Origin of the sequence: Acinetobacter sp. F9 (assembly GCF_019195275.1) — a bacterium.
Classification (GTDB): Bacteria; Pseudomonadota; Gammaproteobacteria; order Pseudomonadales; family Moraxellaceae; genus Acinetobacter; species Acinetobacter pseudolwoffii.
Map to the genome: position 1 here is coordinate 1,414,331 of NZ_CP078068.1, position 46,287 is coordinate 1,460,617.

General features: G+C 44.7%; 44 protein-coding genes and 1 tRNA gene. 26 read left to right on the forward strand and 19 right to left on the reverse strand.

Annotated elements, in window-relative coordinates; all coding sequences use genetic code 11:
- Positions 1 to 326 precede the first annotated feature (326 nt).
- Positions 327 to 413, reverse strand: a tRNA-Leu gene (locus KT990_RS06830).
- 167 nt (positions 414 to 580) lie between these two features.
- Here KT990_RS06830 and queA point away from each other — a divergent pair.
- The 8 genes from queA (at position 581) to secF (ending at position 8,863) form a co-directional block, all read left to right on the forward strand.
- Positions 581 to 1,615, forward strand: coding sequence for a tRNA preQ1(34) S-adenosylmethionine ribosyltransferase-isomerase QueA (gene queA, locus KT990_RS06835; RefSeq protein WP_218208517.1), 1,035 nt, complete (start codon positions 581 to 583; stop codon positions 1,613 to 1,615).
- Positions 1,616 to 1,630: 15 nt separating this feature from the next.
- The gene (locus KT990_RS06840) at positions 1,631 to 2,659 is read left to right on the forward strand and encodes a hypothetical protein (protein ID WP_218208518.1); all 1,029 of its coding nucleotides are present in this window, start codon (positions 1,631 to 1,633) and stop codon (positions 2,657 to 2,659) included.
- Positions 2,660 to 2,716: 57 nt separating this feature from the next.
- Positions 2,717 to 3,286 (forward strand): LemA family protein, encoded by a 570-nt coding sequence (locus KT990_RS06845; RefSeq protein ID WP_005098074.1) that lies wholly within the window; start codon positions 2,717 to 2,719, stop codon positions 3,284 to 3,286.
- A 111-nt stretch (positions 3,287 to 3,397) separates the two neighbouring features.
- Positions 3,398 to 4,249 carry a DUF4303 domain-containing protein gene (locus tag KT990_RS06850; RefSeq protein WP_100329834.1) on the forward strand — a complete coding sequence of 284 codons (852 nt, stop codon included), beginning with the start codon at positions 3,398 to 3,400 and terminating at the stop codon, positions 4,247 to 4,249.
- 119 nt (positions 4,250 to 4,368) lie between these two features.
- A complete protein-coding gene (gene tgt, locus KT990_RS06855; RefSeq protein WP_005098076.1) occupies positions 4,369 to 5,499 on the forward strand; it encodes a tRNA guanosine(34) transglycosylase Tgt in 1,131 nt (376 codons plus the stop codon).
- 101 nt (positions 5,500 to 5,600) lie between these two features.
- Complete coding sequence (gene yajC, locus KT990_RS06860; protein ID WP_005098077.1) at positions 5,601 to 5,930, forward strand: preprotein translocase subunit YajC; 330 nt, start codon at positions 5,601 to 5,603, stop codon at positions 5,928 to 5,930.
- Between the two features lie 51 nt (positions 5,931 to 5,981).
- A complete protein-coding gene (gene secD / locus KT990_RS06865; protein ID WP_005168609.1) occupies positions 5,982 to 7,880 on the forward strand; it encodes a protein translocase subunit SecD in 1,899 nt (632 codons plus the stop codon).
- A gap of 8 nt (positions 7,881 to 7,888) precedes the next feature.
- A complete protein-coding gene (secF, locus tag KT990_RS06870; protein WP_171255744.1) occupies positions 7,889 to 8,863 on the forward strand; it encodes a protein translocase subunit SecF in 975 nt (324 codons plus the stop codon).
- Positions 8,864 to 8,910: 47 nt separating this feature from the next.
- Here the strand turns inward: secF and KT990_RS06875 are convergent, their stop codons facing one another.
- The 5 genes from KT990_RS06875 to cysM all read right to left on the reverse strand — a co-directional run bounded on the left by KT990_RS06875 (position 8,911) and on the right by cysM (position 15,168).
- Positions 8,911 to 9,564, reverse strand: a complete 654-nt coding sequence (locus KT990_RS06875) for a hypothetical protein (RefSeq protein ID WP_218208519.1) — start codon at positions 9,562 to 9,564, stop codon at positions 8,911 to 8,913.
- Positions 9,565 to 9,664: 100 nt separating this feature from the next.
- A complete protein-coding gene (locus KT990_RS06880) occupies positions 9,665 to 11,974 on the reverse strand; it encodes a RelA/SpoT family protein (protein ID WP_218208520.1) in 2,310 nt (769 codons plus the stop codon).
- A gap of 44 nt (positions 11,975 to 12,018) precedes the next feature.
- Positions 12,019 to 13,395, reverse strand: a complete 1,377-nt coding sequence (gene rlmD / locus KT990_RS06885; protein WP_005098083.1) for a 23S rRNA (uracil(1939)-C(5))-methyltransferase RlmD — start codon at positions 13,393 to 13,395, stop codon at positions 12,019 to 12,021.
- Between the two features lie 6 nt (positions 13,396 to 13,401).
- Complete coding sequence (locus KT990_RS06890) at positions 13,402 to 14,220, reverse strand: 3'-5' exonuclease (RefSeq protein ID WP_005098085.1); 819 nt, start codon at positions 14,218 to 14,220, stop codon at positions 13,402 to 13,404.
- A gap of 18 nt (positions 14,221 to 14,238) precedes the next feature.
- Positions 14,239 to 15,168: a cysteine synthase CysM gene (gene cysM / locus KT990_RS06895; protein ID WP_005168623.1), complete on the reverse strand. Its 930-nt coding sequence runs from the start codon at positions 15,166 to 15,168 to the stop codon at positions 14,239 to 14,241.
- A 366-nt stretch (positions 15,169 to 15,534) separates the two neighbouring features.
- Here cysM and KT990_RS06900 point away from each other — a divergent pair, with 366 nt between their 5' ends.
- From KT990_RS06900 to rsfS, 5 genes are all read left to right on the forward strand, one after another.
- Complete coding sequence (locus tag KT990_RS06900; RefSeq protein ID WP_218208521.1) at positions 15,535 to 18,342, forward strand: ATP-binding protein; 2,808 nt, start codon at positions 15,535 to 15,537, stop codon at positions 18,340 to 18,342.
- Positions 18,343 to 18,446: 104 nt separating this feature from the next.
- Complete coding sequence (locus KT990_RS06905) at positions 18,447 to 19,235, forward strand: crotonase/enoyl-CoA hydratase family protein (protein WP_005098089.1); 789 nt, start codon at positions 18,447 to 18,449, stop codon at positions 19,233 to 19,235.
- A gap of 36 nt (positions 19,236 to 19,271) precedes the next feature.
- Positions 19,272 to 20,141, forward strand: coding sequence for an NAD(P)-dependent oxidoreductase (locus tag KT990_RS06910; protein WP_100355760.1), 870 nt, complete (start codon positions 19,272 to 19,274; stop codon positions 20,139 to 20,141).
- 40 nt (positions 20,142 to 20,181) lie between these two features.
- Positions 20,182 to 20,970, forward strand: coding sequence for a hydroxypyruvate isomerase family protein (locus tag KT990_RS06915; RefSeq protein WP_005168633.1), 789 nt, complete (start codon positions 20,182 to 20,184; stop codon positions 20,968 to 20,970).
- A gap of 81 nt (positions 20,971 to 21,051) precedes the next feature.
- Positions 21,052 to 21,459 (forward strand): ribosome silencing factor, encoded by a 408-nt coding sequence (rsfS, locus tag KT990_RS06920; protein ID WP_004645144.1) that lies wholly within the window; start codon positions 21,052 to 21,054, stop codon positions 21,457 to 21,459.
- Positions 21,460 to 21,726: 267 nt separating this feature from the next.
- Here the strand turns inward: rsfS and KT990_RS06925 are convergent, their stop codons facing one another.
- Genes KT990_RS06925 through KT990_RS06935 form a run of 3 tightly spaced genes read right to left on the reverse strand, consistent with a single transcriptional unit; the run spans position 21,727 to position 24,638 of the window.
- On the reverse strand, positions 21,727 to 23,172 hold the full coding sequence (locus KT990_RS06925; RefSeq protein WP_180186407.1) for an NAD(P)(+) transhydrogenase (Re/Si-specific) subunit beta: 1,446 nt from the start codon (positions 23,170 to 23,172) through the stop codon (positions 21,727 to 21,729).
- Between the two features lie 3 nt (positions 23,173 to 23,175).
- Positions 23,176 to 23,499, reverse strand: coding sequence for a proton-translocating transhydrogenase family protein (locus KT990_RS06930; RefSeq protein ID WP_004281642.1), 324 nt, complete (start codon positions 23,497 to 23,499; stop codon positions 23,176 to 23,178).
- A gap of 11 nt (positions 23,500 to 23,510) precedes the next feature.
- A complete protein-coding gene (locus tag KT990_RS06935; RefSeq protein WP_074383527.1) occupies positions 23,511 to 24,638 on the reverse strand; it encodes a Re/Si-specific NAD(P)(+) transhydrogenase subunit alpha in 1,128 nt (375 codons plus the stop codon).
- A 972-nt stretch (positions 24,639 to 25,610) separates the two neighbouring features.
- Here KT990_RS06935 and KT990_RS06940 point away from each other — a divergent pair.
- Positions 25,611 to 26,798 carry an MFS transporter gene (locus KT990_RS06940; protein ID WP_180076379.1) on the forward strand — a complete coding sequence of 396 codons (1,188 nt, stop codon included), beginning with the start codon at positions 25,611 to 25,613 and terminating at the stop codon, positions 26,796 to 26,798.
- Between the two features lie 14 nt (positions 26,799 to 26,812).
- Here KT990_RS06940 and KT990_RS06945 read toward each other — a convergent pair whose 3' ends face one another.
- Positions 26,813 to 27,457: a hypothetical protein gene (locus KT990_RS06945; protein ID WP_100357994.1), complete on the reverse strand. Its 645-nt coding sequence runs from the start codon at positions 27,455 to 27,457 to the stop codon at positions 26,813 to 26,815.
- Between the two features lie 272 nt (positions 27,458 to 27,729).
- Here KT990_RS06945 and dusA point away from each other — a divergent pair, with 272 nt between their 5' ends.
- Complete coding sequence (gene dusA / locus KT990_RS06950) at positions 27,730 to 28,755, forward strand: tRNA dihydrouridine(20/20a) synthase DusA (RefSeq protein ID WP_005098100.1); 1,026 nt, start codon at positions 27,730 to 27,732, stop codon at positions 28,753 to 28,755.
- Positions 28,756 to 28,830: 75 nt separating this feature from the next.
- Here the strand turns inward: dusA and KT990_RS06955 are convergent, their stop codons facing one another.
- Together KT990_RS06955 and coaBC are read right to left on the reverse strand one after the other, a co-directional pair.
- Positions 28,831 to 29,343 (reverse strand): hypothetical protein, encoded by a 513-nt coding sequence (locus tag KT990_RS06955; RefSeq protein ID WP_180075584.1) that lies wholly within the window; start codon positions 29,341 to 29,343, stop codon positions 28,831 to 28,833.
- 230 nt (positions 29,344 to 29,573) lie between these two features.
- Positions 29,574 to 30,848, reverse strand: a complete 1,275-nt coding sequence (coaBC, locus tag KT990_RS06960) for a bifunctional phosphopantothenoylcysteine decarboxylase/phosphopantothenate--cysteine ligase CoaBC (protein WP_179999659.1) — start codon at positions 30,846 to 30,848, stop codon at positions 29,574 to 29,576.
- A 113-nt stretch (positions 30,849 to 30,961) separates the two neighbouring features.
- On the opposite strand from coaBC, the gene radC reads away from it, so the two are divergent.
- Both radC and KT990_RS06970 read left to right on the forward strand, forming a co-directional pair.
- Positions 30,962 to 31,663 carry a RadC family protein gene (gene radC / locus KT990_RS06965; protein ID WP_218208522.1) on the forward strand — a complete coding sequence of 234 codons (702 nt, stop codon included), beginning with the start codon at positions 30,962 to 30,964 and terminating at the stop codon, positions 31,661 to 31,663.
- Between the two features lie 64 nt (positions 31,664 to 31,727).
- On the forward strand, positions 31,728 to 32,639 hold the full coding sequence (locus tag KT990_RS06970) for a bestrophin family protein (RefSeq protein ID WP_005168648.1): 912 nt from the start codon (positions 31,728 to 31,730) through the stop codon (positions 32,637 to 32,639).
- A gap of 74 nt (positions 32,640 to 32,713) precedes the next feature.
- On the opposite strand, the gene KT990_RS06975 is transcribed toward KT990_RS06970, so the two are convergent.
- On the reverse strand, positions 32,714 to 33,568 hold the full coding sequence (locus KT990_RS06975) for a PHP domain-containing protein (protein WP_005098107.1): 855 nt from the start codon (positions 33,566 to 33,568) through the stop codon (positions 32,714 to 32,716).
- A 44-nt stretch (positions 33,569 to 33,612) separates the two neighbouring features.
- Here KT990_RS06975 and KT990_RS06980 point away from each other — a divergent pair, with 44 nt between their 5' ends.
- From KT990_RS06980 to mnmC, 4 genes are read left to right on the forward strand one after another with little or no spacing between them, the layout of a single operon-like run.
- Positions 33,613 to 34,224 carry a septation protein IspZ gene (locus tag KT990_RS06980; protein ID WP_218208523.1) on the forward strand — a complete coding sequence of 204 codons (612 nt, stop codon included), beginning with the start codon at positions 33,613 to 33,615 and terminating at the stop codon, positions 34,222 to 34,224.
- 28 nt (positions 34,225 to 34,252) lie between these two features.
- Positions 34,253 to 34,555 (forward strand): YciI family protein, encoded by a 303-nt coding sequence (locus KT990_RS06985; protein ID WP_005098111.1) that lies wholly within the window; start codon positions 34,253 to 34,255, stop codon positions 34,553 to 34,555.
- A gap of 5 nt (positions 34,556 to 34,560) precedes the next feature.
- Positions 34,561 to 35,067 (forward strand): hypothetical protein, encoded by a 507-nt coding sequence (locus tag KT990_RS06990; protein WP_218208524.1) that lies wholly within the window; start codon positions 34,561 to 34,563, stop codon positions 35,065 to 35,067.
- Positions 35,068 to 35,106: 39 nt separating this feature from the next.
- A complete protein-coding gene (mnmC, locus tag KT990_RS06995) occupies positions 35,107 to 37,005 on the forward strand; it encodes an FAD-dependent 5-carboxymethylaminomethyl-2-thiouridine(34) oxidoreductase MnmC (RefSeq protein ID WP_218208525.1) in 1,899 nt (632 codons plus the stop codon).
- A 206-nt stretch (positions 37,006 to 37,211) separates the two neighbouring features.
- Here the strand turns inward: mnmC and KT990_RS07000 are convergent, their stop codons facing one another.
- Positions 37,212 to 37,526: a rhodanese-like domain-containing protein gene (locus KT990_RS07000; RefSeq protein WP_005098114.1), complete on the reverse strand. Its 315-nt coding sequence runs from the start codon at positions 37,524 to 37,526 to the stop codon at positions 37,212 to 37,214.
- A gap of 91 nt (positions 37,527 to 37,617) precedes the next feature.
- Between KT990_RS07000 and KT990_RS07005 the strand changes: the two genes are divergently transcribed.
- Positions 37,618 to 38,106 (forward strand): YajQ family cyclic di-GMP-binding protein, encoded by a 489-nt coding sequence (locus KT990_RS07005; protein ID WP_005098115.1) that lies wholly within the window; start codon positions 37,618 to 37,620, stop codon positions 38,104 to 38,106.
- Between the two features lie 28 nt (positions 38,107 to 38,134).
- Complete coding sequence (locus KT990_RS07010; RefSeq protein ID WP_005168656.1) at positions 38,135 to 38,638, forward strand: DUF4442 domain-containing protein; 504 nt, start codon at positions 38,135 to 38,137, stop codon at positions 38,636 to 38,638.
- A gap of 61 nt (positions 38,639 to 38,699) precedes the next feature.
- Here the strand turns inward: KT990_RS07010 and KT990_RS07015 are convergent, their stop codons facing one another.
- Genes KT990_RS07015 through KT990_RS07025 form a run of 3 tightly spaced genes read right to left on the reverse strand, consistent with a single transcriptional unit; the run spans position 38,700 to position 40,474 of the window.
- Complete coding sequence (locus tag KT990_RS07015) at positions 38,700 to 39,140, reverse strand: acyl-CoA thioesterase (RefSeq protein WP_218944670.1); 441 nt, start codon at positions 39,138 to 39,140, stop codon at positions 38,700 to 38,702.
- A gap of 5 nt (positions 39,141 to 39,145) precedes the next feature.
- Positions 39,146 to 39,577, reverse strand: a complete 432-nt coding sequence (gene trxC, locus KT990_RS07020) for a thioredoxin TrxC (RefSeq protein WP_218208526.1) — start codon at positions 39,575 to 39,577, stop codon at positions 39,146 to 39,148.
- Positions 39,578 to 40,474, reverse strand: coding sequence for an alpha/beta hydrolase (locus KT990_RS07025; protein WP_218208527.1), 897 nt, complete (start codon positions 40,472 to 40,474; stop codon positions 39,578 to 39,580). It abuts the gene before it with no gap.
- A 125-nt stretch (positions 40,475 to 40,599) separates the two neighbouring features.
- On the opposite strand from KT990_RS07025, the gene KT990_RS07030 reads away from it, so the two are divergent.
- Both KT990_RS07030 and KT990_RS07035 read left to right on the forward strand, forming a co-directional pair.
- Complete coding sequence (locus KT990_RS07030) at positions 40,600 to 40,935, forward strand: TIGR01244 family sulfur transferase (RefSeq protein WP_005098133.1); 336 nt, start codon at positions 40,600 to 40,602, stop codon at positions 40,933 to 40,935.
- Complete coding sequence (locus tag KT990_RS07035; protein WP_100329847.1) at positions 40,928 to 41,350, forward strand: beta-lactamase hydrolase domain-containing protein; 423 nt, start codon at positions 40,928 to 40,930, stop codon at positions 41,348 to 41,350. The genes KT990_RS07030 and KT990_RS07035 overlap by 8 nt, the downstream gene beginning before the upstream one ends.
- Before the next feature lie 152 nt (positions 41,351 to 41,502).
- Here the strand turns inward: KT990_RS07035 and KT990_RS07040 are convergent, their stop codons facing one another.
- Positions 41,503 to 43,017 carry a hypothetical protein gene (locus tag KT990_RS07040; RefSeq protein WP_218208528.1) on the reverse strand — a complete coding sequence of 505 codons (1,515 nt, stop codon included), beginning with the start codon at positions 43,015 to 43,017 and terminating at the stop codon, positions 41,503 to 41,505.
- Positions 43,018 to 43,172: 155 nt separating this feature from the next.
- Here KT990_RS07040 and KT990_RS07045 point away from each other — a divergent pair, with 155 nt between their 5' ends.
- On the forward strand, positions 43,173 to 44,552 hold the full coding sequence (locus tag KT990_RS07045) for a dihydrolipoyl dehydrogenase (RefSeq protein WP_218208529.1): 1,380 nt from the start codon (positions 43,173 to 43,175) through the stop codon (positions 44,550 to 44,552).
- Here the strand turns inward: KT990_RS07045 and KT990_RS07050 are convergent.
- Positions 44,518 to 46,137, reverse strand: coding sequence for a Na/Pi cotransporter family protein (locus KT990_RS07050; RefSeq protein ID WP_218208530.1), 1,620 nt, complete (start codon positions 46,135 to 46,137; stop codon positions 44,518 to 44,520). The two genes, KT990_RS07045 and KT990_RS07050, sit on opposite strands and share 35 nt — an antisense overlap.
- Between the last annotated feature and the right edge of the window lie 150 nt (positions 46,138 to 46,287).

Below are 46,287 nucleotides of genomic sequence, written 5' to 3' on the forward strand. Positions count from 1 at the left end.
CCTAGTATAAGCAGGAAAATATTTTTCTAAAAAATTTTTGTATTGCTCTTTCCCATGATTTAAATCTTTCCCGCCCATACTCCCTGCCTTTCTCTTTATAAGCACCATATACTTCTTCGCTAAGCCTATTTTTAAACTCATTTAATTTTTGAATCAGTTCAATTTTCTCTACGGTCATACTTAACTCTTTAATTTAAGCTTGATAATTGTTTTATTAAATTAGTGATAACAGTTTCTTCATTATTCATTATAAACTAGTTGTTATATTTTTCATTAGACAATAAAAAACCCCAAGACTGAATGTGCTTGGGGGTTTTTTAGAATTTTGGTCCCGAGGGTCGGACTCGAACCGACACGTCATCTCTGACAGCGGATTTTGAGTCCGCCGCGTCTACCAATTTCACCACCTCGGGAGTGGATGAAAGGTATAATACGCGATTTCTCGGCACTGTCAACGCAGAATATTTACATTTGTTTATTTTTAAAACAAATGGCATTTTTTCGTTTTAAAATCGAGCAATTCCCACCATAAAAAAGAAAAAAGTTTATACTAGCCGCAGTTTTTTTAGCGTAAATCATCATGCAACTTTCTGATTTTAATTTTGATCTCCCCGATGAGCTGATTGCTCGCTATCCTCTGGAAACACGCAGTGCCTCTCGCCTGCTGCACCTCGACGCACACGGTCAATATCACGACCATCAATTTACCGACATTCTGGACTTGCTTGAAGACGGCGACTTACTGGTATTAAACGACACCAAAGTCATGAAAGCACGTCTAAAAGGCAAACGTGCCTCAGGCGGTGCGGTAGAAGTACTAGTTGAGCGCATGATGGATCAGTTCATTGCACATTGTCATATCAAGGCCAGCAACTCACCGAAAGCCGGTGCAGAACTGTTTATTGGCCCAGATGCAGTGAAAGTGACCGTGCAAGGTCGTCATGAAAATCTGTTTATTGTGGAATTTTCACAGCCGATTTTAGACGTCTTAGACAAATATGGCGCCCTACCCATTCCGCCCTATTTCAACCGTGAAGCAGAAGAAATTGATACCGAACGTTATCAAACTGTGTTTAATGATCCAACCAAGCTGGCCAGTGTCGCAGCACCTACGGCTTCTCTGCATTTCGATGAAGACTTATTGAAAAAGTTAGCAGCCAAAGGAATTCAGACCACCTTTGTCACACTACATGTGGGCGCAGGTACATTCTTACCAGTCCGCACTACCGATATTGAAAATCACATCATGCACAGCGAATGGTGTCAGGTGTCCGATGAGTCGATGGAACTCATCAAAACAACTAAAGCGCGTGACAATAAAGTCATTGCCGTTGGTACAACGGCTACCCGTGCCACAGAAAGTGCGGCGCAGGCCAATGGCGGTGAGCTGAAAGGCTGGACCGGTGATACCCAGATTTTCATTTATCCGGGTTATCAGTTCAAAGTGGTCGATCGTCTGATTACCAATTTCCATTTACCGGAATCGACCCTGCTGATGCTGGTTTCTGCCCTATCCAATCGTGACAACATTCTGAATGCTTACAAGCATGCAGTAGACAGCCACTATCGCTTCTTCAGTTATGGCGATGCCATGCTGATTGATCAGGCACAATAGCGAGAATAGCTGCCCATGCCGATCGAGTCTGTACAACAGTCCATTCATATTCGCCGCAAGAAAAATGCAGTGGTGTTTCAGAATATCGCCCGGCTGTGGGATTTGGGCCGTCAAGCCAAGAGTCATCAAGACCTGCTGGACGGATTGCATCCCTGGAATGGCCCGATAACGCTAAAATTTGAAAATAATCTGCCATTGGCGCTGGCTGGTATTGGTTTGTTGCTCATCGTCAGCATTTTTATTGCACCGGAAAATATCTGGATTCAAAGTGGCGTTTTTCTGGGCGGTCTGCTGCTGTTCTGGGCCTATCTTTGCTATGAGCAACAACAACCATTAGATGAAGTTATTGGCTTTCTGGAAGATGCAGCACTGGCCAAAAAATATCAGCTTGCCTTTCAGCAACAGCCACAGCATATTTCAATTCCTTTAAATCCCCTGCATTTTATTGGACATTTAAAACGTTTATTCCCCTTATTCAATCAAGGTTCTTTGAGTAATGAGATTACACGTTATGCCAGCACGGTATGGGAAGATGAAAACGGCCAGCAACATCAGGTGCTGCTGTTTCAATATCACTATATTGATGAAGTACAGGTTCGCAACAAGCAAGGGCAGCCGGTTAAATTAATGCAGGTTCACAAAGACCTTTGGGGCGTGTTTGTCTTTGATATCCAGATTCAGGGACTGGCGGTCACGACTTCTCGACGTAAATTTTATTATCCTTATAGCCATCCCTGGCATAGTAGCGATATTCGTACCAATCAACGCTTAAGCTTTTATGGCAGTGATCCGATGCAAACCGCCAAATTACTCAGTCCGGGTTTTGTACTGCGTCTGGCCGATTTTTTTGCACAGCGTCAGGGGGATTTACTGTTTCATCCGGAAAATCGGATGCTCTGCTATCTGGGGCCTCATGATTTATTTCAGGTGTCGAGCAAGCATCGTCATATCAATGATATTTCGACATTTCGCGGCCATCTCAGAACGTTTAAATTAAGACAACTCGAACAGTTACAACATGATCTTGTGCAGTTTTTAAAATAACTGCTTTTTTTTAAATCAATATTTTCAGAATATAAATATGAATTGGGGATATCTCGCATGGGATTTTTGGTTTTATGTTTGATCATTATTGCGCTGATTGTGCTGATCATTATGATCCGCAACAGTATTGTCCGTCATCACAACGCGACGATTCGCGCCTGGTCGGATGTTGCCAGTTATGAACGGCAGAAACTGAAAATTCTGGATGGACTGCAGCCGCTGGTCGAGCAATATTCTTCTTTTGAAAAAGGCACACTGGAAAAAGTCACCGAACTGCGTCAGAACATCATGAATTTAAATATCAACGATGCCGACATTTCTCAGTTACAGCGCATTGAAAGCCTGAACAAACAACTCATGCATAGCCTCAATGTAGTGGTTGAAAACTATCCCGAGCTAAAAGCCAATGACATTTATCTGAAAATGATGGCTGAAATTGAAGAACAGAATGAAAATGTCGGTGCGGCAATTACCATTTATAATCGCAATGTGGAACTGTTTAATAACCAGATCCAGATTTTCCCACACAATGTGATTAATAATATGCTGTTAGGAAAAAAAGCAGTTCGCCCTTTTCGCGATCAGAGCGCAACCCAGAGTTTTGACTATCGTCCAAATTTTCACTGAGCAACTATCTCATCTGATCGACTTTCTCATCCTGGCGTACTCAACTTATAATAAAATGCCCCAGGATGAAGCTACACCTTTATAAAACCAATAAAATAAAGAATAAAAATTATGCTGAATTATGTAGAGCGCTTAGAGCAGACGCTGGTGGAAGAATTTTATCCGCTTTATGACCATTATCAGGACGATGGAATCTATGCCTGTAGTCTGGTCTTTGACGAATTTTTACTGCTGGATGATCTGGCTATTTCGACTGAGTGCAGTATTTTTAAAGATCCGGAAGATCAGCGGCAATATCTGGCTAAACAAGATCGCTGGAATGTCCCAAAATGGCGTTATCGGGCACAAGCTGCGCCCGACTCCGGACTGATCCCGTTCAAAACTTTGCTGGCCGATTATTTTAAAACCCAGCATAGTTTTGGTCATCCGCTATTGGGACAGCAACAGCTCCACACAACACATCTGGACTTATTACTGCAAACGTTCAAACAGGCCAAATATCGCCTCTCCGAAGCCTATGGTCTGGATCTGGGCAATATACTTTTTTTCCTGAGCCTGCCAAACCAAGTCGAATTTGAGCGCCGATCTGCACTGGAAATCAACCCAGAAAGCGCCTTATTGCAAAACTTTTTAGTCTCCCGACATGCCCAGCCTTTTTCTGAAATCAGCAAGCGATTAAAACTCTCGCAAAATGACAAGGACATTCTGATTGATCTGGAACAAATGCTGGTGATGGAGCCTTATGATTATCTGCAAGTGGCGCACGATGCCTATTTGCTGACCTTGGAATCCTACTTTATCGACAGCAATATCTATATCCAGAAACTGATCCAGCATATCGCTGCCATGGCCTCTGAGCCGGATGGCAGCTGTGCTCTTAGCCGGGAAGATATCCAGCAGCGCTTGCAACAGTTTTCTGCAAATTCGACTATTTCACCTGATCTTGCATTTATTCAACGATAAATAAAATTACAGAGCGAATGCTCTACAATGCTGGCGTTTAGCGTAAGAATCAAGGAAAATAGCGCCCTTTAGCTATGAACTAGCAGCGAACTGTTTTTTCGCCTGGATGTGGAACTCCTATGAAGTTTGAAAAATTAGGTCAGTCGGGTCGCGCCCGTCGTGGTCGTTTAACGCTTGAACATGGTGTGGTTGAAACCCCGATGTTTATGCCTGTCGGCACTTACGGCACGGTGAAAGGCCTGTTGCCGCGTGATATTAAAGAGATCAAGTCTCAAGTCATTTTGGGCAATACCTTCCATTTGTATTTACGTCCAGGACTCGATGTGATTCGTGAACATGGTGGCCTGCACGAATTTATGAAGTGGAATAATCCCATTTTGACAGATTCCGGCGGCTTCCAGGTGTTCAGTCTGGGCGCAATGCGTAAAATTAAAGAAGAAGGTGTCACCTTCCGCTCACCCATCGATGGTTCAAAAGTATTTTTATCGCCTGAAATTTCAATGGACATTCAGCACACGCTGAACTCTGACATTGTGATGATTTTTGATGAATGTACGCCCTACCCTGCGACGCATGAAGAAGCGCAAAAATCCTTGCAACTGTCTTTGCGCTGGGCGAAGCGCTGTAAAACCCAACATCATGAGGTTCTGAAAAACCGTAATGCACTGTTTGGGATTATTCAGGGTGGCATGTATGAAGACTTACGTGAAGAATCGTTAAAAGGCCTGCTGGATATTGACTTTGATGGTTACGCGATTGGCGGTCTGTCCGTTGGCGAGCCTAAAGAGGAAATGATCAAGGTACTGGATTATCTTCCAGAACAAATGCCGGCAGATAAACCGCGCTATTTGATGGGTGTCGGCAAACCTGAAGATATTGTGGAAGCGGTGCGCCGTGGTGTCGATATGTTTGACTGCGTGATGCCAACCCGAAATGCACGTAATGGTCATTATTTTGTCACAGATGGTCTGGTACGGATCCGTAATGCGAAATATCGTCACGATCAAAGCCCGCTTGATCCACATTGCGATTGCTATACCTGTACCAACTTCACTCGTGCTTATTTATTCCACCTCGAAAAATGTGGGGAAATGCTCGGTTCGATGCTCGGTACCATTCATAACTTGCGTTATTACCTGCGCTTGACTGAATCCATGCGTGATGCCTTGGACAACGGTACATTTGATGCGTTTGTGCAGGACTTTTATGCCCGTCGTGGCCTGGAAGTACCCCCTTGCCCGCAAGATTAATCCATCAGCATTTGCGCTGAGGAAAAAGACAATGTAAATTGCAAGAATATGTCAATTTATTATCAAGTTGATCACCAGTTTTTTTATTTTAGGAAAATGTAATGAGCCTTTTTATTTCGACTGCTCACGCTGCAGGTGAAGCTGCACAACAACCCAGCATGATGGCGAACCTTTTGATGATTGCGGTTTTTATTGCAATCTTCTATTTTTTGATCTGGCGCCCTCAATCTAAACGTGCCAAAGAACATCGTGCTTTGGTTGAAAGCCTTGGTGTTGGCAGTGAAGTCGTTTTTGCAGGCGGATTAATGGGCAAAATCACCAAGATTGAAGGTGACTTCGCAGTGGTTGAATTGAACCGTGGCGTAGAAGTTAAAGTTCAGCGTGCGAGTGTGATTTCAGTCCTTCCTGAAGGCACTTTAAATAACCTTTAATCAAAAATAGTCGTGCCCTTGCACGACTTTTTCATTTTAAGAAGAAAATAAATGCGTTACCCAGCATGGAAATATGTACTGATTCTAGTTGTACTAGTCATCAGTACCTTATATGCCCTGCCAAGTTTGTATCCAGATGAACCTGCTGTACAGATTTCGGGTGCCAAAGCCGGTACTCAAATTGATGCAAGCATCGTACAAAAAGCAGAGCAAATTTTAACAACTGAAAATATTGCCACCCATGACAATAGCTTTAGCAACAATGCTGCCTTATTACGTGTAGATTCAAGTGAATTGCAACTTAAAGCCAAAGAAGCTTTACGTCGCGGATTAGGTGATGATTACGTGGTTGCATTGAACCTTGCCCCGACCACGCCGGAATGGCTGCAAAAAATTGGTGCCAAGCCAATGAAGCTGGGTCTGGATTTACGTGGCGGTGTTCACTTCTTACTCGAAGTGGACATGGACAAAGCGATTGCGCAGCGCATGGAAACCTCTGCGACAGACCTACGTCGTCAGTTGCGTGATAACAACCTGAAATTTAATAGCCTGAACTTAAGCAGCAACACCATTGTGGTGCAGTTTGCCAGCAATGATGATCGTGCTGCAGCGATGGACTTCTTGCGCCGTAATGGCAATGAGTTTACCCAGCAGGCTGTTGCGACTGATACCGGTTCGACTTTACGTTTGACTTATACTGATGTACGTAAGCAAGAAATCGAGTCTTATGCAGTCAACCAGAACTTGACCACGTTACGTAACCGTATTAACGAGTTAGGTGTGGCAGAAGCACTGGTGCAAACCCAGGGCAGCAACCGTATTGTGGTTGAATTGCCGGGTGTACAGGATACTGCAGAAGCAAAACGTGTCTTGGGTCGTACCGCAAACCTTGAGTTTCGTCTGGTTTCTGACCTGAATGATCAATATATTGATCCATATACCGGTCAGGCGACTGGCACATTGCCACCAGGTACAGAAGTATTCGCTTATGAATCCCTGGACAGTGGTCGTCAGCTGCTTTTGAACCGCAACCGGATCTTGACTGGTGAACGTGTTCAGAATGCATCTTCTGGCTTTAGTCAGGACACCGGCGGTGCTGAAGTCAACATTACGCTAGACAGCGCAGGCGGCAAACTGATGTCGGATGCGACCCGTAATGCGGTTGGCAAACGTATGGCGGTACTGTTCATCGAGAACAAACAGCGCATTAGCTATGTGGAAGACCCTGCGACCGGTACTCAAACTGAAGTTCGTACCCCATATACTGAATCTGTCGTGATTAATGCTGCAACTATTCAGGCGGTACTCGGCTCTCAGTTCCGTATTACTGGTCTGGATTCTCCGCAGGAAGCTGCTGAACTTGCCTTGATGCTACGTGCAGGTGCTTTGGCTGCACCAATGTACTTTGTCGAAGAACGTGTGATTGGTCCAAGTCTGGGTCAGGAAAACATCGACAAAGGGGTACTTTCAACGCAAATCGGCTTCATTCTGGTGGCGATCTGGATGGTGGTATTCTTCCGTCTGTTTGGTGTGATTGCCAACTTTGCTCTGGTCTTTAACCTGGCCATGCTTCTTACCGTCATGTCATGGATTGGTGCTTCTCTGACCCTTCCTGGTATTGCCGGTATCGTGATTACCATCGGTATGGCGGTCGATGCCAACGTACTGATCTGTGAACGAATACGGGAAGAGATGAAATGGGGTGCCTCGCCGAAACAGGCGATCGTGGCGGGTTATGATCGAGCCTATAACACCATTTTTGACTCGAACCTCACCACCTTCCTGGTTGCATTCATTCTGTTCGCGATTGGTACAGGTCCGATCAAAGGCTTTGCCGTGACCCTGATGATTGGTATCGTCTGCTCGATGTTTACTGCCATTACAGTAACCCGTGCCGTGGTACAGATCATTTATGGCAAAAAACGTAACTTGAAAAAGTTGAGCATTTAAGGAGATCGATGATGACTGAAAATACTCAACTGAATCAGAAACAGTATGGTCGCCCTGAAGACGAACGCGTCATTCCGTTTATGAAGATTGCTTTGCCTGCGGCATTGTTGTCTATCTTCTTAACGGTTGCGAGTCTGTTCTTTATTGCCACTAAAGGTCTGAACCTGGGTCTGGACTTTACCGGTGGTGTGGCAGCCGAGCTGAACTATACCAATCCGGTCAAACCGGAGGATGTTTCCAAGGCACTGAGCCAGGCTGGCTTCAACGATGCCGTGGTGCAGACTTTAGGTTCAGAACGCGACCTGATGGTACGTATGCCCGTTCAGGAAGACATTGAAGCTGAAGACCTGACTAAAGCGGTCACAGCAGCGGTTCAGCTGCCAAATAATGCGGCAGAGGTACCGAAGCTTGATGTAGTCGGCGGACAGGTGGGTAATGAGCTGTATGTCCGCTCTGGTGGCGCGGTGGCACTGGCACTCTTGCTGATGCTGGTCTATGTCACCATCCGCTTTGAGCTCAAACTGGCGATCGGTGCAGTACTGTCGCTATTCCATGACATCGTGGTGACCCTCGGGATTTTTGCCATGACGCAGTGGCCATTTGACCTGACGGTACTTGCGGCACTCCTTGCGATCATTGGTTTCTCACTGAACGATAATATCGTGGTCTCTGACCGTATCCGTGAGAACTTCCGTAAGATTCGGGGTGCAGAACCGCTTGAAGTGATTAACATTGCCCTGACCGAAACCTTACGCCGTACCATTCATACCTCTATGACGCTATTGCTGGTTGTTGTTGCAATGATGCTCATGGGTGGTGATGGCCTGAAATGGTTCTCGATTGCGATGTTTGTCGGCGTTTTTGTCGGTACCTACTCTTCAATCTATATCGGGACTGGATTTGCACTTTGGCGTGGTTTAAACCGTCAGGACTTTATCGTACAAGTCAAGCCAGAATTTGAAGACGAAAACCAGATTCCCTAATCTGATATTTCATTTTCATCGTTCAGCCCGTCCTAGGATGGGCTGAATTATTTCTGCTGTTTGAATGTTGAAGTAGCCGGCAGAATCGCAATCACTGGATGGATTTTTTCAATATCTGTTTTTTGGAAAATGACTTTCCGATTTTCATCCAGACTTTGAAATTCATAAGTATCTTGAGCTTCCCCCACCCCCTCCAAAATGAGCTGCAAGCCGTTGGCCAGATACACACAGCACATCCCAAAAACTGGCAACTCTTTATCACAAACCAGCCACCAGTCCGGTTTCAGAATGGGAAAATAATAGCGCTCTGCCACCTGAATCGCATAATGCTGTACTTGCAGATGAAAAATATCTTGATTGAACGAAACCATAGAATCTATGGGATTGAGTTTAAAGGCCTGCTGCTGTACCACCTGCATCTGAAATAAAGCGACCTGTTCTATAGCTGTAGCAAGTTCAATCTTCGGTTCGACCGTCTGATCCAGAATTAAATGAGCTAAGCCAAGTTGCTGTTCCAGTTCTCTTGCCACCTTCTCTCCGATCTGGCGTTTGCTATTCAGTAACTGCGCGATATAAGCAGCAGACAAGCCAAAATGCTCGCAGATCTCTTTGCCGGTTTTAAATTGCTGGGTGTCAATCAGCTGATCAATCACTTTTGTCAGATGATGTCGTCTTCGTTCAAATATTTCTGGCGCACTCATATCGGTCTGTTGATCTATTTTTATCCATTTTGTTCAAATACCTTACAATAAAAAAGCCCACAATTGAATTGCAGGCTTTCTTCAGCTTAGAAATAAAGAATTAAGTGCCCTGTACCAGACGGCGGGCGCTGATAATGCCCGGCTGCTGTTCAAGACGCGCCAGCAGTTTGGAAAGTTGTGCCAGGCCTTTAACTTCAATCAATAGCTTCATATTGGCAATACCGTCCGCTTCCGAAATAGTATTGACCTGACGGATATTGATCTGATCCGAGAAAATCACCTGAGTCAAATCTTTCAGCAAACCACGTCGATCATAGGCTTCCACCACAATCTGTACGCTCTGGCCACGTGTTGGCTGCATTTCCCAGTCGGCTTCTACCGCACGTTCAGGCTCTTGGGTGATCATGCGCACATAGTCCGGACAAGCCACCTTATGAATGCTTACCCCACGATTCAGGGTGATATAGCCAGCGATCGACTCACCATGCACCGGTTGGCAACATTGCGCGACATGCAGCTCTACGTTATCCAGCCCGTCAATCAGAATACCGTGCGCTGACAGCGTATGACTGGCACGCGGATTCAGCGCTGGCTTCAGCACCAGCTCAGGTTCATCCTGATCCAGATGCATATGACGATTCACCTGATTAATCAAGGCATGCAGGCTGATATCACCATTGACCAGATTCACCAGAATGTCATCACCGGTTTTGACATTAAAATGATTGCAATAATCACTCAAATCGATCGATTTTGGATGAATCGCCAGACGTGACAATTCTTTATTCAGCACTTCACGGCCGACTTCCAGGTTTTTACTGCGGTCCTGTTGACGGAACCAGTGACGCAACTTGTCACGCGCACGTGCAGTCTTGATATAACCCAGAGAGTTAACCAGCCAGTCCCGATTCGGCTCACGGTCTTTTTTGGTCAGAATCTCGACCTGTTCCCCGGTTTTCAGGGTATAGGTCAGTGGCACATAGCGCTGATTGACACGCGCCGCATAGCATTTGTTACCAACTTCGGTATGCACATGATAAGCAAAGTCGAGCACAGTTGAATCACGCGGCAACTCTTTGATATCACCATCACGACTAAACACATAAATTTTTTCGAAGCCTTCGAAGTCTTGAATATGTTCGAAGTTTTCGATTTCATCTTCTGCTTCTTTATGTGCACTGGACTCATTGCGTTCCTGATAATGCTCGAGAACTGCGCGTAAGGAATGCAAACGATGGTTAAAAGAATGATCGGTGGTTTTCGCGCCTTCTTTATAATTAAAGTGCGAACACACCCCCAGCTCTGCTTCTTCATGCATGCTGTAAGTACGAATCTGCACTTCAAGTGATTTGTTCTCGGCAATTACAGCCGTATGCAGGGAACGATAGCCATTGGCTTTTGGATTGGTAATATAGTCATCAAACTGATGCGGAATGTGGCGCCAGATCTGATGTACAATCCCTAAACTGTGGTAACACTCCGGTACGCTCTTGACCAATACCCTTAAGGCACGAATATCATAGAGCTGGTCAAAACTCAGGCTCTTGCTTTTCATTTTTCGATAAATCGAATAAATGTGTTTTACGCGTCCGTTAATTTCAGCTTCGATGCCATATTCAGATAATTCATTGCGTAATTTATCAATCACGAATTGAATATATTGCTCTCGCTCTAAACGTTTTTCATTCAGTAAAGAAGCAATTTCTTTATAACGTTCTGGCGCAAGATAACGGAAGGCCAAGTCTTCCAGTTCCCACTTTAACTGGGCGATGCCTAAACGGTGCGCCAGTGGTGAGTAGATCGTCAGAATTTCTCGGGCCACCCGTTCCTGACGCTCACGCGAGGAATTGGTCAGCTCACGCAAGGCATAGGTACGCTCTGCCAACTTCACCAGAACCACACGCACGTCTTCGGTCACTGAAATCAGCATTTTATAAATGCCGGACAGATGTTCACGCTGATTATTATCGAAATGGTCTTCCAGACGTTTATTTTTTTCGATCAGTTCAGACAGTTTACCCATGGCCAGCGTGCCCTTGACCAGGCTATGCACTTGCTCGCCAAACTTCTCTAACACTTCAGTCAGTGGCATGACGCCTTCACGCACCGAACGATAGAGCATGGCCGCGGACAGGGTATCTTCATCGACATGCAGATGTGCCAAAATATCCGCCATCTCAATACCGGTATAAAAGGTATTGGAACGATGCTGAACCGTACTTTGCAGCTCTCTTTCTAATGTTAAGTGGGCGACTTCTTCGAGCTGCTGTAAAGGTGCCCCATCTAATATGCCACGAACCCGATCCAACCACTCAGTCAGATCGTGGTGTGCTTGTTCGGCATGTTCTACAGTCGTCTCCTGTGACAACTCATTGAGTCGTCCAGGGAGTTGCTCACGTACTGTGACCATACCCTTCTCCTACTTGTAAATACATCATTTCTTCAATCGTTCATTTAATTTTCTTTTTCGAACAATGCAATCGATTCAACATGCCCAGTATGCGTGAACATATCCATCACTCCGGCTTGAGTGAGGCGATAACCCTGTTGTACCAAGAGCCCTGCATCTCTTGCGAGTGTCGCAGGATTACATGACACATAAACGATTCTTTTTGCGCCAAACTGAGGAAGATAATGCATGACTTCTTCTGCGCCAGCACGTGGCGGGTCAATCAATAATGCATCAAAACCTTGATTTGCCCAAGTCTGGTGCGAGAAATCTTTGGTTAAATCTTGTGAATAAAAAGCAACTTGGGCAATACCATTATTTTTGGCATTTTCCGCACCGCGTTGCACCATTTCTTCACTCCCTTCCACTGCAATCACCTGACCAGATGTGCCTACACAGCGTGCCAGTGCTAGAGAAAAATTTCCTAATCCACAAAATAGATCCAGAACCCGCTCACCCTGTTGCAGCTGTAGCAAATTACATGCCAGCGCTACCATTTGCGGATTGATAGTCGAATTCACCTGAGTGAAGTCCACAGGATTAAAACCGAATTTCACATCAAAGTCATCAAGACTATAGTGCAAGCGCGCCGCGGCATCTGGAGCATCAATTCGCGAGAGTGTATCTTTGCCGGCAGGCTGCACATACAGTTGCCAGCCTTTCTGTAACGTAAATTCGCGCAATTGGTTGACATCAGCCACTGATAATTTTGCAGTTTCACGCACCAGTAAGGCAATATCCTGATCCCCCATGGCCAATTCTATATGACCAATGTCAGCCTTGCCATTGAGACTTTGCAGCAATTGTTTAAGGCTTGTAAGCGATCCAAATTCACGATCCAGAATCATGCAGCGATCAATCGAGGTTAATTTATTGCTTTGATTCTCACGAAAACCCACCACCAATGTGTCTTTAGCCGGCAGATAACGCACTCCGATCCGGGCTTTACGGCGATAATCTTCACGCTCGGAACGTAGCGGTGCAAGCCACTGCACAGGCTGGATGCCAGCAAAATGCTGTAAATGCGATTTCAGCACATTCTGTTTTAGTTCAATCTGTGCATCGGCTGCGATATGCTGCATATTACAGCCGCCACAGACCCCAAAATGTGCACAGATCGGCTTGACGCGAATTTCGGAAGCTTCGCTGAGTAATTCAAGACTGTCAGCTTCTTCCAGTTTTTTAACTTCACGGGTAATGCGAGCACGCACGGTTTCACCGGGCAAGGCATAACGGATAAAGACTTTCTTGCCGTGTTTATGCGGTGGATGATCCGGGTGTGAACCATAATGAGCGATGCCACGTCCCTCATGCGAAAGTGACTCAACCTGAAAAATGTACTCGGGTTGCTGGGTAGGACGTGTGTGTGCTCGATGCTTCATGAAAACCTAGGATGTGGGAGTTGGAAAATCAAAACGGGTAAAGTCAGTTCTTTGTGACGTTTCACGCCAAACCGATAAAAAGTCCGCATGCTGCGGTTGGGTATGCAAATATTGAATCGTACTGTGCAGCAAATGCTGATAATCCGGCAATAACAGCTGTCCTTTTAACAACAGCCAGCGGATATAGACCAGCCAGGTATTCAGCACATCGCCTTCACAATAAGAGGTCAGTTCGGTCCATTGCTGATTGCGGACATATTCAGGAACCCGATAGGCCCCGTCACCGCGTTTACCCGGATAACCCAGCAAATGTGCAACATCGTCCAGCTTCTGGAAATGACGCGCATGGAACATGGCCATCACATCCATTAAGTCGACATGACGATGATGGTAACGATTCTGGTAGTTATTATAACGCTTTTGCGTGTCAATTTCGCCCTGATCGAATAGACTCGGTGCAGAGAGTCCATGATACATGGCACGGTATAAAATCACCGGTAAATCAAACTGTGAACCATTCCAGCTGACCAGCGTCGGATGACGCTTATCAAAAATCGATAAGAATTTTCTTAAAATTTCCGCTTCAGAATGCTGTTCCCGGCTAAAAGAAAACAGCTTCATGCCCTGCTCATCGATCCATAAACCGGAAATACAGACAATTTCATGCAAGGGCGGACGCTGAAAATCAGAGCCTGAATCCTGACGGCGCAGTTTGGTCAGGGCCTGATCCAGATCTGCTTCAGGCAAGTCCAGACCAAATAAATGCGCGCCTGATTTGAGATCGGTTTGGGTTTCAATATCGAAAGTTAAAACAGGCAGGCGCATAACACAGTGCTCAAATAATTATTCAGAATCTTGCACAGAGAATAACCCTGTAGACAAGTAACGGTCACCACGGTCACAAATAATACACACAATGACGGCATCCGGATGTTCTTCCGCCAGCTTTATGGAAGCCCACACCGCACCACCAGACGAAGTACCAGCACTGATGCCTTCTTTCTGCGCCAGCTTGCGCATGGTTTTTTCAGCTTCAATTTGTGGAATATCAATAATACGATCCACGCGACTGCGGTCAAAAATGGTCGGCAGATATTCTTCCGGCCAGCGACGGATTCCGGCAATGCTTGAACCATCAGATGGCTGTAAACCCACGATCTGAATCTCCGGATTCATTTCCTTCAGATATTTCGAGACACCCATAATAGTGCCGGTGGTACCCATAGAACTGACAAAGTGGGTAATCTTGCCACCGGTTTGCTGCCAGATTTCAGGACCTGTAGTCAGATAATGTGCTTCGACATTATCCGGATTGCCAAACTGATTCAGTACCAGACCCACGCCATCATTTTGCATTTGAGCGGCCAGATCACGTGCACCTTCCATGCCTTGTTCTTTGGTAACTTCAATCAGCTCGGCACCATAAGCACGCATCGCATCCTTACGTTCCTGACTCATATTGTTCGGCATGATCAGCTTCATTTTATAGCCACGCATCGCTGCGACCATCGCCAATGCAATCCCCGTATTTCCGCTCGTTGCTTCAATCAGGGTATCACCCGGCTTGATCTGTCCACGCTTCTCGGCCTGCATGATCATATTATAGGCCGGACGGTCTTTGACCGACCCTGCCGGATTATTGCCTTCGAGTTTCGCGAGTACTGTAGCTTGAGTGTGACTTGCCAGACGCTGTAAACGCACCAGTGGCGTTTTGCCGACATAGTGGTCTAACAAAAATTCATCTGCTTGAAAATCGGGGGTGGTATTACTCATTGTGTGCACCTATATCGAGGTGCGGCTATTGTATGAAAAAATGCTTTTCCCTGCATCCATTTAGCACTGCTTTTTCAGGAAACTCTCTAAAACGGACTCAGTATCCCGCTATAAACTTCATTTCCCTGTGATTTAGCAAGATCAAGCAGCTCAGCTGTGAATATAAAAGCGTTATTTTCAGCCCCGGATTTTCAGACGACTGAAGTCTTCATCGCCCGCTTTTCACTGTATTTCAACAATCATTTAACTGAAATCTCTTGTATTTTTAAAGGTTAATCTGAACCCTTATAAAAATAATGCTTAAATTTTAACTGTCGATTTAAAGCATGCTAATATGCCAGACATAAAGAAAATACTGCTTAAATCATGTCAACGATCAATAAAAAGCTGTTTAAACGCCTACACTTAAATCACGCCTATGGACAGTTGATTGCGCTGATTTTTGTGCCGATTACTATTTTGGCCTGTGTTGGCGCGATGCTGGTGTTGACTGAAACCTCGAATGCCGCACGTGCCCAGCAAAAGCAGATGGCGATTGCCATTATGACGCGTTTTCAAGGCACGTCTGAGTATGCACTGGATATTTTAAGCCTGTATCCCTGGCAATATGATCAGGCCCACAATGCCATGCAGAATATGCTCAATGAAAAGCATCTGGTTCGGGCAGCCATTCTGGATGACAGTGGCAAGAATCGTTTAGGTATCGGCTTTCAGGAACAGGCCGCTTGGCCCGATTTTGATAAAAGCGGTAACTTTATTGGCCCGATTCTGTATAAAGACAATCATATTTATGCCATTAAAGTGAATGAAAACAGTTTCTCTAAAGGCTGGCTGGCAATTGAACTGGATAATCAGCCGCTGGCCATTGCCCGCTACCGGGTATTGATCGTATTGATTGCAACGGGTCTATTAACCTTATTATTGTTATTACTCTGTCTGAACTTTTACTCACGGCGCTGGATTGCACCGATGTATGAAATTCGCATGCAGTTGCAACGCCTGAATGCCGATACCCTCGGCCAGCATATGGTGATTAACAGCACCGGAGAGCTGCGTTTACTACAACGGGATATTGCCAATGTGGTAAAACGTCTGCATTTTAGTTTTCTGGAACTGCGCGAACATACTGAACAGACTGAAGATGATTTACGTCGTACTTTAGATACGCTCGAAGTACAGAATATTACTTACCGTCAGGCACGTGACCAGGCGATTTCAGCCAACCAGGCCAAGTCGGTGTTTCTGGCCAATATTTCCCATGAACTGCGTACCCCACTCAACAGTATTGATGGCTTTATTCATCTGCTCTTGCGTCAGGGCAATCTCAGCAATGAGCAAAGTCTATATTTGCAGACCATTCGTAAATCTTCCGCACATTTACTGGCGCTGATTAATGATGTGCTGGATTTTTCCAAAATTGATGCCGGCAAACTGGAACTGGAAACCGCAGCTTTCGATCTGGAAGAAGCCATTTTTGATGTGATGGACATGCTCTCACCCCTGGCGGCACAAAAACATATTGATATGGCCTTCTACTACGCAGATAGCGTACCGAAACATGTGATTGGCGATGCGCTACGCTTTAAGCAGATTCTGACCAACCTGATTTCCAATGCGATCAAATTCACGCCGGATGGCGAAATCATCGTGCGGGCACGTATGGAACATGAGGGGATCGATCGATGTGTCTTGCATTTTAGTGTACAGGACAGCGGCATTGGCCTGAGTGGTACCGATCGTAAAAAATTATTCGAGTCTTTCTCACAGGGCGATACCTCGGTCACCCGTCAGTTTGGCGGTACAGGACTGGGGCTGGCCATTTCCAAACAGCTGGTCAGCCTGATGCATGGCCAGATTGGTTTTGAAGATAATCAGGAACGTGCCCCAACCGAAAAAGGCTCGACCTTCTGGTTTACTGCGCAGTTCCTGGTCGATGAAGATACTGTAATTGAACATCCAGATTTCAATGAATTGACGGTGGTGTCTTATCTGGCCCATCCGGCAACCGCGAACGTCTTGCGTCATTATCTGGAAAATTATCAGGTCAAGCATATTGAATGCGCATCGATTCTGGATCTGTTTAGCCGCCTGAATCATCTACAGAACTCTGAAAACACCTGGCTCATCGTCGATCATAGTGGCGACAGCGAAGTCCTGTTACGCGAGATCCGCTCGCGTTATCAGGGTCATTTGGCCGTATATGGTTATCAGATGCAACTCGATCCAAGCATGCTGAACGACCATCGTGCCCGTGCTCTGCATCAGCCACTCAGCCGCAGTGCCTTGATTCAGCTGCTGGGCAATCAACCGGTCTTCGATCAGGAACAGCATGAAGACTTTAATGGTCAGGGTCTGCATATTCTGGCCGTCGATGATCATTTGCCCAACCTGATTGTTCTGGAAGCATTACTCGCTGAACTGAATGTCACCACCAGCAAAGCCCTGAGCGGACAGGAAGCGATTGATATCATCCAGCGCCGTTATGAGCAGAAACAGCCAGCTTTTGATCTGGTCTTTATGGATATTCAGATGCCGGTGATGTCGGGAATTGATACCACACGTGCGATTCGCTCACTGGAATCGACCTTTGAAAACCATAACCGACTGCCGATTATTGCCCTGACTGCACATGCGCTGTCAGATGAAAAACATAAGCTGCTGCAAAATGGCATGGATGATTATGTCACCAAGCCGATCCAGATCGAGCAGATTGTGCAGATTCTGACCCACTGGACCACCGAACATTTTAAACGGCTTCCAGTGCTGGAACGCGCCCATGTGATTGATGCACTGGATCCGAATATTCTGGACTGGCAGCAAAGCCTGCAACTGGCAGCCAATAAGGAAGATCTGGCAGTAGACCTGTTGCGCATGCTGGTCGACAGTTTTGCCGATGAACTCACTGAAATGCAGCAGTTAATTGAGCTGGAAGATTTCCCGCAACTGGAACATGTCTTGCATCGTTTATATGGTGCAACCCGCTATGTCGGCGCACCAACTTTACAGAAAGTCACGGGCAGATTTGAACAGTTCGTTTCAACCCTGCGCAAAGAACGTCGCAAGGCCGACGAAAACTTTGTTCAAGACGTGCTGAAACATTTTGATGAACTTAAAGCCGTGGTCGAACAAGTTGAACAGGCCGCCCAGCAAATTCTGAAACAACATTTGAATTAAAACTTGAAGCTGCTCAGTCCGTGACTTAGAAAGTATGACTGAGCTGTCATGCAAGCTCATAGGCCGCATGCTATGCTCGGTTCAGGAAAATAAGGAAGAATGCCATGTCACTCGTGCGCTTGGAAAAAAATAACGGCATTGCCACAGTTACACTGAATCGCCCGGATAAACGCAATGCCATGAGCTTTGCCCTGCTGCGTGAACTGGTTGCGACTGCGCAGAAAATCAAAAAAGATAAAAGTATCCGTTGCGTCATTTTAACCGGCGAGGCGCAGGTGTTTAGTGCCGGCATTGATCTGGCCGATTTAAATAATCCTAAAAATCGTGCCTATGCGGCCTGGGAGTTAATCCGTCCGGGTCAGAGCCTGTTCCAGAAAGCCTTTCTGGTCTGGCAGGAATTACCTGTGCCGGTGATCGCTGCGATGCAGGGCTTCTGTTTTGGCGCTGGTATGCAGCTTGCTCTGGCTGCAGATATCCGTATTGCACATCCTGATACCAAAATGTCAATTATGGAAACCCGTTGGGGACTGGTACCAGATATGGGGCTCAGCCGTTCGCTGAAAGGTCTGATTGGGATTGATCTGGCCAAAGAACTGACTTTGACTGCCCGGATTTTTGACAGTGCCTATGCCAAAGAGATTGGTCTGGTTACCCATGTGGATCAAGAACCGTTGGCACGCGCACAAGCATTGGCTGAGGAAATGCTGCAACGCTCTCCGGATGCCCTGATGGCCTCTAAGTTTGTACTGGATGCCATGCAGCATCGCCCAAATAAATCTTTACGTATGGAAAAAATCTGGCAGCTCAAATTATTGCTAGGTAAAAACAGTCAGCTGGCTCGCAAAAAGGACAAGAATCCGGAAGTCCAGTTCGTGCCACGCCAATATAACTAAATCGAGTTAGAGTCCAAGCAAGGAATAAGAAAAAGCATGCAGTTAAATCGCGATACTAAGATTGCCTTTTTGGGTATGGGCCTGATGGGACGCCGGATGGCGACCCGTCTACTACAGGCAGGTTTTCAGGTCGCGGTATGGAACCGTACCTCGGCGGCTTGCCATCCCTTAATCGACTTGGGTGCAACTGCGCTGTCTTTGAATCAGATTGCGGATTATCCAGTGATTTTGACTTGCTTGGCAGATGATCAGGCGGTGCAATCGGTCTTTGAGCAGATCGTGCCGTATTTGGTTGCCGATCAAATCATTGTGGATTTTTCCAGCCTTTCGGTGCAGCAAACCCACGCGCTTGCAGCACAAGCACAGACCAGACAGGTGAACTGGATTGACTCCCCAGTTTCAGGCGGTACCGCAGGTGCTGAACAAGGCAGTCTGGTGATTTTTGCCGGTGGTGATGCCACAATGATTGAACATCTTGACCCAATTTATGCAGCACTTTCACAGCGCGTTACCCGTATGGGCGACACCGGTACTGGTCAGGCGACCAAAATTTGTAATCAGCTCATTGTCGCAGCCAATAGTACCCTGATCGCGGAAGCAGTGGCATTGGCGGGCCTTGCAGGTGTAGATACACGCCTACTGGCACCTGCCTTGGAGGGTGGTTTTGCCGATTCCAAACCTTTCCAGATTCTGGCGCCACGTATGGCCACACAAACTTTCGAACCGGTGCAATGGAAAGTGCAGACCTTATCTAAAGATCTGAACAATGCCGTGCAACTGGCCCAAAGTTTTGACCTGGATGTTCCGGTCGCGACTCAGGCCTTATCACAGCTGCAAATCCATCAGGCCCAGGGCTTTGCCGAGGCTGATCTGGCCACTGTGATTCAACAGCTCAAGCACGCATAATTTTTACTTTTGTAATACCCTGAATGTATAAGGAAAATACATGATTAAACTCGCCGTTAACCTGTCGATGATTTTTACCGAAGTGCCACTCATCGAACGCTTCGCACTGGCTCGAGCACAGGGCTTTAATCATGTCGAAATCCAGTTTCCTTATGAATTAACGATTGGCCAGATTCAAAATCAGCTCAGCATCCATCAACTGAACTTATGCCTGATTAATGTGCCTGCCGGTGATTTAATGCAGGGCGGCCATGGCCTGGCCGGTATCCCGGGGCGGGAAATCGAGTTCCGTCATGCTGTTGAACAAGCCATCCAGTATGCCACGGCCTTAAATGTACCTCGGGTCAATATTCTGGCAGGCAAACAGCCTCTGGATTGTGACCTGTTGCCCTGCCTGAATACGCTGGCAAGTAATCTGAAAATGGCCTGTTCAATGCTGCTTGAGCATCAAATTGAACCGGTCTTTGAAATGGTCAATGGCACCGATATGCCACGTTTTTTGATTCAAAATGTTGCACAAGCTCAGGAAATGCTGGAAGCAGTCAATCATCCAGCCTTAAAAATGCAGTATGACTGCTATCACATGGCGATGATGGGCGAAGATGTACTGGAAAGTTTAAAAGAAAATATTCACCTGATTGGTCATATCCAGTTTGCGGATTGTCCGGGACGACATCAACCCAATACGGCGTCCATTCAATATCATGATATATTTCAGTGGTTAAAACATAGTCAATATCAAGCTTATGTCGCTGCCGAATATAAGCCGATGCAGCATTCCAATGACTCCTTTGTCTGGAAAGCCGAATTCTTTCCGGAGCATGACTGAGTGGACTGCGGCTTCATTTGAAATTCAGCACTAAAACCGCTATATTAGACCATGCATAATTGTTAGGAAATTACACACCCCATGAATTTAGAACCATCGCCCAGCGCTTCTAATTCTCACGATCTTACTATGAATTCAAATTCTCAAGCTGTACAGGACTGCTTAAAAGTCGTACATGCTGCACTTGAAGATGTAAAAGCAAAAGAAATTGTTGAGCTTGATGTCAGCGGTATCAGTAATGTGGCTGATGCTATGGTCATTGCAAGCGGCACATCGACACGTCATATCAAATCACTGGCCAATAACGTTGCTGAAGAAGCACGTAAAGCTGGCTTCCGTCCGCTTGGTATTGAAGGCGAACGTGATGCTGAATGGATCCTCATCGACCTCGGTTATGTAGTGGTTCATTGTATGCTTCCAACAGCGCGTAAATTCTATGACCTAGAAAGCTTATGGCGCAATCCTACAGATACTGACTCTGTAGCGTAAAAACCGAATATTCAAAAAAGCGACCTGTATAGGTCGCTTTTTTATTGCCTGTTCATCGGACTTTATAAGCATTAATACAACTCAATCTGTTAACTATTTTTCTTTAATTTTCATCTTGTCTTATGCACCGATTTGATGGGTATTTTAGGATAAATTCATCATAAACATAGACGTTCGATGACCGCTCAATCATCCTTTTTCCAAAATATAAAATATAAAATAAAAAATCCCCCTTTATTAAAGGGGGACTTAGGGGGATTTAAATGATTAGTGACCCGTACCATTAATCGCTTTGGTCATATCTTCCACCACTTTCTTGGCATCACCGAAGATCATCATGGTCTTGTCGTTATAGAACAAGTCATTGTCCAGACCCGCATAACCGGTCGCCATTGAACGTTTGATTACCATAATAGTACGTGCTTTATGCGCTTCCAGAATCGGCATGCCATAAATCGGCGATGTTGGATCATCTTTGGCTGCCGGGTTGACAACGTCGTTTGCACCAATCACCAGCACCACATCCGTTGCCGGGAAGTCAGAGTTGATCTCATCCATCTCTAAAATATCTTCATAGGGTACGTCAGCTTCAGCCAGCAATACGTTCATATGACCTGGCATACGACCTGCCACCGGATGAATTGCAAAACGTACGGTTACGCCCTGCTCTTTTAAGATGTTCGCAAGTTCTTTGACCGCATTCTGTGCACGACCTTGCGCCATACCATAACCCGGTACAATCACCACGCTGTCCGCATTTGACATGAGGAAGCCCGCATCATCTGCTGAACCAGAACGGTGGTTACGTGGCGCTTTATCGCCTGCATCAGCTGCTGCAACCGCTGTACCGCCCATTGCGCCACCAAACAGAACGTTGATGATTGAACGGTTCATGGCTTTACACATGATATAAGACAGAATCGCACCTGAAGAACCGACCAGTGAACCCGCCACAATCAGCATGTTGTTTTCAAGCGTGAAACCAATCCCTGCTGCAGCCCAACCAGAGAATGAGTTGAGTAGCGAGACCACCACCGGCATATCACCACCGCCGACAGGTGCAATCCAGACCCAGCCAAAGATCAGTGCAAGTGCTGTCATTGCCCAGAATGCGGTCATATTCCCTGTTGAGAAGAACATGAAACCAAACACCAACATGGCAATAAAGATGATGGCCTGAACAGGTTTTACCCATGCGCCAGAAATGGTTTTTGCCCATTTCTTCGCAGCCAGTTTTCCATAAGCAAAGACTGATGCTGTAAAGGTAATTGCACCGACAAAACAACCCACGAACAGTTCAAATAAATGAACACGGCTCATTTCATGGAAATTGACACCATTGGCCGCCAAAAGGTCTGGACCGAGTTCAATCAGTTTGTTGTTATGAATAATTGCAGCAATCGCAATCAAGACCGCAGCCAGACCCACCAATGAGTGCATCAGCGCCACAGTTTCTGGCATTTGGGTCATAGGGACAGTACGCGCACGGGCAATACCCACCACCGCACCTGCTACCATTGCGCCCACAATCATCCACACCACAGGATTATCTGCAACAAAGAAGGTGGTCAATACTGCAATCGCCATGGCGATCATACCGTAACGGTTACCTTGAATTGCAGTTTTAGGACCTGATAAACCACGTAGCGTCAGGATAAAAAGAACGGCACCAATCAGGTAGAACCAATCCGCATATTCTCGAATCATTTCCATGGATTAACCCTCTTTTTTCTTTTGCTTAGGTTTAAACATTTCCAGCATACGTGCAGTCACGGCAAAGCCACCGAAAATGTTAATGCTCGCCAGGAACACCGCAATCGCGCCAAGTACGCTCACCACGTTAATGGTCTGGAAATCCACGCTGCCTTCAACACCGATCACCGGCAGACCAACAGTCTGGATCATTGCACCGACAATAATGATCGATGACAAGGCATTGGTGACCGCCATCAACGGCGTATGCAATGCTGGTGTTACACCCCACACCACGTAGTAACCTACGAAAATGGCAAGGACAAAAATCGTAATTGTTTCAACCATGAGTCTTCTCCTTAACCACGTTTTAGCAGCACTTGGCCGGCATGAGTGACAAGTAGGGCTTTTTGAATTTCTTCTTCTGGATTCAGGACAAAATTCTTGTCGGCATCAAACAGCGTTTCGACAAAATTAAACACGTTACGTGCATATAAAGCCGATGCTTCAGTCGATACAGTCGAAGGAATATTGGGAATACCCAAAATTTTGACGCCGTTGTCGGTATGCACAGTTTCACCGCATTTCGAACCTTCAACGTTACCGCCCGATTCCACTGCCATATCTAAAATGACTGAACCCGGTTTCATTTTCGCAACTGTTTCAGCACGGATTAAACGCGGTGCATCACGGCCGGGTAAAAGCGCTGTGGTAATCACAATGTCAGCATTTGATACGGCTTTATCCACAATGGCAGCCTGATCGCGGATGTATTCCTCACCCGGCATCCAGCCATAACCATTCTTGGCCGCATCCGCCGCTTTTTGCTGCTCTTCCGCAGACATCGGCACATCCAGCCATTTACCGCCCAATGATTCCACTTGGTCTTTTGCTGTTGGACGCAAGTCTGTGGCTTCCACAATAGCGCCTAAGCGTTTTGCAGTGGCAATGGCTTGCAGACCCGCGACCCCGACCCCCATGATCACCACACGGGCTGGTTTGACCGTCCCCGCAGCCGTCATTAGCATCGGGAACATGCGCTGGTATTCAGCCGCAGCCAGAAGGACTGACTTGTATCCTGCAAGGTTGGCTTGAGAAGACAAGACATCCATATTCTGCGCACGAGACAAGGTCCGTGGCAAAAGCTCCAATGCAAATGCAGACACGTTCTGTGCCGCAAATTGGTCAAGCTCAGTATTACGGTAAGGATCAAACATTGCCACGATGGCGGTGTTCGGATTGAGTTTTTGAATTTCCTCACCTTTCGGTGCACGAACTTTTAAAATCAATTGACTGCCGGTGTAGGCATCATCCGTAATTTTGGCACCAACTTGTTCATAGGCACTATCGATATAGGCAGCTTTAAGCCCTGCACTACGTTCGATAATCACGCTATGTCCTGCGCTGATCAATTTCTTTACTGTCTCTGGCGTCGCAGCGACGCGATTTTCACCGACAACAGTTTCGGCTGGAATTCCGATCTGCATGAGCGTTCCTCAAGCTAATTTTTCTTAAGTAAACATCGCTTAAACGATGCTTCCCCTCAGGATGTGTTCTTGTTGAATTTTTGGATTCTAATCAAACTGTTTGAAATTACTACCTACTATTTATTTAATAAATGCCTATATATTGAACTGATGATTCATAAAAATGTTGCTGTACTGGTGCGTGGCTTATATACGCCAAATATTTATATTTGATTATTTTATAAACGATATTCATTCACCTGAATGAAAATCTGAAAATGCGCTCGGCTGATAAGCCGCCTACTTGAGATTTATTTTGTTACATTGATCTTTCTGACCAAAATTTCTGTTTTGGTTCTTTATGCTACCCGTTTCTGAATAGGTCTCTCTGCTAAGGACAGCGGCACTTTAGCTTTCCAATTTTTCTAAATTTGACTTTATTGACAAATAAAGAACTTATTCCCGATAAGCTATCTGATCTGTAAAGTAATACCTTTTATTCAATTTAGTTATGATTTAACACCCATCGAGCTAGGGTTGAATTGATGGATGTGACACAACGAGATCTGTGGGTCTAAGGATCAATTATCTCTAAAATGATCAGACCAAGAGGAACAAAAATCTTGCTGACCATTTATTATATTAATGTCATAAACCGAATAAGTGACTAAAATAAAGTTTATGCACCATATCTGCGCATAAAATGAGAGCCATTATTTAATTTTTTTCATTTTCAGGGGATTTTCCGTTCTTTCTTTGTCCTATGCGTTGTAATAAAGCCAACTATTGATCAAAAATCTGGAAACCTGATCATTCCTGACTGGTTTTCTAATTCAAGTCTTGTGTAGTCCTTGCGATCTAAGATCTTTTCATTGAGTCATTGTAATATTTTTCTACTTTTAAAGCCTAAAGTTCTCACTTATAGTGCCTTTCATTCCTGCATCAATGCGCTGCTTGTTTTAAATTCTCCTCGGCTTAGATAAGGTTGCTGCTATGAACACGCCCCTCGATATCAGTCAAAACAAGCCCTTATTATGGCTGATGGCGATTGCCTGTGGTTTATGTGCCGGCGCCAACTATTATTGCCAGCCACTGATTTCATCGATTCAGCAATATTATCAGGTGCCGGAATCACAAGTGGCACTCACCGTTACCTTTGCTCAAATCTCTTATGCATTAGGCCTGCTGTTTATTGTACCTTTGGGCGATATGCTGAATAAAACCAAGCTGATTCCCTTTCTCATGCTGGGTGCAGCTGCAGGTTTATTTATTTGTGCCAGTGCGATAAACCTGCCGATGCTGTGGGTTGGCACCATCATTGCCGGACTGTTTTCCGTGGCTGCACAGATTCTGATTCCCTTGGCCACCATGGCAGTCAAACCGGAAAAAACTGGAGAAGTAGTGGGTTTCCTGATGAGCGGCTTGCTGGTCGGTATTCTGCTCTCGACCAGTATTGCGGGATTATTGTCCGACCTGTTTCACTGGAAAATGATCTATATCGTCAGTGGCATCAGCATGCTGGCTTTAAGTTTTTATCTGCGAGGAAAATTACCGAGTCTGCCACGCCTAAGAATCAGCTATGCAGCGATTTTCAAATCTATGGCGAGCTTATTAACACATGAACCACGATTGGTCTTGCGCTCTCTTACCGGTGCCTGTGCTTTTGCCGCCATGAGCATGCTGTTCTCGACCATTGCCCTGCTGCTGACCCAAGAACCTTTCCAGCTGTCTGATGTCATGGTCGGTCTGGTGACACTGGTCGGCGTCTTTGGCGCATTGTCGACTCAATTCATTGGTAAATGGGCCGATCGGGGCCATATCAAAACCTTGAGCTGGATTGGCTGTTCGATCCTGATTGGGAGCTGGCTGTTCCTATATTTTGGTGCGGTATCGCTGCTGAGCTATATTCTGGGCTATGGACTGATTAATCTGGGGTTGGCGATTACGCATAGCTGTAATCAGAATGTGATTTTCCGCCTGCGCCCGGATGCCAAATCACGGGTCAATTCACTGTATATGACCCTGTATTTTATTGGCGGTGCCTGTGGTTCAGCCTTAGGGGTTTATGCCTGGCATCATGGGGGCTGGAGCATGACCTGTATGGCAGGACTCGGGCTGGCCCTAGGCGCTACCCTATTCGCCTTACTGGATCAATGGCATCACGCCCGGACAGCAGCCTAGATGCTTAACTATACTTAGCTGACTTGAGCCGCTGGATAGAAAGGTTTATTTAAATCTAGAGCAACTGAATTTTCCAATAAAATACAGATAAAGACCGGCAGCAAAGCGGCCAGAATCCGGCAGCTTTCCTCGAGTGACTTGTGATTCAGGGAACTATGATAGGTAACTCCGCCCTGCATGAGCTGATGATGTAATGTATATAAACGACGAAACACCCCGACTAAAATTTCTACAGAATTTCGCTCATTTAAAGCATGCTGTATGATTTTTTTCTGTGTTTCCAGTTCAGCATTACAGCGTTCCAGACTAATTTTCTGGTGACGATAATCCCAAAAACTTTGTTCCATATAGGGGTTCACTAAGAGTGAGTGAATTGGCTGACTGTACTTATCCCAGACAATATGATTAATCTTCTGGTCCAGATCATTTTGGCAAAGTATTTCTAGAAATTGACGCAGCTTATCCCTTCCCTGAACCCGATCATCTTCCTCTGCATAAATAGCCTGAAAACCAATCCATAGACTGATGAATTTAAAATCCAGATCTTGATCCAAGTCTAGCGCTTTTTTAAACCAGCCTAAGCCACGATGAATTTTTAAGTTAAAATGTGCTGAATTTTGTGCTTTATGGCTTTTATAAATCTCCTCCAATAACAGCATAATTATTCTCCTTATTTCTATCATTTTTTATATTGGTGTTTCTACTATCAAAATATACCATTCTGGAATGACTTGGAATTCTAATTTTATTTCTTGTTTCATGTCCTGGACTTACTGGCTTGACTCAAGTTCGCCGGGTTGTTCTGCTGATTTTATGCTAGTATTACGCCCTCTTTTTTTGCGATATTGGCCTAGCGGGCTTGGGCAAAAAAATAATCTTTGGGCGATTTATTCATCCCTTCTTCTTCCATTTCGTTAAGGCGTAATTTTGAATGACTGATCTGACCACCATTGAAAATAAACTTCAACCACGAATCAGTGTGGCGCCGATGATGGATTGGACCACCAAAGACTATCGCTTCTTTGCCCGTCTGTTTAACCCAAATGTGATTATGTACACTGAAATGGTCACCACAGGTGCCATCATTTATGGGGATGCCAAACGGCATTTGGACTTTAACACCGAAGAACAGCCGATCGTACTACAACTTGGTGGCTCGAATCCTAAAGATCTCGCGATCTGTACCAAGATGGCACAGGATTGGGGTTATAACGAAGTCAATTTAAATGTGGGTTGCCCGAGTGACCGGGTACAGAATAATAAAATTGGGGCCTGCCTCATGGCTGAACCCGATTTAGTCGCGGAATGTATTGCTGAAATGCAGCATGCGGTGGATATTCCAGTGACTGTAAAACACCGGATCGGGATTGATGATATGCAGTCTTATGAAGAAATGCTGCATTTTGTCGATACCGTAGCCAAAACCGGCTGCAATAATTTTATCGTACACGCGCGCATTGCCTTATTAAAAGGTCTATCGCCTAAAGAAAACCGCGATGTGCCGCCCCTGCGTTATGAAGATGTTTATCGCCTGAAGCAGGATCGTCCTGATCTGCTGATTGAAATCAATGGCGGGATCAAGACCTATGCCGAAACGCTGGAACATCTCAAACATGTCGATGGCGTGATGATTGGTCGTGAAGCCTATCATAATCCGTACTTATTGGCTGAACTGGGCCAATTGTGGAATCTGGATGCACCGGATCGTTTCGAGATCATGCAACAAATGCTGCCTTATATTGCCCAGCGCATGGCAGAAGGTGCACCATTGTCAATTATTAGCCGTCATATTTTAGGACTGTTCCAGAACTTGCCGGGTGCACGTAAATGGCGTCAGGCACTAAGCGGTGGCAATGCCAAAACCTTGAAAGATGTGGAAACTGCGCTGTTTAATATTCAAGAAGCAATGCAACGTACTGAAGACTATGTGCGTGAACATCAGCAAGTTGAATCCTAAATACGAATTTAAAAGTCTAATCGATATAAAAAAGCACCGATCATCGGTGCTTTTTTATAGAGATGAGCGAAGGAGTTATTGAGTATATGCGGTGATATTGCCGACCGGAACCGGTTCTTCCTGATAAGAAACACCTTGAAATTCTGGCTCGGCAATGGGTGTGACCAGAGAACCGCGCTCATGCTCTTTTGACTCATCTACAGGTTCCAGGTCATCTAAGGCTGCAGCCAGCTGCTGTAACTCCCGATCCAGTTGCTGCCGGTATTGCTCTATTTCAATTTCATCAATAAAAGCAAAGGCATCCTCTTCGATCGCCCACCTATAGCCTCCATCGACCTTAAAAATTTTGACATTGACCGGATATGCCTCCCCCTGATAATTCAGATGAGAAATCGCTTTAAATTGATTGCCCTGCCGCTGGACAATTTTGACCTTCTGCACAGTAAAACGATAGCGTTGATAATCCTGATTGGAATTAAATTCCTGTTGCATCTGCGCTTGAATATTTCTGGCCAATTCATCCATCGAGACAAAGTAACTGCATCCAGCCAGACAGGCGATCATCCATAACACAATGATTGTTCTCATAGCGCCTCCTTCTTTTTCTTTCCTGTTCCTGCTTATAGCTGATATATGCAGTATTGTTATGCTTGCTTATTCTGTGACCTATTTTATGCTTTTTTGAAAAAACAAGAAATAAGCAGTGCATGAATCATGACTAAATTATTTAAGATTTCTACAGCTTTTTGAATAAATGATAAAAATTTACTCATAAAAAAGCCCTGAGTCTAACAGGGCTTTTTTTTGTGAAGATTCTTTTAAAAATCGTCATCACTGGATGGATCACGATGCAAGGCATCATGAATCGCTTCGATCAGCTGCTGGGCAATTTCCTGCTTGGAGGCTTTTTCCAGATCACGCTTATCCATCTGATACTGTTCGGCAAAAAATACGGTCATGGCATTTTCATCCGACGCAAAACCGATATCGGCACGTGAGACATCATTGCAGGCAATCATATCCAGTTTTTTCGCGACCAGTTTGCCCGCGGCATATTCTTCAATATTGCGGGTTTCCGCCGCAAAACCGACCATAAACGGACGTTTCTCTTGCTGGGCGATGGTCGCAACAATATCCGGATTTTTCACAAGCGCCACATTCAGCTCATCGCCAGATTTTTTAATTTTGTGTTCTGCAACTTCCGCCACGCGGTAATCCGCCACCGCAGCAGTTGCAATAAAAATATCACAGCCATCTTCCAGCATCTGCATGCTTTCATTGAGCATTTTTACGGCAGAACTGACATTTTTGCGTTTGACGCCATTTGGTGTATCCAGAGTCACTGGCCCTGCAATCAGGGTCACATCTGCCCCAGCGGCATAACAGGCAGCTGCCAGAGCAAAGCCCATTTTACCGGTACTGTGATTGGAAATATAACGTACCGGATCAATCGCTTCACGGGTTGGACCGGCGGTGATGGTGACACGTTTACCCGCAAGCTGACCAAATTTTTCTGCGATCGCACGCTGTGCTTGATGGAAATATTCTGTGACTTGTCGTGCCAGATCTTCCGGCTCAGGCATACGGCCTAAACCCACATCGCCACAGGCTTGAGATCCGGCATCCGGCATGATCACATGCACACTATCTTCAATTAAAGTGGCCAAGTTGCGTTGTGTTGGCTTAGCTGCCCACATTTGCTGGTTCATGGCAGGCGCTACCCAGACCGGTGCTTTGGTCGCCAGATATAAAGTACTGAGCAAATCATCTGCCAGACCTGCTGCAAACTTTGCCAAGGTGTCACAACTTGCAGGTGCAACCAGTAACAGATCCGCCCAACGTGCCAGCTCGATATGCCCCATACCTGCTTCCGCTTCAGGATCCAGTAATGCCGTATGGACCGGATTGCCTGATAAGGCTTGAAACGTTAAAGGTGTAATAAAAGCCTGTGCCCCTTGGGTCATCACCACCCGCACATTAAATCCGGCATCTTTCAGACGACGAACCAGAATCGCACTTTTATAGGCAGCAATGCCGCCAGTCACAGCTAAAATGATATTTTTATGAGGAATTACACTTACGTCGAAGCTCACAAACAGGCTACCTTTCTGTTGCAGTGGGGCTCACAATAGCATTAAATAAGGGCATTCCCAAGAGATCAGCTTCAGGGAAAACACATAATTCATAATAAATAAGTCTAATAACTATGCAATTTTCTATTAAAAACTGGCCTGAACAAGAACGCCCGCGCGAACGCTTAATTCAATATGGTGCAGAAAGTTTATCCGATGCCGAACTACTGGCAATTTTCCTGCGTTCCGGCTCACAGCAACATTCCGCAGTCGAACTTGCCCGACTCTTGATTCAGCATTTCGGTCATCTCACTGCCTTACTGGATGCACCCTTAGAAGACGTCAGTCGCTTTCATGGCATGGGTATTAGCAAATATACCCAGCTCATGGCGGTCAAGGAATTAGGACGGCGTTATATTTCCGAACATCTGAAACAGGATGCGCTGGAGCTCAATAATTCCAAACGGCTACGCGATTATTTACGTTTTGAACTGCTCGGTGAAACTCAGGAAGTGTTTGCAGTGCTGTGTCTGGATGCCAGTTTAAGAAAAATCAGCTTTAAAAAACTGTTTTATGGCTCTGTGAATGCATGTGATATTTCGATTAATCAATTACTGCGCTATGCAATTACCCAACAGGCAACCTCAATTGTAATTGCGCATAATCATCCACTCGGCCGGGCCTATCCCTCTCCAGCAGATCGGCATCTGACTCGCCAGATTCAGCAAGCCTGTCAACTGGTCGATATTTATTTAATCGACCACTGTATCATTGCCCTAGAGGGCAGTTTTTCTTTTGCCGAGCAGCAACTCATTCAACCCGAAATACACAGGTGATTAGCACTTGACAAAGCTGGCACAAGTCAAGAAGATCATGAAAAAACTGTGATGATTCCAATAAATGATTGTACGTGACCAGCCAAGTCTTTTTAAATTGCTGTTTTCCTGGCGAGGTACAATTTTGCCGAAAGTTTTGCCACCTTTAGGCGTAGTGATGTTGATCTCGGCCATTATCGGTGGCTTGTCACATATTGGCTCTTTTCATTTTCCAGAATTACCTCTGGTCGGCTTTACCCTGATTGGAGTGGTACTGTCGATCTTTCTCGGATTTAAGAATTCGGCCTGTTATGACCGCTGGTGGGAAGCCCGCAAACTATGGGGTATTCTGATTGCCAATTCACGACATTTTGACCGGGATTGCCGGATGCTGTCTCAAGGTCGCCGTGAACGTGTAATTCAGCACGTGATTGTCTTTGCCAATGTTCTCCGTGACCGGCTACGCCATCAGACAGCCAATCCGACCGAACTGGTTGAAACCAGCGGCATGAGCCAGCAAGCGGTGACCCAGCTCTATCAACAGGCCAACGCGCCGCAATATACCTTAAGCCTGATTCAATGGGAGTTAATGCAGGCACTCAAAGAAGGTGAAATCTCAGACATCATCTATATGCAGATGAATAATCATGTGGCAGAACTAAGTATTGTCCAGACTGGTTGTGACCGGATTGCGACAACGCCTTTGCCTTTTGCCTATTCGGTCTTGCTGAATCGTACCGTCTATTTTTTCTGTTTTATTTTGCCTTTTAGCCTGGGTTCAACATTGGGTTTATTTACGCCTTTGCTGGTCGGAATTTTGGCTTATACCTTTTTAGGACTAGATGCCTTAAGCTCAGAAATTGAAGAACCTTTTGGCACGCAAAGTAATGATTTGCCACTGGACTCAATGGTGCGTACAATTGAAATTGAACTCTTAGGCACGCTGGGCAAACCAACCCCACCACCGATTCAGGCCAAAGATCATAACCTACTGTAATTTATTCTTCTCTTGCCCTTTTCTATCAGCAAAAGGCACTTCTGCTTTGCAAGAACAAAGTTCGAGTAAAGCACTCAATCAACAAAACTCTCCCAAATCCCGACTTGTCCCGGTTTTAGGCTCGGCACATTCCCGAGTCTGATCCATGGCATATGGTCGCCATGAAAGTCACTGCCAATCGAAACTTTCAGACGATGCTCCGCAATCATCCGATCGACCATCTGGCGAGTGGAACTTGGATCTACCGCTGGCGGCAGTTCAACGGCGTCGCCACCAAACTTGGCAAAGATCTCGATCAGGTAACGAATGTTGGTCGCAGATAGGTCATATTTGGTCGGATGTGCCAGCACTGCAAAACCGCCACTTTCATGAATCACCTGAACCGTGTCTTCAAGACTCAAGCCATCAAATTTGACATAGGCTTTCTTGCCTTCCTTGATGTACTTATCAAAAGCCTGTTGCGGGCGAGTCACAATACCTTTTTCTACTAAGGTTTTGGCAATATGCGTCCGTGTTACCCGATCAGGGATATTATCGACTTTGACCAGTACATCGGCATAAATATCCTGACCAATTAAAGGAATCAGTAAGTCACAGATCTGTTTCGAGCGTTCAGCCCGGATTTTCTTCTGCTGATTGAGGGCTTTTTGTAAAGGCTCAGGATTTTGCATATTCAGTGCAACAATATGCACGCCATAATTTTTCTTGGTGGCTGGACGTGACCACTGGCTGGAGATTTCCACCCCAGAAATGATCTTAATCTCATGATTTTTAGCGGCTTCTTGTGCCAGTTCCAGGCCATCCATAGTGTCGTGATCTGTCAATGCCAAAGTATGCACCGATTTCTCTACGGCAGCCTCGACCAATTGCTGTGGAGTTAAAGTTCCATCAGAAATATTGCTATGTGTATGTAAATCTACGCCGTGCATCTCTATACTATGACATTTATTTAATCAGATTTAGATACTCTAACATGAAAGCACTTTTAGACTTTGTGCCACTCATTATTTTCTTTTATTTATATAAAACTGTAGATCCAAAAGACACTGACCATCAACTTTTGCAATTGATCGGTTCTGCGGGGGGTGTCGACAATAATAATATTCTTGTGGCAACCACTGGTCTGATTATTGCTATGCTGGTGGTCTATGGTGCGTTATTTGTCATGCAAAAATTCCGCCTGGATAAGCAGCAATGGATTGTGCTGTTTATGACCGTGATTTTTGGTGGGATCACTCTGATGCTGAGCGATGATTTTTATATCCGTTTAAAGGCGGTATTGCTGAATCTGGTCTTTGCCGGCGTATTCCTGCTGTCGCCTTGGTTTAGTAAAGATAAAAAGCCACTGATTCAGCGTCTGTTTGGCCCGGTTTTCAACTTAAGTGAAAAAGGCTGGATCAAACTGAACTATGCCTGGGTCGCCATGTTTGCACTGATGTCATTTTTACATACCTTCTTTGCCTACTTGTGGCTGGATGGAAAATATTGGGGCGAATTCACGGCATTCGGTGACATGATCGTGATGTTTTCCTTTATCATTATCCAGTTTATTGTATTGCGTAAATACTTTAAGACTGTTGAATAAATCCAACTACAAACAATTGAGAATCATCATGCCATTATTTGTCGTTAGCTGTACCGATCAGGAAGGTACAGTGGAGAAACGTCTTGCCATTCGTCCACAACATCTTGCCCGCTTGCAAAAGCTGAATGATGAAGGCCGTCTGATTGTTGCAGGCGCGATGCCGAAAGATCCGAGTAATCCACAAGCCGGCTTTTATGGTAGTACCATCATTGTCGATTTTGACAGCCGTGAAGACCTGGATACCTGGCTAGAGGATGAACCCTTCCTGAAAGAAGGTGTATATGCACAGATTGATGTGAAACCGTTTAACAAAGCATTCCCTCAAGGATAAGGTTTATGCGTGTTGTTCTTGCCAGTGTTATTGGCCTCTGTTGTACCTTTCATTCTGTATGGGCAGTAGAAGTTGCCACAGTTCAGACAACACCAAACAGTGTCGCCGCTGCTGCTGTACAAGCTGCGGTCGCAACCCCCACTGCTACGCCAAAACCTGCAATTATCCCTGTGGTTGCAACAGCATCTCAAGCCCTTCCGGCAACTGCAAATAAGCCACTGACTGCTGAAGAACTTGCCAGAAATAAAGCTCAGCAAGACGCCAAAGTAAAAGCTTTGGTGAAGGATCAGGCGACGCGTCTGCAACAGCTGGAAAAAGCCAATCTGGAAGCGTTAGCACAAAATCAGGAACTACAGCTCAGAAATGACAATCTTGGCGTGCAAGTACAGGTTTTACAAAGCGAACGCAGTGCGCAGATGTTCCTGTATGGTGCTGCCACTTTGGCCGTGGGCGTTTTGCTGGGCTTTCTGATTGCCAGTTACGTTTATACCAAGCGTCGCCGTCAATGGTAATCTATTCCCCTTTCGGACTTATTTAAGGTTGTAGTCGTTTTGTCGCATGCAATTCAAACCGCCGATCTCGATTGGCACTTGGTGGATGGCATTGAAGTGCCTGTCTCTAAACAGTTTGGTGATGTTTATTTTTCTAAAGACAATGGTTTGCTGGAAACCCGCCATGTTTTTTTAAATGGCAATGACCTGCCGACCCGCCTGACTGACTTAAAACCGTTTGAATATTTTTGTGTGGGCGAAACCGGCTTTGGCACAGGCCTGAATATTCTGGCGTTATGGCAGCTCTGGCAACAGACCCGTCCGGACAATCACAGTCATTTGCATGCGATTTCAGTGGAGAAATTTCCGCTCTCTAAACCCGATCTGATTCGCGCTTTAAATGTCTGGCCTGAACTCAAGCCATTGGCAGATCAACTGATTTCCCAATATCCGATGCCAATTGCAGGCTGCCACCGTTTAAGCTTCCGGGAAGAACGTTTCTCAATCGACTTGTGGCTTGGAGATGCCCATGATGTATTTCCCATCATGGAAAAAACCGCACCTGTGAATGCATGGTTTCTGGATGGTTTTGCGCCGTCTTGTAATCCAGACATGTGGGAAGAAAATGTTTTAAATAATATTGTGCGTTTATCCGAGATCGGCACCACTTTCGCTTCTTTTAGTGTCGCAGGTGTCCTGAAACGTGGCCTAAAGAATCATGGGATTTCTATTTCACGTCCAAGAGGTTTTGGGCATAAACGTGAAATGCTCAAAGCCATCTGGAATCCATCTGAACCGGCCAATTCGGGTGCAGATCAGGATATTACTCAAAAAAAAACAGCATTAAATCCTGAGCTTGAATTTAACATACGCCAGATTGCGGTTATTGGCGCTGGAATCGCAGGTTTAAGTACTGCCTGGGCCTTTGCACAGCGTGGCCACCAAGTCACGATTTACGATCAATCAGCGCCACTTGCTGGTGGTTCTGGTAATCCGCTTGCGCTCTTGAACCCAAAACTCTGCCCGATTGAGCAGAGTGCAGAACATTTAATGACCTTGGCTTGGCAACATGCCCTGACTCATTATGCAAAATTCAAAGCCTTTCGACCGATTCAGGTCAGTCAATTGGCACTCAAACATCCCGAGACTCTTTTAAGTCTGGCAGATGAATATCCAGCACATATTTTTTCAGTGCAAACGACGGATGAGCAGAAACTGCATACTGAATATTCAAGTTTAAAACTTTTAGCAGCAGGAACTATTTCTCCGCATCAATTGCGTGATGAAATTTTACAGCATCCGAATATTAAATATATCCAAGCAAAAATCACCAAAATTGAGCAGCTATCTCAACCCGAACTTTTTGAAAATGAAAATTGTTTGGGTCAGTTTGATCATGCGCTGGTTTGTAGCGCGCGCGAGACAGCACAATTCTTTGAGCATTATCCGGCACTCAAGCCAATTCGTGGACAAGTGAGCTGGCTAAACAATAGCGCTCAGCCTTTAAGCAAAGATACTGCTTATAACTACGGTGGGTATTGTATGCAACTGGATGATACACATTTAATTCTCGGTGCATCTTTCCATCCCGGCCGGGAGGATACAGAGGTGCTCCCAGAAGATCATGCACATAATCATGAGCTGCTCCAGAGCGTCTTTCCAGATTATGCCGCGTCATTAGCACCGATGGACACCTGGCAAGGCCGTGCAGCGCTACGTGCCCAAAGTCAGGATTACTTTCCTTTACTCGGTAAAATGCAGCCTGAACAGGAAATTTATAGTTTTGCCGGTCTAGGCTCCAAAGGCTTTTTATTTGCACCCCTTTGTAGTGAAATTCTGGCCGCCCAGATTCTGGGTGAGGCCTGTCCTGTTCCGGCAAGTCTGGTTAAAAAACTCAGCGTGAGCCGCTTTCAAAAGAAAGTAAAAGCCAAGAAGCCTTATTTTAAGCCTCAGGTCTAATTCTCCTGCCGTTTTAAATAGAAAAGTTCCCTCTCCTGAGAAAATTTTAAAGCACTGCTTTAAAACGCAGCGCAAGTGAGGGCTCGGATGAGGGTTTTATTTTATTGTGAATATTTTACCTCTCCCTACCCCTCTCCTAAAAGGAGAGGGAAAAATATTAGCCCCATTAAAAAAGCGCCTTGCGGCGCTTTTTTTTAACAGAATGCTTATGCACCCTGTTCAAGCGGTAAGCCTGCATCACGGGCGGCACGAGTACCCCCCATCAGAATGACATATTCACGTGAACTGTCAAAACCCTCTAGTTTTTCAGCAGCACGTGGAGCTTTACTACCCCCACCACACAAGATGTAAATGGGTTGATCCGCTGACACCTGAGTTAGGCTCTCTGCTGAAAGATCGTTAATGGGCTGATTCACCGCCCCTTTCACGTGTGCTTCAGCAAAAGCACTTGTATCGCGTACATCCCAGATAATTGCATTTTCTGGGAACTCAAATGTTGTAATTTCTTGTTTACGGATCATTGCGCACTCCTTTGATGTAAACAACACTTGGCAAATGAAGAAAACATCCCTAGCATCTCAGATATTCTTTCCATTTGTAAAGGTCTAAACCATGCCTTCTTTCGATATTGTTTCTGAATTAGAAATTTTTGAAGTAAATCATGCAGTTCAAAACACCCAAAAAGAAATTGCGACCCGCTTTGACTTCCGCGGTCAGGACGTTTCTATTGAACTGAATGAAAAAAACAAGGAAATCAAGATTTCGACTGAAAGTGATTTCCAGTGTGAACAAGTGTATAGCATGCTCGAAAGTCATTTCTTTAAACGCAAAGTTGATATTCAGGCACTCGATCCACAGAAAATGACGGCTTCTGGTAAAAACGTGATTCAGGTGATCAAGCTCAAAGACGGTCTTGACTCTGATACCGCAAAAAAAATCAATAAAGCCATTAAAGAAAGCGGCATTAAAGCGCAATCTTCTATTCAGGGAGACAAGATTCGTGTAACGGACAAGAAGCGCGACACTTTGCAACAAGTGATGACCTTCTTAAAAGAACAGCAATTTGGTTTGCCTTTACAGTTCAATAACTTTAAAGATTAAGACCGCACAGTGTCTTAAAGAAGGAATTATGACGCATCGCAATCGACTGACCAAACTGGTAAAAGCTACTTCCAGACTACCTCAAGCTATTCGTAGTACTTTATTGAGTAAAACCTTTGGCCGGATTATTCCCATGGTAGGTTCTGCCAAGATTCGCTATGTAGAACTCAGTGGAGCAAAAGTGGTGGTCACAATCGCCAACCATAAAGCCATGCAAAACCATATTGGTCAGGTACATGCCTGTGCCATGGCCTTAGTGGCAGAAACTGCGACCGGCTTTGTGACGGCAATGAATGTGCCGGATACCGCGATTGTATTAATCAAAAGTTTGAAGATTGATTTTAAACGTCCGACCAAAGGCGCCATGACTGCAGTCGCTACCTTGACGCCGGAGCAACAAGCACTCATGCAAAGCTCCGATAAAGGCGAAACATTGGTTCAGGTCACGGTCACGGATGAATCCGGAGAAACGCCGATTCAATGTGAAATGCTCTGGGCCTGGATTGCCAAAGATCAGCTCAAGCAATCATAATTCTTTCTAAGCAAGAAAAATCCCAGAGATCATCTCTGGGATTTTTTTATATCTCATTCAATCATTGGGCTGCTTGAGACTCTAAAAACTTCTGTTTGGCTTCCTCTGGAATCAGACGCTTATTGCCTTTTACATCGACTGCGACAAAGGTAAATACTCCTTCTGTGACACGAATCGGCGCACGTGAATCATCATGACTGTCCCAGACTTCAATTTCCATCTGAATAGAGGTCTTGCCAACTTTTAAAATCTGGGTATAACAGCTAATGACATCCCCGACTTTCACTGGAACCAGAAAGGTCATCTGGTTAATCGAAATCGTGGCACAACGTCCCTTTGAAAATCGTTCTGCGTGAATCGCGCCTGCCAAGTCCATTTGTGAAACGATCCAGCCACCAAACACATCACCACTCCAGTTGGTATCTGCAGGCATTGCGATCGTTTGTAGGGAAAGAATCCCCTCTGGTTTTACTTGAGAATCTGACACATTCACTCCAGGCATTTGAATTAGGGTTGGGTATTTAACATCTGATCAAGCCATTTTTGTAGTTCGCTTGATCGTAATGCACCGCTTATTCTAGCAATTTCGTTGCTTTTATTCATCAACACCAGCGTCGGAATACTGCGAACATTAAATGCTGAACTTAAGCGCGGATTCGCTTCGGTATCAATTTTTGCAAAAACCACGTTTGGATATTGCTGCGCGACAGTCGCAAAATGCGGTGCCATCATTTTACAGGGGCCACACCATTCTGCCCACAGATCAATCAGGATTGGTAAATCACTATGGGGGACAAACTGGCTGAAATTCTGCTCATTTAATTCAATTGGCGCCAATGGAATCAGGGCCTGATGACATTGACCACAGGCAGGGTTGGCGGTGAGTTTATCTTCAGGAACACGATTTTTGGCCTGACATTCTGGGCATACAATAATCATCTAGCGTACTCCAATATGTTGATGTAGGAATTCTAATTGGGTTGAAACGGCTTTTTCAAACCATTCACCATGATAAATATCAAAATGCCGGATATTCCACTCCTGATATTGTACAAACGGTGCAAGATTGGTTACGGTTTCGCGACTGGATTCAATCGGAATTAAACTATCCAGTTTTGCTGCAATAAACAGCACCGGAATGGTGATTTTTCTAACTTGCTGAATCGGGCGATAACGCATTAAATTAAAAAAGACCCGCGCAGGAATTTGACCACTCCAATAATAATCCGGATTCACAATCGACAGATAACCCTCGTAGCTGTCCTGTGTCGGCATAAAACACAGCTCGTAAGGATCGACCACCGGCAAGGTTTTGGGCTGTATACCGACCTTGCTTCCCATATAGTCCTGACTAGAAACTTTAAGTGCCTTGGGGAGTTGCTGCAAAGGATAAAGCCTGGCACTTTCAGCCCCATCGACAAAAGGCACCTGTACCATTGCGGCCTGAATATTTTTCAGTTCTGCTGCCAGGGTGAGTACATGCCCTCCGCTTAAGGCAGTTCCCCAGAGCACGATCCGTTGACTGTCAATCGACTTACGTGCCTGAATATGCCTGATCATGGTTCGCCAGTCATCCAGCTGGGCAGAAATCGAGACCAGCTCACGCGGACGCCCGGTACTGCCGCCCCAATAGCGATAGTCAAATAAAACCACCGCATAACCGGCACTGGCAAAACGCTGGGCATAGTGCACCAGTTTAAATTGACGTAAGGCCGCCAGACCATGGGCCATCAAGATCACGGCTGGTTTTTCTATATTTTTAGGCCGATAAAAATCTGCAGCAATCACATCCTGACCGCTTTTGACATACAGTGGCTCAACTGTATAAGCCTGCATACGCGCTCCATTGCGTTATCTTATGGTGATCATCATTTATAAAAATTTCACAACAGCTTCAGCATGTTTTCCGCTTAATGCTATCATAAAGCATATCGATATAAATGAAATGATGGAGTGGCGTCATGAGCGAAAATGTAGGCTTTGCTGGTCAAATTGGTCCGGAACACGTGACTCAGGTGGTCGAGAAAGGTTTTAAATCTATTATCAATAACCGCCCGGATATGGAAGGTGGTTCTGAGCAGCCGACCAGTGCACAAATTGAAGAAGCTGCACGCAGTGCCGGTCTGGATTATGTCTTTCAGCCTGTCGTCGCTGGTCAGATTACTGAGCTCGATGTACGTACTTTTGCCAATCATTATAATGAATTACCGAAACCTATTCTGATGTTCTGCCGTACTGGAAATCGCTCAAATAATTTATATCAACTGGCAAAACAGATGGACCTGCTGGATGACTAAGTCTTTTTGGAAAATTGTAGTACTGGCAAGCTGTTTAAGTGTCAGCTCACTTGGTTTTGCCGCAAATGATCTCAGCCGTGCAATGACCTCTTCGCTGAGTGTGTCAGGTGAAATGACATTAAGCAAGTTTCAGCAATTGATTCAGCAAGGTTTCAAATCTGTGATTGTAAACCGGCCGGATCAGGAAACTGGCAATAATGTCACGGTGAGTCAATTACGCTCCATTGCGGAGAAATCTCAAGTGAGTGTGATTTATCAGCCTGTGGTGAGTGGCCAGCTTTCTCAGGCCAATATTGAGGAATTTGCTCGATATTATAATGAGCTACCTAAACCTATTTTGATGGTTTGCCGGAGTGGTACACGTTCAGCGACCTTGTTTAACCAGGCTAAATCTCAAGGATTGATTCATGAATAAAATCTTGGTTGTGTTATGTCTGAGCTTGACCTTTATCGGCTGTAGTTCAATGAACTTGAAGCCAACTGTAGGCGTAAGTGTGGGAACTTCGATTTAAGTTTTCAAATTTCAGTCCCCAATAAAAAAACAGCGCCGAAGCGCTGTTTTTTAGTTTAAGAACAATTACCCATTTTACCAAATGGGCTAATCAAGTTAGGCCCATACGTTCCATTAGTACTAAAATCAGTAGATGCTGCATTTAATGGAATACTTTCCACACCTTTGATTGTATTGGTACCAGTCATCGTGGTTGCACTTAGTTCAATCCCTACCCAAGTCGCATAGATCTTTGGATAACGAACTTGTAAATTAAATTTACCCTTACTATCCGTTTTATAGCTTAATGTAGAACCCACATTCTCTTCTTGACCAATCAATGTAGCAACTTGCAGTGATTTACCATTTACAACAGTTTTATTGCTTGCACTACAAGTAGTTGCAATATTAGATAAAGGCTTAAAAATTTTAATTTCTTTACCATCGGAATCTATACCCATGGTGAAATAAGTACGATCATAATAAGTTGAGTAGGTTAGAGGGTGGAGCCACTTTGGACTTTCCACATCGTCAGGAATAGCAGCACCCCATACGTATTCACCAAACCTGTATAATGTAGGTGTGATAGTCATTGTCACGTTTTGATTTGCCAATGGCTTACCATCTTTATCTGTGACTGTAACTACTGCATTTTTCGCATAAAAGTTACCCTCATCAGGATCATACTGGACAATTTCTGTTGGATTATAAGCAATTACAATCGTACCATCGGCGACTGGTACGGCAGAATCTATAACGTTAACTTTATACGTCTGAGTAGTAACTTGACCATTCGTTCCCGTTACAATAGCAGTTAGATTAATACCCGCAGTAACTAATTGATTCGCTGTTAAACCTTTTCTCAAATTTTCATTGATAATCAAATCAAACGTTGCATTTCCATTTGTATCTGTTGTAGGTGTCATATTTGTAAGATATACACCATTATTTTCCGCATCCTCTACACGCAAACTAACTTTTTGCTCTGGCAAGGTTTCCCCATTTTGATTTAATACTTTAACAGTGATTGTTGATTTATCATCACGGACATTGACTGTGTTTTTAGTAGCATTTAGAACAACAATATTCTTCTCTACAATCTCTGAAGTATCTGAACCTGAGACGTTAATTTTCTGTGTTTGAGAAATATTTTTTGAAGCTACAAATGCTTCAATTGAAAATCCATTTTTAACTAGTTCAGAAATATTTAAATTATTTAAAGTTTGCAATGTAAACTGCGCATTACCATTCTCATCTGTCTTAACCGTATCAATTCCCTTATTTAAAACCAGATTGGTTGAATCAATTATTTTCAAAGTTACAGGCATATCTGCTAAACCACCCTTATTAACGCTAAGAGCTTTAACAGTAACTACTAACGTATCATTCACAGCCGTCAGTGTTGGCTTATCCAAATCAATACGTAAAGAATCTAATTGATTAATAGCTTGCGGTTGTTCTGGATTTTCCGGAGTAGAAGAACTATCTGTCCCAGAATTAAAGTAGCCCTTACTACCTCCGCCGCCGCAGCCTGCTAACATTAGCGCCAAAGTAAGAGCAGATAATTTAATACCTAATTGTTTACTAATCATTTAAATCCCCAAGACCCTCTATTATAGAGTTTGTTATCAATCTTTATTTAATTATGCGTTATGTAACCATAGTTAAGCTTTTATGTAAATAAAGGTAAGCCAAATGTTTTGTATGCTAGCTTATATCAATAAAGTGATTTTGATAAGAGTGATCAATGTACGACCTCATCATTATTGGCGCAGGCACTGCAGGAATCAGTGCTTATAACGAAGCCATCAAATACACCCAAAATATTTTAATTATCAATGATGGCCCTTGGGATACGACTTGTGCCCGTGTAGGTTGTATGCCAAGTAAATTGCTAATCTCTTCTGCAAATCGTATGCATGATATTCAAACTGCTGAAGAACTTGCTTTAAAACATAATGCTGTCATTGGTTCTTCAGATGTTATGCAACGTGTGCATGTCCTTAGAGAACGTTTTATTCGTGCAACCTTGAAAGGTGTTGATCGATGGGAGGCTTCACATAAAATTTCTGGTCATGCAACGTTTATTAATGCCCATACAGTTGAAGTCAATGGACAAGCTTATCAGGCTAAAAGCTTCATTATTGCGGTTGGTTCACGACCTAATATCGATAAAACATTCAAGGAAGAATTAGGAGATAAATATCTAACTTCTGATGAGATATTTGAACTTTCTCAATTACCCAAGTCTTTAGCAGTGATCGGAAGCGGTGTGATTGCCATTGAACTGGCACAAGCCATGCAACGACTGGGCGTAGACACTACCCTGTTCGCTCGTAGCCAAAAAGTAGGTGCCTTAACCAGCCCTGCTTTACAAAAGCTGGCACAGGAGCAATTGAGTAAAGAACTCAATATCAAGTTCAAAATCTTGCCAGATCAAGTTAAAAAACAAGCTGGTCATATCCAGATTAATTTTACTGAAAATGATCAAGCTCAAACTATTCAAGTTGAATATATTTTGGGCGCTACAGGCCGTCAGACTAATCTGGATCGATTGGGTTTAAATCAGTTAGATCCTAATTTTGCTGATATCAAAAAATTGCCTATCAATAAAAAAACCAAACAACTCGCAGATATGCCGATATTTATAGTGGGTGATGCCGCACCTGATGCCCCCATTCAGCACGAAGCTGCTCATGCTGGTAAAGAAGTGGTTCATAACTGTTTAAATTATCCCGAGATTAAGCCGATTCCCGCACTCACCCCACTGGCAATCGTATTCTCTCACCCGGAAATGGCGATTATCGGGCAAAGTTTTAAACATTTAGAACAGCAAAATATTGAGTTTATTCGAGGATTTGCCTCCTATGAAAATCAAGGACGTGCACTGGTTCTTGCTGAAAATAAAGGTGGTATTGAAGTTTATATTGATAAAAAATCAGGCAAATTATTAGGCGCAGAACTCTTCTGTTCACAAGCTGAACATCTTGGCCATCTTCTGGCCTGGACCATTGATGCAGATCAGGATATTCCTCAAATCCTAGCAAAACCTTTTTATCACCCAACACTGGAAGAAGGTCTCAGATCTGCTCTTAAACATGCTCGTCGTCAATTTGATGCATTGTAAGTGTTTGCTGACGCTCATTGAGTACATTAATGAAACGGTAACTGTGCGCAACTAAGCGATCTAACCAACGCTGAGCAGCCAATAACTCAAAAGTTTTGGCTGCATTCAGCTGATACGTTGAGGCATAAATATTAGTTTTTTCACGTAATTCGCTACGATGCTGTTTACTCCACTGTTTTAGATGTCCCATTTCAATATACAGTTGGCTCAAATCTTCAGATGAGCGAGTATCTAGCATGCTATTTCCAGCATTTTCCAGAATCTGGATAAAATCCAAGGCAAGTTGATGAATCGCGGGTTGGGTACGAATACTCACAACATGCTTTAGATTTTCCAAATCACTACGCAACACTTTCAGATAAACCATCATCCTTAATAAGCTAAATAGCCGACTTTGATCAGCGCTATTTTCAGGCACAACAATTTTTTCTAAATAATCCTGTAATTTGTAAATTAATTCGTCTTGCTGTTTTAATTCATTGGCCGAAACCAATTCTGCTGACTTGATGGCTTTTAGAATCCAGGAATATTGGGTCAATATGGTTTTAAAGATCACTTGTTCTGCCGTATTAATTGCGACCGCAGGTACTGCCAAACTGGCTTCATCCAAGGCCTGTAATAATGAATCTTCATGTGCCGGGATATATTTTACCAACAGCTGTTCAAAGGGGCGAATCAATGGCATAAAAAATAAGGCACCAAATACACTGAAGGCTGTATGAAAGGCTGCCACAATGACCACATGATCCCAACCAGATAAAAAATACTGTGGTTGATACAGCCATAAAAACAAGGGAACCAAAATACAAAATGCAAAAATTGCACTCACGACATTAAAACAGACATGCACAGCAGCAGTTCGTTTTGCATTGGCATTTGCACCGATGGCTGCCAGTACTGCAGTTGCAACAGTACCAATATTCTGGCCAATGACGAGCACAAGCGCTTGATCGAGCTGAATCGCCTGACTTGCTAATGCAGCAAGTGTCGCTGTAATGGCGGCACTAGAGGACTGCAAAATCACAGTCATGACCAAACCGAAAAGTACCAATAACAGCTTTGCAGCAAAACTTTCGGTCGAGAAAATTGAAAGATCGAAATGTTCTGCGACACCTGACATTGCTACTTGAAGCAAATCAATTCCAAAGAAAATCAGGCCGAATCCCGCAAGCGCCAAGCCGGTAAGCGCTGTACGTCCATGTGCTAATATTTTAAGTAAAGCACCTATGGCAATGAGGGGCAAAGCCACTTGTCCAATAGAAAACTTTAAACCTAAAAAAGCAACAATCCAGCCAGTACTGGTTGTCCCGATATTGGCGCCAATAATTACACCAATGGCTTGCGAAAAAGAGAGTACGCCTGCACTGACAAAGCCAATGGTTGCTAGCGTCGTGGCTGTGGAGGATTGCACAATCAAGGTCAAGGCAATACCTGAAGTCATTGCTTTAAAAGGAGAACCAGTAAACCGACCTAACCATTGTCTTAATGTTTCACCTGCAATATCTTTAAGGCTCTCGGTCATTAAAGTCATGCCAAGCAAAAATAAACCGATTCCACCACAGAGCTGTGTAAATACCTCAAACACGCAGATTCCTAGGCTTTAAATTTTAATGATTAAAACATAATCAGGCTGATTTAAAAACAGCAAATAACCTTGAGTAAATTCAGAATATTATTTTTACTATATTTAATTTTGCTATAAACTCCCACGCACAAAAAAACACCCCCTGCTCAT

Bases quoted from the DNA above. Each gene is read 5' to 3' on its own strand.
- KT990_RS07010 (WP_005168656.1), top strand. From the start codon at position 38,135: ATGACGCATCGCAATCGACTGACCAAACTGGTAAAAGCTACTTCCAGA.
- KT990_RS06880 (WP_218208520.1), bottom strand. From the start codon at position 11,974: ATGGTCACAGTACGTGAGCAACTCCCTGGACGACTCAATGAGTTGTCA.
- KT990_RS06890 (WP_005098085.1), bottom strand. From the start codon at position 14,220: ATGCGCCTGCCTGTTTTAACTTTCGATATTGAAACCCAAACCGATCTC.
- rlmD (WP_005098083.1), bottom strand. From the start codon at position 13,395: ATGAAGCATCGAGCACACACACGTCCTACCCAGCAACCCGAGTACATT.
- KT990_RS07030 (WP_005098133.1), top strand. From the start codon at position 40,600: ATGAGCGAAAATGTAGGCTTTGCTGGTCAAATTGGTCCGGAACACGTG.
- KT990_RS07040 (WP_218208528.1), bottom strand. From the start codon at position 43,017: ATGATTAGTAAACAATTAGGTATTAAATTATCTGCTCTTACTTTGGCG.
- rsfS (WP_004645144.1), top strand. From the start codon at position 21,052: ATGAATTTAGAACCATCGCCCAGCGCTTCTAATTCTCACGATCTTACT.
- KT990_RS06940 (WP_180076379.1), top strand. From the start codon at position 25,611: ATGAACACGCCCCTCGATATCAGTCAAAACAAGCCCTTATTATGGCTG.
- KT990_RS06900 (WP_218208521.1), top strand. From the start codon at position 15,535: ATGTCAACGATCAATAAAAAGCTGTTTAAACGCCTACACTTAAATCAC.
- tgt (WP_005098076.1), top strand. From the start codon at position 4,369: ATGAAGTTTGAAAAATTAGGTCAGTCGGGTCGCGCCCGTCGTGGTCGT.
- secF (WP_171255744.1), top strand. From the start codon at position 7,889: ATGATGACTGAAAATACTCAACTGAATCAGAAACAGTATGGTCGCCCT.
- KT990_RS06945 (WP_100357994.1), bottom strand. From the start codon at position 27,457: ATGCTGTTATTGGAGGAGATTTATAAAAGCCATAAAGCACAAAATTCA.
- KT990_RS06845 (WP_005098074.1), top strand. From the start codon at position 2,717: ATGGGATTTTTGGTTTTATGTTTGATCATTATTGCGCTGATTGTGCTG.
- KT990_RS06975 (WP_005098107.1), bottom strand. From the start codon at position 33,568: ATGCACGGCGTAGATTTACATACACATAGCAATATTTCTGATGGAACT.
- radC (WP_218208522.1), top strand. From the start codon at position 30,962: ATGCAATTTTCTATTAAAAACTGGCCTGAACAAGAACGCCCGCGCGAA.
- KT990_RS06970 (WP_005168648.1), top strand. From the start codon at position 31,728: ATGATTGTACGTGACCAGCCAAGTCTTTTTAAATTGCTGTTTTCCTGG.
- queA (WP_218208517.1), top strand. From the start codon at position 581: ATGCAACTTTCTGATTTTAATTTTGATCTCCCCGATGAGCTGATTGCT.
- KT990_RS06910 (WP_100355760.1), top strand. From the start codon at position 19,272: ATGCAGTTAAATCGCGATACTAAGATTGCCTTTTTGGGTATGGGCCTG.
- secD (WP_005168609.1), top strand. From the start codon at position 5,982: ATGCGTTACCCAGCATGGAAATATGTACTGATTCTAGTTGTACTAGTC.
- trxC (WP_218208526.1), bottom strand. From the start codon at position 39,577: ATGATTATTGTATGCCCAGAATGTCAGGCCAAAAATCGTGTTCCTGAA.
- KT990_RS07015 (WP_218944670.1), bottom strand. From the start codon at position 39,140: ATGCCTGGAGTGAATGTGTCAGATTCTCAAGTAAAACCAGAGGGGATT.
- KT990_RS06985 (WP_005098111.1), top strand. From the start codon at position 34,253: ATGCCATTATTTGTCGTTAGCTGTACCGATCAGGAAGGTACAGTGGAG.
- KT990_RS06850 (WP_100329834.1), top strand. From the start codon at position 3,398: ATGCTGAATTATGTAGAGCGCTTAGAGCAGACGCTGGTGGAAGAATTT.
- KT990_RS06905 (WP_005098089.1), top strand. From the start codon at position 18,447: ATGTCACTCGTGCGCTTGGAAAAAAATAACGGCATTGCCACAGTTACA.
- KT990_RS07035 (WP_100329847.1), top strand. From the start codon at position 40,928: ATGACTAAGTCTTTTTGGAAAATTGTAGTACTGGCAAGCTGTTTAAGT.
- KT990_RS06935 (WP_074383527.1), bottom strand. From the start codon at position 24,638: ATGCAGATCGGAATTCCAGCCGAAACTGTTGTCGGTGAAAATCGCGTC.
- KT990_RS06930 (WP_004281642.1), bottom strand. From the start codon at position 23,499: ATGGTTGAAACAATTACGATTTTTGTCCTTGCCATTTTCGTAGGTTAC.
- yajC (WP_005098077.1), top strand. From the start codon at position 5,601: ATGAGCCTTTTTATTTCGACTGCTCACGCTGCAGGTGAAGCTGCACAA.
- KT990_RS07000 (WP_005098114.1), bottom strand. From the start codon at position 37,526: ATGATCCGTAAACAAGAAATTACAACATTTGAGTTCCCAGAAAATGCA.
- KT990_RS07025 (WP_218208527.1), bottom strand. From the start codon at position 40,474: ATGCAGGCTTATACAGTTGAGCCACTGTATGTCAAAAGCGGTCAGGAT.
- dusA (WP_005098100.1), top strand. From the start codon at position 27,730: ATGACTGATCTGACCACCATTGAAAATAAACTTCAACCACGAATCAGT.
- KT990_RS06980 (WP_218208523.1), top strand. From the start codon at position 33,613: ATGAAAGCACTTTTAGACTTTGTGCCACTCATTATTTTCTTTTATTTA.
- KT990_RS07045 (WP_218208529.1), top strand. From the start codon at position 43,173: ATGTACGACCTCATCATTATTGGCGCAGGCACTGCAGGAATCAGTGCT.
- KT990_RS06955 (WP_180075584.1), bottom strand. From the start codon at position 29,343: ATGAGAACAATCATTGTGTTATGGATGATCGCCTGTCTGGCTGGATGC.
- KT990_RS06840 (WP_218208518.1), top strand. From the start codon at position 1,631: ATGCCGATCGAGTCTGTACAACAGTCCATTCATATTCGCCGCAAGAAA.
- KT990_RS06915 (WP_005168633.1), top strand. From the start codon at position 20,182: ATGATTAAACTCGCCGTTAACCTGTCGATGATTTTTACCGAAGTGCCA.
- KT990_RS07005 (WP_005098115.1), top strand. From the start codon at position 37,618: ATGCCTTCTTTCGATATTGTTTCTGAATTAGAAATTTTTGAAGTAAAT.
- cysM (WP_005168623.1), bottom strand. From the start codon at position 15,168: ATGAGTAATACCACCCCCGATTTTCAAGCAGATGAATTTTTGTTAGAC.
- KT990_RS06925 (WP_180186407.1), bottom strand. From the start codon at position 23,172: ATGGAAATGATTCGAGAATATGCGGATTGGTTCTACCTGATTGGTGCC.
- KT990_RS06990 (WP_218208524.1), top strand. From the start codon at position 34,561: ATGCGTGTTGTTCTTGCCAGTGTTATTGGCCTCTGTTGTACCTTTCAT.
- KT990_RS06875 (WP_218208519.1), bottom strand. From the start codon at position 9,564: ATGAGTGCGCCAGAAATATTTGAACGAAGACGACATCATCTGACAAAA.